Raw genomic sequence first — 56,371 nt, 5'->3', positions numbered from 1 at the left:
CTCACTGTCCGAAGGACAACAAACCGAGCATTCACTGAGTTGTAAAGGTCCGGTAAGTACCACTCGGCGGTCGCGGGGAGGGGTATTAGTAACGCCGGGAACACTCGGTTTGTCGGGTTTACCCCGCCGGGCCGATACGCTGCATCAACGCAATCAGCCGGTCTACATGGTGCTTTTGGGTACGAAACGATGACAGGCTGATCCGAAATGCAGGTCGATCCTGCCAGACGCTGCCACCGAACCACGATGTCCCACTGTCCTGTACCTGTTTTAGGATCGACTGTGTCGCCACATCGTTCACTCCGCGCACCAGCACCTGGTTCAGAACTACACGGTTCAGAACATCGAACCCAGCCTCTGACAAAGCCGCAGCAATGCGCTGCGCCTGCGAATGATGGGTCTCGACCATCTCGGCGACTCCGTTTCGCCCAAGCGTGCGTAACGCCGCCCAGATCGGGATGCCTCGTGCCCGACGTGAGAACTCCAGCGTAAGGTTCTTTTGCGCATCCGCCGAAGCACTGGAATACGCCGCGTCGCTATTCATCACCCGCGCCAGCGCCTGCGGATCACGGCAGATCGCCATCGCCCCGTCATAAGGCGTATTGAGCCATTTATGGCCATCGCTGGTCCAGCTGTCTGCACCTTCAATGCCATTGGTCAGGTTGCGCAAAGCAGGAGCAGCCCGCGCCCACAGACCAAAGGCCCCATCCACATGCACCCAAGCCCCGGCAGCTTTGGCTTGGGGGATGATCTCTTCAAAGAGGTCAAACTCTCCCGTATTCACCTCGCCCGCCTGCAAAACCAGGATGGTTTGGCTATCAATTGGCGGCAGTTGATCCGGCAGAATTCGCCCCTGCCCATCGACGGGTGCCTTCAGCACACGGGCCCAGCCAAAACCCAAAATCTGCAGCGCCTTGCGCACAGTGACATGGGTCGACGCCGGGACAATCACCTTGATTTCCGGCGCCCCCATCAGCCCGTCATTCACCACGTCCCACCCCATGCGATCCAGCAGAGCGGCCCGCGCAGCCGCAAGACAGCTTAGCCCACAGGCCGTGGCCGAGGTTCCAAAGGCAACGGCACTCTCACGCGGAAGATCAAGTATATCCAACAACCAACGCCCAGCCTGCTTTTCCAAGACATCAGCAACCGGGCTACCATCTTGGGTCGAGGCGCATTGATCCCAGGCCAGGGCAAGCCGTTCCGCTGCTGCTGCCACGGGCAGGCTGGCACCAATGACAAAACCAAAGTAATTCGGACCGTTTGAGGCCACGGTCGCCGGAGAGCCCAGTTCATCCATCAATTTCACTGTATTCACAGCAGGCACTCCCATGTCTGGTAGATCCTCGCTGAACCCGGACAACGCGGCGCACTCAGCAGCGCCAGGAAACACCCGGCGGTTCTCAATACCCTCGACATAGGCTTGAGCGCGCCGGTCCGCCTCCTGTAGAATTTCCAGCTCATCCATGGCAGTCTCCCTCGTGATGTGATTTCATATCGAAAACTGTCTATATAGAGAATTGCCAATATGAACAAGCCGCTGCCAGATATTGTCCCCTCGCTCCGCGCGTTGGCAAACCCCCAGCGCGCCCAGATTATGGATTGGCTGCTGGACCCAACTGTACATTTCCCACCGCAACGAGACGGTGATCTGGTTCAGGATGGTGTCTGTGTCGGAGCAATCACAGACAAGACCACCTTGACCCAACCGACCGTGACCTCGCACATGAAAATGCTCGACGCCGCCGGGCTGGTTACCTCCAAAAAAATCAAGAACTGGGTGTTTTACAAGGCAGATCTTGATGCCCTGGATCACATTTCACAGGTCTTTGGGCAGGCGGCCATCCGCAGTTCATCTGCAACCTAAATGTCACCGCACCACCCGAACCTTAGCTTGCGACTTTTGGTCAGGGAGATCTCGACGAGGCCTGACCAAAAGTCCTTGAGACCGGACGGATCCTCTACTTCGCGTTTTGGCAAAAGGTCCAGCGGTAGGAAAACTGCGCTAGCCCAGGCTCAGTTTCTTCCAGTTATCTTTCGTCCTGTTCATCTGTCGCTACCTTCCTGTCTTTGTGTCTGCTCAACGGAGCCGACCCTTCGCTTTGAGCCCCAACCTGTGCGCATGTCCTCGCCGGTTGAGTTGACCGCTACTTTCCGACACAGAAGGACACTGTGTATGCCGGGGGGCGGGCTTCGGTCTTTCGAACTGCCCTTGGCGTTTGCCCCGTCCCATGGTTCGCCACTACGTCTCGAATGCCACCGTTAACCGACCATCCGAAACGGACGCGTTTTAGGCGGCGTCGTGCCGGTCTCCTCTGTCGATCAGGTCAATGTCGTCGCTTGTGTTAGTTCCGCTATGCGTGAACATCTCGGACACCATGCGCTGCATGATCTGATGCTGTTTCTCGGACGGGTTCCAAGCGGGCCGTTTGGCATGTTTCACGATCGATCGGGCGAAGTTGGCTTCCCAATCGCTACCGCTGCGAACCACTGTCCGCATGTGGTACAACAGCTCTTCGACGGGGCGGAGAGAGCTCATTCTGCGGCCTCCCCATACAGGGTGCCGAATAGGGCGGCAGAGGCCGTCATGTAGGCGTGTTTTTCTGACAGGCTGTTGAGTGTGACAAAGGCCAGTGAGACGCGTTCGGCTTCGCTCAGACGGGCAATCAGAATGACCGTCAGACCGTGCCACGCGGACTCGGTGCCCAAGGTGAGGGCAAAGCCCAGCCCCTTTGCGACCTTCTTGTGCCTGTCCTTGGCATACAATGACATGGCGCTTTTGACGCGTTTTGGGGATTTATTGCGGCGAAAACTAGCTGTTTTCTTATCTTGATTGACGCCGGGTGCAGTTGCCGCTGCCCCGGTGTTTTCTTTTGTCAGGTTGTGACTAGTCGAGCCGAAAGAGCGGGTATCACGTTCACTCGGCGTTCTGCCAATGTCCTGATACGAATTTGACCCTACAGCTTTGTTTTTATTGAAGAAGGCATTGGATTGCAACTCCGTGTACACGAGTTCGATTCTCGTACTCGCCTCCAATCTTTCCGATAGCCCTTATCCTGTTGATTTGTTGGGTAGTATACCTGTGTTGGCACTACAGCTGACATTATGACAGACACTACAAGCGACATTACAATAAGGGACCGGACGGTCAATCAGCGTTCAAAAGTGACCCACCCGGTATGAGGCAAAGCCCGCAGGCGAGCTGCCCTCAAATAGCGAGTTCGTCTGCCGGTTTTGTTTGCGCTGGGGCCTATTGTTTTTGGATCTTTTTACTCTGAGTAAACCGGTAGGATGTATTGCCTGTCGCGATGATTGAGCAATGATGCGTCACTCTGTCGAGAAGCGCGGTTGTCATCTTGGCATCCATTGCCCGGCAGGCAATTTGCAAAGCAAATCTGCCGAAAGGGGCCGAAGACGGAGACCCATTTGCCGAACTCCAGATTGGCGGGAATGATGACGCTGGTTTTCTCGTAGAGCTTGCTGATGAGGTGGAATTGCAACACGCCGCCGGACTTTGGAAACGGGATATAACCCAGTCCGTTTATTGCCCGGCAATGGTTTGCAAGCAAATCATGAGAGGGATGACGACGCAATCCAGTGGTGTCAATTTCCGGATGATCTTCCCGGCATTGTCTGTACCGGTTCCGCCCATCAGAATGAGGTTGTGGGCGTCTTGGGTGAACGGCCCAGAACAAAAGGGATCAATCCGGGCCTGGGTGACAGCGGCGGCACTGTAATCGAAGGTGACAAAATCTTTGCGATGGGGGAACTTTGCAATCCGCATTTGATAATGGCCTCTCGGCGATGGAAACATCGCCTGTCAGCTGACAGATCGAACGCACTTGTCGTTCTACAGTCTCAGCGTCGATCAGTTGTTTTATCGCAGTGGTCAGACTTGGCGGCTTGCGCGCGGACAGCAAATTATGTGCGCAAGCCGCCATTTCATGCAGGCGTAGGGTGTTTTGCGCGACAGCCAGGTCGCAGGCTGCTTCCACGACATTGATCCCGTGATCTTGTGCCATCATGACAAGATCAACGAACTCCCGATCACCGCCTTTGCCCTTCATGAAATGGTCTTTAATCCGGCGCATCGGTTCAGGCAGTTTCCAATCTACAAAGGGCGCACCATCACGCAAGGCACCAGGTTTGCGCTCCAACAGAGGGACATAATGCCAAGGCTCAAAGTAACTGACATTGCGGGTAAAGCGGCGAATGTGTTCAGCGAGTACATCCCGACCGGCGCGGCACCACGCCATAAAACGCCACCGCTCGCCCAAACGCATCCAGCACCATCCTTTGCCCGACAGGGCATTACGCCGCAATGTCCCGATAGGGGCCCGAGGTTCCCCCGGATAGGCCGCCACAAACGGTTTGCGGCTGTGGCACAAACGGAAGTGGGCGGCCTTCACCAGCCCGCAATCACAGCGGGCTTCTCGGTGATTGCTGCGCATTTACGTAGACGCATATTTCATAGCCGGAAAACGCGTCCAAAAAGCGGGACCACTTCAGTCAGAACGCCCCGGTCCTCAAGGATATGTGAACCAGACATAACCAATTCCTAAGTGTTTGGCGGATGCAAGTTCATATTATTGGCTGAAGGGGCTCGAATTTCGGCCTCAAAGCCGCATCTTGGTTACCATGTTGCTTGTTTAGCAACACCATGGAGGACTGCACAATGTGTGAACATCATGATGAAAAAACAATCAACCGGCGTCAGGCCCTGACTGGGGGAGTTCTGCTCGCAGCCACCGCAGCGAGTGCCTCCGCAGTCAGTGCACAAACCACCGAAGATCCTTATGCGGATCCGGTAAGCCCAGCCCTGCCGCCAAGTGATATGGTTCTTGACCTGTCACGTACTGCTCTCGTGGTCACCGATCCACAGATAGATTTCCTTCACCCAGAGGGCGTGACATGGGGCGTGGTGGGCGAGTCGGTAACAAGGAATGGAACGGTTGGAAACATCGAACGTCTGTTCAAAGCAGCCAAACAGAGGGACATCACGGTCGCAATTTCACCGCACTACTACTACCCAACCGACCATGGTTGGAAATTTGAAGGTGCCCTTGAAAAATTGATGCACAAAATTGGCATGTTCGACCGCAAAGGCCCGCTGAATCTGGACGGCTTTGACAGCTCGGGCGCGGACTGGATGCCGGAGTACAAACAGTACATCGAAGACGGAAAGACCATCATCACGTCGCCGCATAAAATGTACGGTAACGACTCGAATGATCTGACTTTGCAATTGCGCAAGAACCGCGTTGACCAGGTAATCTTGGCGGGTATGTCAGCAAATCTCTGCACCGAAAGCCACATGCGTGAACTGCTTGAAAACGGGTTCGAGGTCGCCGTGGTCAAAGACGCCACCGCAGCAGCGATGCTACCTGAGGGCGACGGATACCTCGCGGCACTCACCAACTTCCGCTACATGGCGAATGCCGTCTGGACGACAGAAGAGGCTGTTCAGAATATTCAGAACGCCAGCTAAGCCAGAATGTCGGGTGGGCGTCTTCGCTGTGCGCTGAAGATGGAGGAACCGGGCCGCACGTTGCAGATCGGTGAGGGTTTCGGGATCGGTCTCTATCAGCCGGTGAAAATTCGCTTGGGTGGTTAGCTGGAAGCGCAACAGGTCCAGAAAGGCGACATAGTGCTCCTGCAGGACGCGAAACAGGTTGGTGACATCGCGCCCTGCATCATTGATGAACTCGGCGCGCGCCTTGGATCTGCGGCGCAGGAATATGCCCCCCATTCCGACAAAGGGCTCGGCGGGGTGTTGTTGCTGATTTCCCCCGTGGTTATGGGCGGTTGCCGCCGCCCATACCTCCACTGATCGAGAGCGCAGGAGGTCAGCTTGATAGTGTTTCGATGGTGCTGCGGGCCTGCGTTTGCCATGCGCGCAACTGGGTGGTGACTGTGTCCTGCTCGGCAAGGGTGGTGGCGGTGGGGATGCGGTCTTCGGCCAGACGCTCCATGCCCTCGACAATCTGGTGGGCATTGAAGAACAGGCCTGCCTTTTCCAGTGAGCTGTCGCGGACAGCGACGGGGGCTTCGCCGGTGATGTCGGTCTCCAGCTTGAACCCGGCCTGAGCGATGGCGCTCACCCCATCTAGGCGCGGGTTTGCCGCCGCGTCGTTGAGCTGCCAAACGGCACCGCAGACCGCTTTGAGCACCCAGATCAGGGAGCACTCCGGGCTGGCCGAGGCGGCGATTTCGCGGCGCACTTCCAGGGCAATACCGCGAACCACCGCCAGCGCGCTGTCCTTCAACGTCTGCAGATCCGGCAGCGGCGGGCTGTCGCGCTCCGCAACATTGCTCATGTCTGCGAGTTGCTCAGGGGTGGCAAAGACGGCACCGCGATACTCACCAGTGACCGCATCATATAGGTGGTGGAGATGTTGTTGCGGGGGCATGTTCATTCCTTCCAGGCGATTGCACGAATGTTGAAATTGGCTGGACCATATCCCATGATCTTATTGGCGCGCGTGCCGGCACCGGATGGTTCCTGATGGAGATTAATGGCGCTGCTGCTTGCATGGGGGGCCTTGCGCCTGCGCCACTCGCAGCGGCGTCATCAGGCTGGCATTGTCGGTTCCGGCTTCGGCCTGCACCTGGGTCGCCAGATCCGCCGTTGGCGTCAGGCCCGTGTCAATGGCACCGCCGCCGTTCAACCCGGTTCCGGTGCTGATCACAGTGGCCACGGCGGCCGCGATCTGCGCCTTCAGCCAGGCGGTGCGCTCGGCGACCTCTGGCAGGTTGGTCATTGGATAACTCCACGAGTGTAGGTACCATCACGTATGATGGCGGCGTTGTAACGGTGGGCGGCTTGGGTGAAGTACAGGCCCTTAAGATGGCAGCGCGCCGGGGCAACATTGGCCAGGATCTCGCGCACCTGGGCGGCCTGATCTATGGTGATCGGTCGGTCCAGATAGATGCGGTATTCAGCCCAGTGATCGGCGCCTTCGTGGATCTCAGCGCCGTTGTAGTGGACGGTCCCGTCAAAGAGTAAGCTGGGCTTGCCCTCGACTATGCGCGTGGAAAATATAGGCTCCGGCAGGGCCAGCGGTGCTCAGCCCCTCAAAGGCCAGCAACATGCGGCGGCGAAAATCCTCGTCACTTTCCAGCACAGGCGGCACCGGCGGCAGCGCCTTTGGGTCGCCCGGGTCGACAACCAATCGCTCGACACCGAACCGCACGGCAATCTGGTCCAAATTACTACCCGTTGCATAGGCGACCACCTATTCGGGTGTTTTTTCCGTCTGAAGCTCTTTTGAAAAGGTTACCGCGAGCACTTCAGTAATGGCTCTCAATTCTAGATCCGGCGACATCCGTCCTGACGCGTCGATCGACAAATGGGAAATGGCCCATTTGCCCTGGCGCATGTTTTTCTTGATCAGACCCTTCGATGACGTGAGGAATGCTGCGCGGCGGCTTTCGTCATGAATGCTCGCGGACAAGGTCAACAGGAGGTCATCCAAGTCTTTGGATGACCTCATTGCATCACGTACCAATTGTTCAGCGACTGGCCCAACGTCCAATGCCAGTCGGTCTGCTATCTTGCGCACCGATGCAGATGTAGACAATTCTTGCACGTTCATGGTGGGAAGGTGAGGCCGTGCACTACGTCCGTGTTCGATGGGGTTTAAATATGGATTGCCATTTTCGTGCACTTGACCGCGAACTATTATCAATGACCGCCCCTGTTCAGATTGAGGAAAGTTCAAAACTTCCGACGGCGCAAACTTATATTGCCGAATGTCTAGAATAGCGTATTCGCCCAGATTGTCGGGAAGCGCGGTGCGGATGATTTTATCGAGGAGACTGGCTTTGATTTGCATCTGCTTAGTCGAACCAAATAGCTTATTGCGTGGCTGACGAATATTTGCGCGCTCAAGAACATACCATGCGCGTCGCAGCACTTCGCCTTGAAGAATCGTGACGTGTGAATATGTCCGCGCCCACAGTCGAATACGATACCGAATTGAATCAAACTCCGGCTGGGTCTCGATGGGTGTGACCATGACTGCACGGGTCGTGTCTAAATGCTCAATGTCAGTGAAGGCTTGCGACAACAGATCGGTAACCTGTTGTGGCGGGACATCAGGGGGTAAATGCAAAAAGACATCAAAGCGCGTCGGCCCATCTTCTGGCAGCACAAGTATTGGCATATTGGCCAACATTGAGTTCGGTATGATAATACGGATATTGTCGAGTCTGCGACCAACCACATGGCGCCAAGTCTTTTGCTCAATATAAACCGTCTTGTTCTCAAATGAAATGGCAGAGCCAATCTTGAGCAAGGGTTCTGCTGACATAGACATACCGGCAATGATGCTACCCAGTGTTGACTGCATCGACAGGCCAATCACGGCGCCCACAATGGCAGACGTCGTCAGAATAGCGCCCACGTCGACACCGAACCGGCTCAGGAGGGCAAAACAGGCGATAAGCGAGAGAGCAGAATATACAATCGCAGAAACGAGCCCGCTCGGCTTGACTTGGAAAGCGCCACTCATAACGGTTTGAAGCAGGAAGCGTGCCGTCACTGCAACGAGTGTGATTGCAGTGACGGTCAATCCCATGCCCAAGGCAAACTGCCGGAATTCTGGTACTTGTTCAAACAGGTCAAGCGTGGAAATGGTCCAGAACGCAAGCCACCCCAATAGGGATAGAAGAACGAGCGATATGCTCACACGGCTCATTTGGGCTTGCCTGAATTATCCATCGAAACTTTAAGGCTGGTGCGCAGTCGTGATATGGCGTCCGATAGTTGTTGGATTTCACCCGCGCCGCTTTTGGGTAGAGGGCTGTCATCGCCCCGCAAACTTGATCGATCGGCCACATCTGCCAAATTGCGCAGCGGCTGGATCACGTTGCGTTGCAGCGGTAATGTCACCATCAAGGACACAACAAGGAACAACGAAACAAGCATGACAAAAAAGATCGCGACGAGTTCGTAAATTGATCGAAACTCATCGTCTATCGGAACGGTTAGAATTTGGATGCCAATCGTCTCGTTCAGCTTCCAACCGAACCCGTTCTTATCCCCGTAACGTACGATCATGGCGGGCGGCGCGGCGTCTGGCGTAGAGTGGCAAGACAGGCATGCACTGTTGGTGATCGTTATTGGGCGAGCAATGTAGAAAATGGCCGACCCATCCTCGCGGCGTATCCCTTTCGCTTCGCTGGTATCATCGCCACGCCGAAATTCTGCAATGAGTTCGGCCTCAAAGGGGTCTGCTAAATCTATGGGATTGGTGGGGTTCAGCGCTGCTTCTCGATAGGTGTAATCACTTTGCTCTGAAATGAAGCTGCGAAACATCGTTTGTGCTGCAAATGAGGGGACTTGTTCCGCATGAAATTCGGTGTCGGGTAGCTGGTTGAGAAGCGGTGTGATATTTTCGATTGTATAAGTACGAGAGGCCATTGCTAGGCCCAGAAGCGTGCGCGCCTCATCTTCAATATGTCGCATCGTCGCCGCGTTGAAGAAAAAGTAAAATGTAGCCGATCCAAGAATCAGAGCAATTGCAAAAACAAGAAAAGTCGCTCGACGGACAAGGTTAGAAATACTGTTTGCTGAGTGCCCCATAAATTTTACACCCAATTTTGCTCAAGGAAATAAGATCGAAAGTTTACGGGTCAAGTGTGACCTAAATAAGACTTCCAAGCCCTGATCAAGCCAGTGGGTAAACTGGCTATCGAAAATTCTTTAACTAGACTGTCTGATGTCAGTGCTTATTTAAAACAAAGCTGTGGATCGAGTTAAAATGAAGCATTAGTCACATAGGACTTCTTGCCACCAATCTCTGTGCCGTCCATGAGAGTCAGCAATGGGCTGTTCACGTGCAAAAGGGTGAAATGCGGCTAAGCTTTGCAAAGGTTACTATCAGCGGCGGTTTCAACGGGTCGACGCAACACATGCATTGAAACGCTCGGCTGGTGTCTCATATCCTAGCGTTTTTCGAGGTTGTTCATTGAGCTGTCTTGCGACGGCACTCAGTTTTGCTGTGTTGGCCAATGGTCAGCGCTATGTCCACCGCATCTTTGTTGCATAATATGCCATCAAAGGGGCGACACCAAACCGTGACAGGTCCAACAGCCACCTGCCACAGTGCCTGAGTCACCCCGGAATCTGACTGACCATCGCCCGCACCTGCGATTCTGACGTCTGGTAGCGCCCCCCCGGTGGATCAAAATCCGAAAAGGCCGCCCCTCCGGGCACTGGGACATTGCAAGCGGCATGAACCTCCTGCACCCCAGTGCGGGCCATAACAGCAGCCACATTGGCAGCCGTTAAGCCACATCCCGGCATGATCGAAATCCGTCCAGCCGCCTGCGTCACCATCTGTGTGATCAGCTCTGCACCATCCTGTGCAAAGGGTTCAGCTCCGGAGGTCAATACCCGGTCAAAGCCCAGATCGATTGCCTGACCCAGGGCCAGCAAGGGCGCGGGCACCACGTCGATCACCCGGTGCAGGGTTGTCCCCAAACCCGTGGCCGCAGCCAACATCCGCCGCAGCAACGGCATATTCAGACCGCCATCCTCCGCCTGGGCCCCCAACACCACGCCCGCAAGACCGGCCTCGTGAACCATGGCAATATCGGCCAGCATGACCCTGGCTTCGGCCTCCGAAAACCCAAACAACCCCCCTCGCGGCCGGATCATCGCATAACAGGGTATCGGCAAATCTGCGGCGGCACGCATCAGGCCCGCCGAGGGCGTCAGCCCGCCTTCGGACAGCGAGGAACACAGCTCCACGCGGCCGGCACCGCCCTGCATCGCCGCCATCACCCCGTCAATCGTATCAACGCAAACTTCCAGCACAGGGCTCTCCTTGACGAGGTGTCCGAGATCACCGGTCCACCGTTGCAAACCATCAATGTCAGACTTCAACCGGCTTTGATACCGATTTGATTTGGGGAGAGAATTTGGGAGGGGCTGCCGACCCGTTCCGGGGTGATACGACGGCGGGGATCTCATCATGCGGCAGTCAAGGGTTGCAAACACCCGCACAGGGGTTAGTTATAACTCTATAACCAAATTTGCACCCCGCATTGGCTCCCCATTGGCGCCCCGGCCAAACCCCAGAAAGAACCCGTCACCATGACCGCCCCAGAGACCCGCTTGACCCCGTCACCCCGCTGGCGGAAACCCGTCGCGATCCTTGCGCTTGTTTTTGGCGTCCTGACGCTGATGTCGGGGGGAAATGTGCTGTTTGGCCCGCCTCAGGCGCAAGCAGCGGCAGGCAACTACATGCCTTTTGTGCTGTGGTTCAACTTTCTGGCAGGGTTTCTCTACATCAGTGCTGCCATTGGCATTTGGCAGCGCCGCAGCTGGGCCAGAAAACTGGCCATTTTCATCGCCTTGGCAACATGCCTGATTGCCCTGGGATTTGGCTATCAGCTGATCCGCGGGCAGGCCTATGAAATGCGGACACTCGGCGCGCTGGCCTTGCGGATCGGCGTCTGGGCGGCAATCTCGGGGGCACTGATGGGCACCAGAGATCAGCAATGAGGATGCGGAAATCGGCACCGGAGCGCCGGGCTGACATCATGCAGGCGACCTTTGCGCTGGCCTTTTGAGGCCGGCCCTGAACAGGTGACAACCGGCATGATTGCCAAGCGCCTGGGGCTGACACAACCGGCCATTTACAAGCACTTCCCCAGCAAAGATGATATTTGGCGGTCGGCGGCACAGATCCTGAGCGACCAGATATCCGCCAATATCACCCAGGCCGAGATGCAGGCCGAGATGCAGGCCGCAGATCCGGTCCAGCATGACGGCGTTTTTCAAGGCGCTGACCAGCGCCGTCAAAGACGCCCAGACCGGCGGTTGTCTCTGCGCCGAGACAGCGCCACAAGATATCGCCACGTTGATTTTTGGCATCATTCAAAGCCTGGTCCTGCGCCTGTTGGTGACACGGGATCCTTCACTCCTGCTCAGCGATGGCAAAAGACTGCTGGAGCTGCAGCTTTCGGCATTTGCACCCGCTGCTGGCGCCACCTGAGGAGCCCGCAGCGGCGCCGCCTTTCAGAAAATAATTGAACTTTAACTAAATTCAGTCATTTCAATGATGTACAGGTGCCTCCGCAGGTATTCATTTTCGGCTCGCTCGGGCAACTGGTCCAAACCTTACCCCTGGATAATTCGAAAAATCCTTAACTAACAGATAATTATTGACCACAGTCAATGTGGATAACTATTGAACAACCCGATCAGCAACTCAATTCATGGTGTCCGCAGGTCGGCCCCTTGTGGATGGCGTCAATCCAGCACCTTATCGGCACTATATCGACGCCATCACGAAATCGGAGGAAATGTCACATAAGGGAAATAAAATTGCCAATACCATCCATGATACACATAAAATAAATTGAGAAATGACAGTCGGTCTTGCCGAGATCTGGGATTTTCCCAGCCAAAAAGGCGCAAAATTGGCGATTTTCGCTGGCTTTCCTTGATGGGATTTGCGGTGAAAATTTGCAGTGAAAACGGCCTCTCGGCAGCGCTCAGGAGCCGGGATCTCCAAGATCCCGTAGATAGTCCATCACGGCCGGGCGGACCGATTGATCGCCGCGGTGGCGGGCATCTGCGATGATCTTGCGCAATGCGCCCAGGTCCACCCGCAGCAACAGGGATTTCACCGGCCCGATTGAGGCCGGTCGCATCGACAGGGTGCGGACCCCAATGGCGGCCAGGCAGACCGCCTCGATCGGACGCCCCGCATCCTCGCCGCAGAAACTCAGCGGCGTGTTGCTCGTGTCACAGCGCTCGACGATACGTTCGATCAGGCTCAGAAAACTGACATTCAGCGTGTCATAGCGTTTGCGCACCCGCTCGTTCTCGCGGTCGGCCGCAAAAAAGAACTGCTTCAGATCATTGCCGCCAATCGACAGGAACCCAACTTCTTCAAAAAACTTTTGCGGTGCAAAGGCCAGCGACGGTGTTTCCAGCATCGCCCCCACGTCCAGAGCTTCGGGCAGGCGATGACCCAGACGGCGTTCGCGCTCCAATGTCTTTTCCACCTCGGCGCGCGCCGCCCGGTATTCTTCGAACTGTGCCACAAACGGGAACATGATGGTTAACGGGCGACCATCAGCGGCCCGCATCAGCGCCTGCAGCTGCATCCGCATCACCCCGGGCTTGTCCAGCCCCACTCGGATCGCCCGCCAGCCCATCGCCGGGTTGGGCTCATCCGTGGGCTTCATATAGGGCAACACCTTGTCCGAGCCGATGTCCAAGGTCCTAAACACCACCGGCTTGCCATGGCCGGCGTCCAGAACCCGCTTGTACAACACCGCCAATTCCGTGCGCTTGGGCATTTTATTGCGCACCAGGAATTGGAGTTCAGTCCGGAACAATCCCACACCCTCGGCGCCCGAGCTGTCCAGTGACGGCAGATCCGCCATCAATCCGGCGTTCATCATCAGCGCGACGGTTTGTCCGTCTGTGGTCACCGCCGGGCGGTCGCGAATGGAGGAATAGCGTTCCTGCGCCTTGGCCTGCATCGCCATCTTGTCGCGAAACGCCGCTGAGACCATGTCTTCCGGGCGCAGGTGCACCAGCCCCTGATCCCCATCCACCATGATATGGTCGCCATTCAGCGCCTCGGTGGTGATCCGTTTGGCGTTCACGATCAAGGGAATAGCCAGGGCGCGCGCAACAATCGCCGCATGGCTGCCCACCGAGCCTTCCTCTAGCACGACGCCGCGCAGGCTGCGGCCATATTCCAGCAGATCGCCGGGGCCGATATTGCGCGCCACCAGGATCGGATCGGTCGGCAGGTCAGCACTGGAGGTCGCCCCCTGCCCGGTCAGAATCCGCAACAGCCGGTTCGACAGATCATCCAGATCGCTCAACCGCTCGCGCAGATAGGAATCCTGAACCTGGCTCATACGAGCGCGGGCCTGAGATTGTTCTTTTTCAACAGCGGCTTCGGCACTTAGACCACGGGCGATATCCTCCTCCATGCGCCGCATCCACCCCTTGGAATTGGCAAACATGCGATAGGCCTCAAGCACCTGCATCTGTTCCTTGTCGCCGTCCAGCGACATTTCCAGCATCTTGTCGACACCCACCCGCAGCTCGTCCACCGCCTCGTTCAGACGCTCCAACTCGCGGTGCGGATCATCGGCAATTGGATTGGTAATCACCACCCGTGGTTCGTGCAGCCAGACATGCCCCTCGGCAGAGCCTTCCTGGGCCGAGGTGCCCCGCAGCAGTACCGCTTGCTGGTGCAATGGTGACAGCGCCGCGCCCTCGCCGACAAAGGCCCCCAGCTCGGTCATTTCTGCGATGACCATGGCCACCACTTCCAGCCCATAGACCTCATCGGCAGTGAACTCACGCTGTTCGCGCGACTGCACCACCAGTACGCCGAGCTTTTCGCCCAGCCGCTGCACCGGAACCCCCAGGAACGAGGAAAACCGCTCCTCGCCAGTTTCCGGCATATAGCGGAACCCCTTGGCGCTTGGCGCATCCGGCGTGTTCACCACCTTGCCGTATTTGGCCACCCGGCCAACCAGCCCCTCGCCCATCCGCATCCGGGTCTGGTGCACGGATTCTGTGTTCAAACCCTCGGTCGCGCAGAGCTCAAGCGTCTCGTCGTCACGGAACAAATAGACCGAGCACACCTCGGTGCCCATGCTATCGGCAATCAGATGGGTGATTTTATCAAGACGGGCCTGGCCGGCGTCATCGCCAGCCATTGCCTCACGCAGCCGCATAAGCAGTTTGCGGCTTTCAGATTCAGTACTGTCCGCCATAATCCCTGTTCACGCAATACGGGTGTCAGGTTGCCGTAGAGAGTCAGGCAACCTTGTCCAGATCAAAGGCATCATGCAATGCTTGGACCGCAAGTTCCATGTATTTCCGGTCAATCAGCACGGAAATTTTGATCTCGGAGGTGGTGATCACCTTGATGTTGATGCCCTCATCCGACAGCACTTTGAACATCTTTGCCGCAACACCCGATTGCGAGCGCATTCCGATACCCACCACCGAAATCTTGGCAACGTCCTTGTCGGCCACCAATTCGGCGTAGTTCAGATCGCCCGCGCCCTTGGTCTTCAACAGCGCCTGCTCGGCCCGGGCCACCTGATCGGTCGGGCATGAGAACGTCATGTCGGTGCGGCCATCTTCTGAGATGTTCTGCACGATCATATCGACGTTGACACCGCCCTCGGAGAGCGAATTGAAGATGATGGCGGCAATGCCGGGACGGTCGGCAACCGACAACAGGGTCAGCTTTGCTTCGTCGCGGGAATAGGCCACACCGGCCACTGCATTGGATTCCATGATTTCCTCCTCGGCGCAGACCAGCGTGCCCGCCTCATCACATTGTTCTTCAAAACTGCTCAACACACGCAGCTTCACCTTAAAGCGCATTGCCAGCTCGACGGATCGGGTCTGCAGCACTTTGGCACCCAGCGAGGCCAGTTCCAGCATCTCCTCATAGGAGATCTTGTCCAGTTTGCGCGCCTTGTCGCAGATACGCGGGTCGGTGGTATAGACCCCATCCACATCGGTATAGATGTCGCAGCGCACGGCGTCGAACGCGGCGGCAAAGGCCACCGCCGTGGTATCCGATCCGCCGCGGCCCAAAGTGGTGATCCGGCCTTCGGGGCTAATGCCCTGAAATCCCGCGACCACGGCGACCTTCATGCCCTCACCGAACTTCTGGTTGATGTTTTTGGTGCCGATCTCTTCGATCCGCGCCTGACTGTGGGCGCTGGTGGTCTGCAACGGCACTTGCCAGCCCTGCCAGCTGCGCGCCGGCACATCCATTTCCTGCAGCGTCAGCGCCATCAGGCCCGCGGTGACGGCCTCCCCCGAGGACACCACCGCGTCATATTCGCGGGCGTCAAACAGCGGCGAGGTCTCTTCGACCCAACCGACCATTTCATTGGTCTTGCCGGACATCGCCGAGACGATGACGATGACATCATAGCCCTTGGCCACTTCGACTCCGACGCGCTTGGCGGCCCGGCGAATGCGGTCCAGGTTGGCGACCGAGGTGCCGCCGAATTTCATCACAAGTACCGGCATGGGGACATTCTCCGGGCGCTGGCTGTTTTCGATCTCCCGCGTCATAAGCGAGCCATGGTGCAAGAGCAAGGTGCAAGAGCAAGAGCCGCCGCAGTGCCTCGGGTCCCCAACGCAGGCCGCCATCCCAGCATTCGACGGGTTTACAGCCCGGTGAGCCGGTGCGAAACTCCGCCTAAACCATATCTCTGAAAGGAATTTTCATGCGGTTTATTGCCCTGTTGGCCTGTGCGGCTTTGATGCCCCTGTCGGGATTTGCCGAAAGCGCCAAAATCGCTGGCACCGACGGCACCCGCTCCCTTAGTCACATTGATTGCGCCGCCAGGGACGGTCAGCCAAACTCCAGCTGCCCGGTTGAAATTCTGCCCAAGGACGATGGCTCAGTCACCCTGCGCGTGCTGCTTCCAGGTGGGCAAGTGCGGTATCTCTACGTGACCGACGGCAAAGTCACCGCCACAGACAGCACCGGCTCAATGGCGTCGAAGACTCTAGCCAATTCCACCATCGTGCACATCACACCGGCAGAACGTTTCGAAATCCCCAATAGCCTGATGACCGGCAAATAGCTGTGTAGGGTGCGTGCTTGCACGCACCACTGCCGCACGTCCATACGGGGGATTTCAGGCCCTCCAAAAGCGGATAGTGAACAGAACATAGACTGCCATCAGCTCCAGTCGGCCAATCAACATGGCCGATATCAGAATCCACTTGGCAGCGTCATTCAGCCCGGCGAAATTACCGGCGGGACCAATAATACTGCCCAGCCCCGGACCAATATTGGCGACAGCCGTAGCTGCGCCCGACACCGAGGTGGTGAAATCCAGCCCGGTCAGGGCCAGCCCCCAGGCCACAATTCCGATGGTGACAATGAAAAACACAAAGAAGGATATCACCGAGCTGAGAACATCCGGGCCCACAGCCCGCCCGGCATACCGCGGCGTGAACACGCCATGCGGGGATCGAATACGCTGGATCTGGGCTTTGATCGATGCAAACAGCAACTGATACCTGAATATCTTGATCGAACAGGCCGTCGAGCCGGCACAGCCTCCAATCAGCCCGGTAAAGAACAACACGGTGACCGGAAACCCACCCCATGTCATATAATTGGCGCTGGCATAGCCGGTGCCGGTCAACAGCGACACCGTGTTGAACAGGGTCTCGCGGAACCCGACCTCAGACTGGCTGATTTGGTTCATATTCCAGAGCGTCAGCAGCAGAACCAATACCATGCCGGTGGCAAAAAAACTGCGGATCTGACTGTCGTGCAACAGCGGCTGGGTATGGCCTGCCGTCAATTGCACAAAGCGCACAAAGGGCAGCGCCGCCAGCAGCATGAACACCACGGCAACATATTTGGTCTGATCGGAGAAGGCGGCAAACGAGGCATCGTAATTGGCAAAGCCACCGGTTGCCACAGTGGTCATCGCATGCACCACCGCATCAAACGCCTGCATCCCGGTGGCCGCATAGGCCAGCGCACAGATCGTAGTCAGGGTCACATAGATCACCGAAATCCGTGACGATATCTCGGTCGCCCGCGGTAGGATTTTGCCAAAGGTGTCAAAGCCTTCGGAGCGGAAAATCTGCATACCGCCGACCCGCAGTTCCGGCAGGAACACCATGGCGACAACAATGATACCAATGCCGCCCAGCCACTGCAGAATGCCCCGCCACAACAGGATTCCCCGTGGCAGATCGTCCAGCCCGGCAACAACCGTCGAGCCGGTGGTGGTCAAACCGGACATCGCCTCAAAAAAAGCATCCACAAAGCGCAACTCGGTGGCGCCCAGCACAAACGGCAAGGCGCCAAACAACGGCAATGCCAGCCACACCCCCGTGGTCAGTAAAAAGGTTTGCTGAATGGTCAGACCCTCGCGCACCCCATTGGCACAACTCAGCGCAATCAGCCCGCCCGTCAGCACCGTGAACACAGCACTTTGCAGAAAGACCGGCCATTCGCCCTGCCCGTCCCTGAGGTCAATCAGCAAGGGAAACAGCATGGTCACGCCCAAAATGGCGACCAGCAGGCCGATGACATATCCAACAGGGCGAAGATCTAACATGACGCGCAGGCTTGGCTTGCGGACCGTCCACTGTCAAGCCAAAGGGAGTGTTCCCGACAGATCTCGCCCCCGATTGGTGCAGTCAAACACAGGCCTGGACACCGCAAACCTCCCGCCCCTTGCATCGGTCATCGGCCTATGCCGATCCCCTTGCCGGGTTGGGCGTGGCGCCGCGCATAGCGCGGCGCCACGCCCAACGGGAGACGGGCTTCCGAAAGGAGACCGGTGACGGGCGGGAGTTGTTGGGTTGCGGATATGGACAAGCCGCAGTGGCTCAGATCAGTGACCGGAGCCTCCACATTACCACATTCAACCTCGGTGGATCAGCGATGAGAACAACTGTGGATCAAGACTGCGGGACACAAAACTGGGGCCGCTGGTCAGTACACTTACGGCGTCATGGCTGTGCAGGCTTTCCTGATGGCTGGCCAGCACTCGAAAGTCGCCAATGCGCGGGTCACTTTGCAGGGCTTCGCAGAACAGTCGCGCAGCATCTTCAACAAAAATCGGATTGGCGGCGTTGAGCTCGGCAAAGGCCTGTTCATCCTCGCGCTTGACCATCACCTGCGTTTCTGTTGGCACCGCCCGGCGACAATGGTCGATGAGATCCTCAAACCAAAGACAGTCCCCATCCGGCTTTACCTGCACCGACAGCCGTGCCACCGACCGCTGGGAATGTGGTGTCGCCAATTGACCTCGGGTTGAGCGGGCGTGTTCGCTGAGCTCCAGCGAGCAGGGGCAGGTGGAGGAATAGACATAATCTAGGTGGATAATCTTTTCGCGCAGGCCATCGTGATCAACCAGCTCGAGCGTGATATCGTAATATTGATAGCCGGACAGACCCGAGCGCAGACTGCTCACCCGTGCCGGAAACGAGAACCGCATCTGGATGCGCGCATCCGGGCTGTCGAGGTCGACCAGGTAATCATCCAGTGCCGCCGCCATCACCTCAAAACTAAATGTTCTGTCCGCGTGCTTATAAAAGCTGCGCATGATCCGGGACATATTGATGCCCTTTTTCTCGCCCTCCAGGCTCACGGTCCCGGTGATCGAGGTTTCCAACGTCAGATCACTACCGTCGCGGGTATGGAACCGGATCGGCAACCGGAAATTGGAGATGCCCACATGTTGGATCTGCTGCCGGGCGCCGCGGATCAGGCTGGCCGGCCCGTTCTGCAGGTCGGGCAAGGTCGCGCGGTACGCCTCGTCAGATTTGAAATCCTCAGGGTAATGGCGGCACAGGTCGGGATAGTTGCCCATCTCGCGCCCCGGCAGCAACCGTGCCACTGCCGGATCCAGCTGGGCAATCTCGATGGAGGTGGCGCTTGCAGCCCAGCGTCGCAACAGCTCAAGGGCCTCAGAGGCGGCGTCACGGTCTGGTGTGTCGCGGTCCGGTGCGTCACGGTCTGGTGTATTGTCCGTTTCACCCGAGTGGATATTCATCAGCACATATTCCTTCGTGGCGGCAGGTGCGGGGGCGCAACTAGAGTGTTATGTACCCCTTTAGTCAAGAAAACACAAAACAGATGCGTCAATTGCGGCAGCTGCGGCATCAAATCAGCCGCCCATCTGGTCTGCCGGGGAAAAAGGGGGCTGTCTGCCCCCTCTTGTCCTGATGGACAATTCACCCCCGAGGATATTTTTGACCAGGTGAAGCCGCTGTCATTATTGGGCAACCTCAAGCGCCTGCAGCAAATCCGCAATCAAATCATCTGCATCCTCAAGCCCGACCGAGAACCGCACCAGTCCCGGTGTAATGCCCAAGTCTTCTTTTTGAGCCTCTGGCAGCCGCTGATGGGTGGTGGTTGCCGGGTGGGTGGCAATGGATTTGGCGTCGCCAAGATTGTTCGAGATCACCGCGATGGTCAGCGCATTGAGGAATCTGAAGGCGGCCTCTTTGCCCTGCTTCAAATCCAGCGACAAAACGGTGCCGCCTTTGCCGCCCAACTGGCGTTGCACCAGAGCGTGCTGCGCATGTCCCGGCAGCCCCGGATAGATGGTGCGGGCCAATGCCACGTGGCCCTCCAAAGCGGCGGCAATTTTCAGCGCGCTTTCGGCCTGAGCCTTGACCCGCAGTGTAATGGTTTCCAACCCCTTGAGCAGCACCCAGGCGTTGAACGGGCTAAGCGATCCGCCGGTGTGTTTCATATAGGGCTCAAGGGTGCCACGGATGAAGTCTTTGGTGCCCAGCACCACTCCCCCAAGGGCGCGACCCTGACCGTCGATATGTTTGGTGGCAGAATAGATCACCACATCAGCCCCCTGGGCAATGGCGTTGGAGAACACCGGGGTGGAGAACACATTATCGACCACCACGGTGGCTCCGACACCATGGGCGATCTCGGCCACCGCGGCGATGTCGATCACTTCCAGTGTTGGGTTCGACATGGATTCAAAGAACACCGCCTTGGTGTCAGGGCGCATGGCGGCGCGCCACTGGTCCAGATCGGTGCCATCCACCAAAGTGATCTCAACGCCAAACTCGGCCAGAATGTTTTCCAGGATATACAGGCAGGAGCCAAACAGCGCCCTGGCTGACACCACGTGATCCCCGGCCTTAAGCAGCGCGCACAGCGCCCCGTTGACCGCCGCCATGCCGGAGGCCGTGGCAAAGGCATCTTCGGCGCCTTCCAGGGCGGCAATACGGTCTTCGAACATGGCAACAGTCGGATTGCCGTAGCGGGCGTAAATGAACTCGTCCGGGCCTAACTCGATGAACCGCGCTTCGGCCTGTTCAGCCGTCTCATAGACGAACCCCTGCGTCAGGAAGATCGCCTCGCTGACCTCGTTGTACTGACTGCGGCGGGTGCCACCGTGCACCATTTTGGTGGCTTTGTTCCAGCTCTCGCTCATCACATGTCCTTCTGCGCCTGTTGCGCAATAAAAAACCCCAATCCGGCCAAGCGAAAAGGGGGTCCTTCACATCCTGACCTCTTTAGCGGGTATGTTTTACGTGGCCCCGCAATCCGGTAACAAATCGCGCACGGTCCGGGTGGCTGCCCTGACAATTTCTCTCTCTGGCGGCGGCGCAAACAAATGCGCTGTCCCAAAGGTGACACAGTGCAGGTTTCATCACGTGTTCAATCCGGCGACTATCGGTCCATTACCGGCAAAACACATCAAAAAGCAAGAGGCCGCCACAGGCTTGTACAGGCTTACAGCCGTGCCCCCCACCCTTGCGTCCTGCGTCCAGTAGTACCGAGACAGCGGCAACACCCAATGGGGCTTTGAGAAAACCGGCGCGGTATAGTCAGCCCAACTCTAGTCGGGCCAAATCGGGCCAAATCGGGCCAAATCGGGCCAAATCGGGCCAAATCGGGTTTGACCAGGCGCGCTTGCCGGCGCGATCAATAACCACAATCCGGACCCAGGGGGATTCTTTCAAACGCTCACGCGAAAGCGTGACCTTTGTCATTGACGTCCCATGCAACGTCGCCATGGATGAACCCTGCCCCATCATGATGATGGTTGTCGCCGCGCTGCATTCAATTTCAACGCTGTCATCAGAAACACGAATGTCATCAATTTGCGGCCCTGTGCTGGCATAAAAATCACCGGCTTTTAGGGCTGCAAGTAACGCCTCAGGAGTGTTCTCGGTGGCCTTGACCATGACCCAACCGCCAAAATGATCCGGTGTATTGAAGTGGGAGTCGTCGGTCGCAATCAGATTGAGGCGTCGATCCGTATTCAACAATTGCTCAAGCGTCAGAAACCCCTCGCCGCGATCATTATCCACAATGCAGCCGTAGTTATAAACTTCAACCGCATGGGCGGCGTCAATCGATAGGGCATCACCAAGGGTCATCCCCGACCAATGCGGATGGGCAATTGCGACAAACGCGCCGGCAGCGCGCGCCCGTTTGGCCAGCGACGCACCGGTTTCGGAGCCTTCGATTGCCTTGAAATGCGGCGCATCCGGCGGGGTGAAGTCCAACGGCAAGCCCACCGCCACAATATGCCAGAGATTACCGTTTTCCATTGACCCGGTGTGGAGTTCCGCCCCGAACAAAGTGGTGAAATCTTTGTTGCGACAGTTGGTGGTGTCGGTGATCGGGTAGTCAAACAATCCAACAAAATGGTCCGTCATCGCGATAAAATCATAACCTTCGGCCTGATAACGGCGACACACCTCGGCGGGCTCAAGCGCACCATCGGATTTTGTTGAATGGGCGTGGAGGTTTCCACGAAAAAAACGGCCTGGGGCGGCGAAGAAACTGGTAGGCATTGCATCGTCCAGACGAATAATTTTTGATTATCCATTATCGATAGTGCCAATTGAAACAATCAATGCAAGCCCCGAATGACCAAAGGCGGAATGAGTGATAATAAATATTGGTGGTGGTGTCATCGGGCTTTCATTAGCTTTCAGGCTGTTGTCCGCCGGACAGGCCGTTACGGTGGTCGAGCGTGCGGCTATTGGCCAGGGGGCCAGCTGGGCTGCAGCCGGCTATTTGGAGCCGACGCTGACCAAGTCAGAGACCGCGCAGGTTGAATGGAAATCGCTGCAGGACTGGCCACAATTCGTGAAAGAGATCGAGGACTGTTCCGGGCTTGATGTGGATTTTCAGACCCGGGGCCAGTTGCGTATCGCCCATGCCGAAACCGAGCAGGCCGTGCGCTACGACCATGATGCCCGAATGGCGGCGGGCTGGCAGGTAGAAGGCCTGTCTGCGCCCCAATTGCGCGGGTTGGAACCTGCGTTGAGCGACAAAATCACCTGGGCCTCGCATCTGCCGCAGGTCAGTTGGGTCGATGACCGCAAGCTGTTCCATTCGCTGGGGCACGGGTCTGACGGCTATCTGCGGGCGCCGTATTATACCGAACAACTGGCGAATATGATCCTCAGCCCTACAGAATTTGGCTGAGGAATTTCTGCGTCCGTTCGTGTTCGGGATGATCAAAGAATACGGTTGGCTTGTTGCGTTCTACGATGTCGCCCTCGTCCATGAAAATCACCTCATCGGCGATGGTTTTGGCAAAGCCCATCTCATGGGTGACCACAACCATAGTCATGCCGGTCTCGGCCAGTTCAACCATCACGTCGAGCACCTCTTTGATCATTTCTGGATCAAGCGCCGAAGTTGGTTCGTCAAACAGCATGATTTTTGGGTTCATGCAAAGGAAGCGGGCAATCGCCACCCGCTGTTGTTGACCGCCCGACATTTGACCGGGGTATTTGTCGGCCTGTTCGGGGATCTTGACCCGCTCCAGATACATCATTGCGGTTTCAATCGCTTCGGCTTTGGGCATTTTGCGCACCCAGATCGGACCAAGGGTCAGGTTTTCAAGGATGGTGAGATGCGGGAACAGGTTGAAATTCTGGAACACCATGCCGACTTCGGTGCGGATGTGATCCAGGTTCTTCAAGTTTTTGCCCAGCTTGATCCCATCAACGATGATGTCGCCTTCCTGATGGTCTTCCAGTGCATTGATGCAGCGGATCAGGGTGGATTTCCCCGACCCCGAAGGTCCGCAAATCACAAAACGCTCGCCTTTGTGTACCACCAGATCAATGTCTTTCAACACATGGAAACTGCCATACCATTTGTTCATCTTATTGACGTCGATCATCACCTCGGAGGAGGCAGCAAACGCCAGTTGGCCGTTGATTTGTGTGTCGCTCATAAATCTATTCCTTCACTCAATGCTTTTCGCCAGCGGACAGTTTCACTTCGAGATGCCGGCTGTATTTGGACATTGAGAAGCAGATGATAAAAAACAGGACGGCGCCAAAGATCAGCGGTTCTTTATGCAGGCCAAGCCAGGGCACATCCTTGGAGATTGACCGCAACATGCCCAGCAGGTCGAACAGTCCGATGATCGACACCAGCGTGGTGTCTTTCAGCAGGCCAATCAGATTGCCAACAATGTTCGGGATCATGTGTTTCAGCGCCTGAGGCATGATGATCAGCCCCATGGTTCCCCAATAGCCAAGACCGATGGTATGCGCGCCCTCAAACTGTCCCTTGGGGATGGCTTGCAGGCCGGCCCGTACGATTTCAGCCATGTAACAGGCGTTGAACAGGATCACCGCGATGATCACCTGCGTCAGCTTGTTCAGAACAAAGCCTTCGGGCATGAACAACGGGAACATGGTGGTGGCCATGAACAACACGGTGATCAGCGGCACCGACCGGAACACTTCGATAAAGCCGGTGGACAGCACCCGCACCACCGGCAGTTCACTGCGCCGCCCCAGTGCCAGCAATATCCCACCCGGAAGCGACGAAGCGATGCCGATACCGGAAATCACCAGGGTCAGGAACAAGCCGCCCCATTTGGTCCAGGAGATCACTTCAAGTGCCCAGGTTGACAGCCAGAGATAGGCCGGCACAAACAGCGCCGCCACCAGTGCCAACAGCAGATTACGCTGGGTTTTGTCCGCCGCTTTGGATTTGCCGAAAACCTCAAGAACAAAGCTGTTCAGCCCCATGTCCTTGCACAGCCCAACCAGCATATTTGCCATGATGAGAGCAAAAGACACTATCGCGCCGCTGGCCATGATCTGCGTAAGCATGCCCATTTCGCCACCAGAGAACATATAGCCAGCCAGGAACGGATAGAACACCACCACCGTGGCCCCGACCAGCACTTTGCCCCGGACACGCGGCAGCCACATCGGCAGCATCCACAGCACCAGGAGCAGGCCACCAGCATTTATCCGCCAGATTTGGTCGCGCGGATAACGGCCGTAAAAGATGTTATCCAGCCAGTCGATAACACCCGCCCAACAGGCCCCTGTCAGGCTTTTGTCATAACATTCGCGCCGGTTCTCGGCGATAAAGGTGGCGTCAAACAGACCCCAGACCAGAATGCCTTTGACGGCCAGATAAATGATGAACAGCATGAAAATGGTCAGCAGCGTATTGAACACCGAACTGAACAGATTGCGCTGCAGCCAACCGACCACCGATGTTTCTGAAATCGGCGCCGGACGGTCGGGAGATCTTTGTGTGTTTACAATGGCCATGATTAGCGCTCCACCAACTGGACACGTTTATTATAGATGTTCAGGAAAAACGAAATTGTCAGGCTGACCAACATATAGAACGCCATCGTCATGCCGACCATTTCAACCGCATAGCCGGCCTGGTTCAGCGCGGTTTGCATAAACAGCGACACCACATCCGGATAGCCGATAGCAATCGCCAAAGACGAGTTTTTCACCGTGTTCATCCAGTTTGAAATGAGCGGCGGCACAATCGCGGGCATCGCCTGCGGAATGATTACCAAACGCATCACCTTGCCCGGTTTCAGACCAATACCCATCCCGGCATCCTGCTGACCCCGGTTGACGGATAAAATCCCGGCGCGCACCGACTCGGCGATATGGGCGGCATGATAGATGCTAAGGGCAACCAGCAAGGCCAGGAACGACGGCGGCACCGAGGTATCTCCGACAAAATTGAACCCCTTCAGCATCGGAACATCCCAAGCCAAGGGCTGTCCGGTCAGATAATAGACCACCAGTGGCAGGCCGATAATTGCCGCCAGTGACGGCAGCAGTGTTTTGGTCTGTTGGCCAGTGGAGTCCTGAATTTTCCGGGCACGGCGGCGGTAAAGAACGGCACCAATGACAGCGCCAACAAAGGTCACCGAGGTCATCCAGAACAGATCTCCCGGGATCGGCGTTGACAGATAAAACCCGCGATTGTTCAGGATCAGGTTGCCGGTGCCAAACAAGAGATCCAGCGATTTCTTGACCACGGGCAGCAGGCTAAACACGCCAATATACCAAAAGACAATCTGGATCAGCAGCGGAACATTACGGAATATCTCGACATAGGCCAGTGCGACTTTGGCCACCAGCCAGTTGTGTGACAGGCGCATAACGCCGACAAAAAATCCAAGAACAGTGCTGAAAATGATCGCCATAAACGACACCAGCAAGGTGTTCAGAATACCGATCAGGAAAATCTGACCATAGGTGCCAATGCCCGGCGTATAGTCGATCAGTTTGAAATCAGTATCAAACCCAGCCGAGGAATCGATGAAGCCAAAGCCGGTGTTCATCCCCCGCACTTCAAGGTTATGGGCGGTGTTCGAAACCAGATACCAAGCCAGCCAGCCAGCCAGCCAGCCAGCCAACAATTGCGGCCGTCAGGATCTGGTAGAACCCAGATCGCACCCGCTTATCCTGGAAGAAATTGAATTCCTCCTTTGGTCGCACGCGCACTCCTCGAGTCTCGTCCGTCACATCCATCACCCCGCTGTTGTTGTTTTCGCTGAACTTTAGCGCCAGCTTAAAACGATGGTGCCGGGCCAATTCAGCCCGGCACCCAATTGGTTTAACGCATAGGAGGCGAATACATCAGGCCGCCATCGGTCCACAGTGCATTCAAAGAACCGGCCCGTTCGATGCCGATACCCTGTTCGCCACCGCCCATATAGGCTTCATAGATTTCGCCGTAGTTGCCGACGTTCTTGATGATGTTGTAGGCCCAGTCTTTGTCCAGACCCAGACCGTCGTGCAGGTTGCCCTCAGCCCCCAACATGCGCAGCACGTTTGGATCTTTCGAGCTTGAACGCATGTCATCAACATTGGCCTTGGTGATGCCCAGCTCTTCGGCGTTGACCAGAGCAAAGATGCTCTACTGAACCACGTCACGCCATTGGCTGTCGCCATGACGCACAGCAGCGGCCAGCGGCTCTTTGGGCAGGGTCTCAGGCAGGATCATGTGATCGCCAGGCACCGGGAACGAAGCAATGTTGCCCGCCATCGACGATTTGTCGCCGGTCACCGCATCACAGCCACCGTTCAGATAGGTGTCATCGCGCACGTTGTAGTCTTCAAACGTGACGTTGCTGATGCCCAGATCGTTCGAGCGGCTAAAGTCGGTCAGGTTCAGCTCGGTGGTGGTGCCGGTGGTCACACAGACCTTGGCGCCGCCCAGTTCCATGGCGCTGGTGATGCCGCTGTCGGCACGCACGGTAAAGCCCTGACCGTCGTAAAAGTTGGGGGACAGAAAGTCGATGCCCAGCTGAGTGTCACAGGTCATGGTCCAGGTAGCGGTACGCGACAGCAGATCGCTTTCACCGTTGGCCAGCGCGGTAAAGCGCGCCTGAGAGCTGACCGACTGAATTTCGAGCGCAGCTTTGCTGCCAAAGACTGCCGAGGCGACGGCCTGACAAACCGCAACATCAAGACCGTACCAATTGCCATCGGAATCAAGGTTGTAATAGCCGGGCGATGGCGGCCCAACCTGGCAGCGCACATGGCCACGTTCTTTGACAATTTCCAGCGTGGTTTCAGCGGCGACCATTGTCGCGCCAGTGGTCGCAACAAAGGCCAGGGTTGTAATAGATGTAAATTTATTACAAAAATTCACATAATGCCCTCTCTTTAAATTTTTAGATAAACGGGCATTTTCAACTCTTATATCAATTTCAAGCTAGTAGAATCTTAATCACCCAGCAAAGAATTCATAAAAATCACGCATTTGGTCGGAACTGCATTCATTTCAATACTTTGATTGCGGCCGCTAATTGCGTGATCTCGCTGTCGGTATTAAAATAATGCGGCACAGCGCGCAGCAGAACGGGCAGCTTACGGGCTTGTGCATCCAATAAATTGCTGCACGGATCGGCGGCCCCGGTATTGATGCCCTTCGTGCGCAGGGCCGCAACGGTGCTTCGCGGCTGAAACAAGCCGACAGGGCAGTCTGGCGGACCGCAATGTGGAACGATTGAGGGCCTGCCCTCCGGCGCGTTATCCGCACATCCCCACGCTGCACCCAAACCCGGCTACACCCTTGAATTTAAAATCAAAAACAATCACTTAAGTAACTCACCCTTAGCATCTATGCGCGCATGTCACCGTAGAAATGGAGACATAAATGCACGATCAATCAATTTTCCCCAAACGCAATTCTTTCTCTGGTATTTTTCTGCTGACCACCACCGCCATCGGCGTTGCCAGCGCCGCCAACGCTCAGGAGATGATGACCGACCTCGGCGCCTTGGGCAGCGGCTTCTCCTCGAAAGCCCACGGCGTCAGCGCCGATGGCGCTGTGGTCGTGGGTCAAAGCGGATCATCCGTCGGCACCCGTGCGTTTCGCTGGGATGCGGCCAATGGTATGGTCGACCTTGGCACCTCGACCGGCGGCAGTTATTCGATAGCCGCCGGCGTCAGCGCCGATGGCTCTGTGATCGTGGCTCAAAGCCATTCAGGCGTCGGCTTGAATGCATTTCGCTGGGACGCGGGCAGCGGCATGGTCAGCCTCGGCACTTTGACTGGCGGCACCGTATCAAGGGCATTCGGCGTCAGTGCTGACGGGTATGTGACCGTCGGCTACGCCGATTCATTCGGCGACGACCGTGCCTTCACCTACCACAGCACAATGCTGGATCTGCTCAATTCCCAGATAGCGATTGGTCAAAGTGCGGCAGATCAGGCGGCAGCGGTTGGCATGCGCAACGCGGTGATGAATTTTAGCCTCAACCGCGAGCTGACAGTGAACCGCCCGGCCGCGACCACGGCGGATGGCCCCGCAACCCTGCCAATGGCGCTGAGGCTTGAGGCTTGAGGCTGGATTGGCGGATGTTTCCGGCACCGGCCAGCAGCACTTCGGCGGCATCACCGCTGCTCTGGGGCTCAGCGACAGCCTCACCCTTAACGGCTTTGTCTCCGGCCTGGGAGAGCTGCGCGGGCTCGACGGGCTTGACCTGAGCGGCGACCAAACCGCCATCGGTTTCAGCCTGCGGTCAAACAGTGCCGGCAACACCGGCCTGACCTGGCGTCTGGCCGTGGCGCGCTCTGGCGGCGATGCCGACATCAGCCGCTCCAGCGCCCTGGCCGACACCGAGTCCGGCAGCGGCAACGCCAGCCTTACCACCACCGCAGCGCGCGGCGAAATCGGCTATGGCTTTGATCAGGGCTTTGCGCTGCTCACCCCCTACCTGCGGGTCGAGAACGCCAGAACCACCCGCAGCGCCTATACCGAGAGTGGCAGCGTCAGCTTCCCGGCCAGCTTTGACGCCTATACATCAGAGGTGACCACCGCCACTTTGGGGTTCAACGGTGAGCTGCGGGCTTCAGCCAACACCAGCCTGCGCTTTGGCATCGGTGCCGCACACGACCTGAACCGCAGTGAAGATTCGGTGACCGGCACCAGCTTGATCCCCGGTCTGGCCAGCTTCAGCGTCGCCGCACCAACCGTGCTGAACCAAACCCGGGCCTTTGCCACGGCCGGGGTCAGCTATTTCCTGACCAATGGCGCCGAAATTGCCCTGGACGCCGAACTGGCCCAGTCCGCCTACCGGAAAGCCCCCACCGGCATCGCCAGCATCAGCTACGCGCTGCGCTTCTAAACGGCCCCCGCGGCGCGCCTTTGGTTTCCATAGGCGCGCCGCAGATGGCATTCCTGACATCGGCAGTACGCATCGACAGTCCCTGCAGGACTCCTTTGTTGGATGTCGTCAACAACTCCTTTGGGCCACAAGTTCATGATCCAGGGCTGAGGTTCAGGTATCTCCACCAACAGGTGATGCCCTGCAGCACCTTGGCTGTTTCCTGCTTACGTTCCTCTGCACAGCTTGGCCTCCTGCACAGGCATGCTAAATGACTTACACATCCCCGCGGCCTATCTTCTGGTCCTATGCGCAAAGAGGTAATCTCGATGAAGATGTTGGTCTACACTGCGGCCTTCGCCGCATTTTGTGCTACTTTGCTGTCCGGAGCCGCCTGGGCAGACAGTGGCAACTCCAAGGGAAAACACAAATTCAAAGTCACCCGGCAAGCCCCTGCGCACCTGCCGGAAACCCGCTACGGATCTCCGGTTAGGAACTGTCCACCCGGACTGGCCAAGAAATCGCCGCGCTGCATCCCTCCCGGGCAAGTCAGAAAGCGCTACAACACAGGCGACCGGATTCTGAACGAGTACATCCTTGTCGACACGCCTGGCCGGTGGGGATTGAGGTCGGACGGCTACTACCTCCGTGCTGGCAATTACATTTATGAGGTCAGCCGCGACACCCACAAGGTTCTGAATCTGATCGGGGCGGTCGCCGACATCTTGAACTAGATTGGCCTGGCGCTACGGCACAAACTCTTGATCCGCCCTCGCCTACTATGGCTCCCTAATTGGATTTCTGGCTTCGATAATCGCGCATCCGCGCGGCTTTCAATTCCTTCCGTGAAGATCGAAGAACCCAGCCAGGTCATCACCTTTGCGGTACAAGGCTTTGAGGGAATGAACATAGACCATGTGATCCTTGGACCCCAAGCCATAATCCAGCTCGATAAGCATTGTCGCCCGCTCAGGCCGTTTCGATGGCCAATTTGGTGTCCGCTTCAATATGCGCAATGGCCGCACCACCGAGAGTTGAGATATTGGCGATGCCTTGGACCTTTTGCTCGATCATGGTCACGGGTCTTCCCCTTGCCTACAAATTTGAACTACCGATTGCCCCGGCCCTTTGGACCATCGGCTTTTTGTCAGCCGCCTGAGGCCGGCTAAAAACTGTCGTCTTGGTGATTTTTCGGGATTGGCACCGTGCCCTTGAGCACGCGGGCGGCAAAAATCTGGGTCTGCACATGCCCCGCAGATGCCGCGCCTAGGTCGATCACCGCTTGTGTATCCATTGAGACGACCACGATGTCCTTGGCAATCTAGGCGAAGCCAGTCAAGGCATGGGTTTCTGGGTCAATCTGGGCAGCTCGGATAAGGGGAATTTTGGTGACGCGGAACAGGGCGTTGCTGGTATTGCGCCAGTCAAACAGAACGCAAGCGCCATCCGTCGAGCCGGTAATCGGCTCAAACTCGACTTCCCCCGGTAGGCCGCCGCGCCCTTGAAGCCCCAGTAATTGCGAGGTGTGAAGTCCTGCCGAACCGGGGCCATCTGCAGCACTATGGCGCTCAAGCTGTCGACCTGCCCGTTCAGTTGTTCGCTGGTGCGCATCTTGATGGCAATTTCAGAGATATCCTGATGGCTGGGCAATGCCCCGACCCTGAAGGACCGGATAGCCGTCAGATATAGAGATATAGAAAGGCAGGATCGACGGTTCTGCCAGCGGTCGCCGATGCACTGCGGATCTTACCCAAGCATTGCGGAAAGGAAATGTCGATGGAAGCTGACGCAACCCGGTCCCGCGTGTAGCGGACAGTTTCCACATCCGTCATCAAATGGACTCTCTCACTGTCTTCGGCCACATCGTCGGGATACAGATCCATAACCTGCTCACCACTGCGCCAAGCTCTCACCATCGGCGACAGGTCCGAAATGTTCGCCTCAGCATAGATTTTATTGCGCGCGTGGCGCAACAGGCTGACAAGACAAGTCAGTGTTATCAGCTGCCCAATTCATCACCGGAGCGCCCTCTTCGAGGTCGTCGGGAAGCGAGATTTCAAAAGCGGCCGGCTGAAATTCCAGCCCCCGGTGAACAATCAGATTGCGACCCGGCACCAGCCGCTCAAGCTGTGCCCCGTCGGGGTGACTTAGTGAGATAAGCGGCAGCAGAACCTCATCACTCTCTTGCGCATTGCTCTCCCGGATATAGCGCTGGTTTTCGGCTTCTGCCTGAGGCAGGCCCATCGCAATCAAGTCCGGCAGCAACCCCAGAAGCCGCTCGCTCCAATTGCGCAACCACCCGGTCATATTGCTGCGCCTCGCGGGTCAAAGCGTCAATTCTGACCCTGTCGCTGTACCCGTCCAGTGACGGACTCGGTCAACCTGTCCAGTTCAGACGTGCGCATAGCCATCACGGCCAACGTGGTGGTGACCACCGCCAGGGCCAACCCAACCGGCCCGCCAAAGAATGCCATAACGCCAACTAGGCTACGCAGAGTTGGCGCTGTTATCCTCGCAGCAACGGACAGGAGTTTTTGCGCTGCAGTCAACGCTTTGGTGGACGCAGTGCGCGAAGATGATTGCTGGGCGCGGGAAATTGCCAGCACTTATGAAGTTGATCATGTGCGAGGGTTCCAGAGGTGCCCACTTCGAAAGTGCATCAACAACACCTGCGACACGGGGCAATTCAACCGAGGGAACTGTGATCGCCACCCCCATGGTTTCGTGAATTGCGCGCACCAGAAAAGCGTGACGATCAGCGTGGCCGACGTTGGAATTGCCTTGCAGCATGGTGCCTATTCCGATCCGCACATAAAGCCGGTGTTTCTGCTCGGTCACATCGGTAAATACGGGCACATCAGGCGCGGTACCGTGTTCCTCTTCGGCAACGTCGCCTTCGCTTAACGCCGCGACCAACTGCGCCTACAGGGCTTCGGTCAGCGGCCCAATATGCGATACTGTCATTTAATATTTCTCTCTCTGCCACGCCCAAGGCTGGACGGTGCGGCGCGATTAACGAATACATCCGCTGCCATTAGGTGGATCGCTTGCAAAATGCCTAGGTCAATCGCCGTCTTGTCAACACCGATACCTGCTACAAATGTGACGTGGACATTTTCAGGTTCTTGAATTAGAGGCGGTCAGGAATATCCAGCAGCGGGCATCAAGTGCCCCGGTTGGTCCGCTAAATAAGCACCCACCTCGGAAGATGGGATTTTCCGCCAATCGCCACCGCTGGTTCGATATTCAGATTTTGAAATAGATTGCACGAGAACTATAGGCGCTGCCAGCCTACCACTTCGACCAAAACCACAAAAGGTTGCCACGAGAGGCTGCGCCAAAAGACGCTTGCGCATATAGTTTTCCGCGGTGGCCCATGCTGCAGAAATATTGCCTGCGATCTGTGTGTCAAAATTGGTTTCATCGACACCAAGGTCCAAATCTGAAGGTAAATCCGCTGCAGTAAAGATCTCAGCCGCAGGCGGTACAGAAACAACAAATGACATAGGGCGCCGCCTGTATCACCCGGGGACTATTGCCCCAGGTGCATCCTGCTTCAGGCGTTCAGATTGACGATCTCGACCACGCTGGCCAGATCGCGTTCCGATGCCGGGCCTTGTCGGGGATGACTGCCGAGCACCAGGGCAGCACAATCGCTGTTTGCAGCAGCCACCGAAATCGTCAGCCGCACGTGACTGAAGTTGCTTTTGATATCTGGGTCTTCACCCCAGATCTCAACGATTGCCTGCTTGTTGTCATCACCAGCAGCCTTGGTAAGCTGGATGATTGCTGCGTTTGTCAGGTCTTTGACACCGGCTGTCCGTCGTCAGGGTTTTTGGAACCAATGGCAGGTTAAACTACAAGAGAGTTCGGCTCATCTGGTTGGCTTCATTATGCGGCGCGTTGTCTGTGATGCAAGCGCCGCGTTTCGAGCGTCCTACGTTTGATCCTTTCCCTTTGTTGTAGAATGGCTTTGTCGCGTCCGAAGTAGACGTCGGCGGGTGTGACGTTGTTCAGGCTCTCGTGGTAGCGGTGATGATTGTAGTGATCGACGAAGGCTTCGATTTGGGCTTCGAGATCACCGGGCAGGAAGTAGTGCTCTAACAAGATGCGGTTCTTCAAGGTTTGATGCCACCGCTCGATCTTACCTTGGGTTTGCGGGTGATACGGCGCGCCACGGCTGTGCTTCATGCCCTTGTCTTGCAGCCATTCCGCCAGTTCCCCTGAGACGTAGCTGGAACCGTTATCACTCAGCAGGCGTGGCTTGTGGACGACATGAACTTGGTCACATCCCGATGCTTCCAAAGCCAAGTCCAACGTATCAGTGACGTCTTGTGTTCTCATGTTCGTGCAAAGCTTCCATGAGATGATGTACCGGCTGTAATCGTCCAAGATCGTGCTGAGATAAAACCAACCCCAGCCGATGATCTTCAGATATGTGAAGTCCGTCTGCCACAACTGGTTGATGGCTGTGGTTTTGTCTTTGAACTCGCTCGCCGCCTTTATAACGATGAAGGCGGGGCTGGTGATCAGATCGTGCGCCTTCAAGATCCGATACGTCGAAGCCTCTGATACGAAATAGCTTTCTCGATCCGTGAACGTCACTGCCAGTTCACGTGGCGACAACTCGGTCTCGTTCAGCGCCAACTTCACGACCTTGCGCCGTATCGCGTCCGGAATACGGTTCCAGACGAGTTTGGGCTTCGGCGATTGATCCTGCAGTCCAGCTTCGCCGCGCTGCAAATACCTATCATACCAACGATAGAAAGTGGTGCGTGGGATGCCCAACTTGGCCAATGTCAGGCGGGCCGACAGATGCGATCCCTCAACCAGCCTGATGATCTCTAACTTCTCAGATGCCCCCTTTCGGCAGATTGCTACGCAATCGCCTGCCGGGTGACAGGTATCTCATTCGCGGCCGTCCCCACCGTCGAACATGCTTTTTTTAAGCAAACGGAGTTCGAGCGTTTGTTCCGCCACAACTTCCTTCAGATCACGCGCTTCACGGCGCAGATCCTTCACTTCGTCGGTGTTTGCAGCGCGTGCAGTATCGCCAGCCAGCCGCTTCTTGCCAGCTTCCATGAAGTCTTTCGACCATTTGTAGTAGATGCCTTGGGAAATGCCCTCACGACGGCACAGCTCAGCAATGCTGTCTTCGCCACGAAGGCCATCCAGGACGATCCTGATCTTCTCTTCGGATGAGTAATGCTTGCGCCCCTCTCACACATGCTGCGCATGTGCTGCCGGGCAGGGGTGGCCCGCTTGATATCTTTGACGATCTTCTCGCCAGGGCTTTTGCCTGTTCCAGTTGTATGTCTCATGTTCCACTCCTCAGTGGTTGCGATGAGCCAGAAACACTCTCTTATCAAATAACGCTATTTGGACCCATAGGCGCTGACGTCAGACAGACACCGGCGCCGACATCAAGGCCCGCTCAATTCCAGCCTTTTTCCAGCGCCGCCGACATGTTGTCATGCATGGTATAAACGCCGATCGAACCCACCTTACCCGATGGCTTCACCACCAGTTCATCTGCTGCGGCGGCGATCCAGTACGCCGCAGAACCAGCCATGGTGTTGGCAACTGCACGATGGGGCGATCGACGCGCCGAGCGCGGTAAATCATCGCCGCTGCTTCCGGCACCTGGTCCACCATGCCGCCGCTATCGACTTCGAGCACGATGGCCTGCGCGTTTGTATCATCTGCGGCGCTGGCAAACGCTTTCTGGAACATTTCAAGCGATGCCCCTCCTGACATTAGAGACATCATTCCACCGCGAGGCATGATCGTACCATGAAGTTTCAAGACTTGGACCGCGCCACGGCGACCTGCATCGGATCCCACTGGAACCATATTCAATGGCTCCATGTATCGATCACCGGCTGAGCCGATGCCGTTTTCATTCTCCATGCGCAGCACGTCATCGACGGTCAGCCAACCCCACTGACGGCCCTTCGCATAAACCTCATAGCGGGCCTTCAAATCATCACGCAAAAGGCTGCGAACATTGAATTCAAAAGGCACATCATCGTCTTCGATCAGGAACTTATTCACCGACTGCTCGATCAGCTCCAGAATTGGGCGAAGGCTGTCAGTTACCAACTCAAGGGATTGGTGCTCAATGTTGGAAAATATTGCCCGACTGGCATAGTCCAAACATAGGGCGGCGCTGCATCGTTGGTGAACTTGAAGCGTTTTGTTTCATCCAAAGTCTCGTCGACACTCACCAGACCCGGCTCAATTCGTTTCAGGCCTACGAGTTCGCCACCATCAAAGATTTTTCTAGCGTAGAACCACCCCCTGCATTCAGATCATCAACGATGGAAGAAATGAAGGTGATGCTGAGCAGCCCCACTTGCGTGGTCCGAGTTGAAAGTTGGACTTTGGTCCACCGGCACGATGGCCTCAGGCGCTTGTGGGCGGTCGGCCAGAGCACTGTGGAGCCCACTGCCCGGCAGGGTAACATCCGGTGATCGCGCAACTGTGCGTTTGCAAGGACAAGCCGCTTTCGCATGACCGCCGTGACGGCGACTTTTTTCTCTTTCCCAGCGGTGGCGAGCTGATCGTATTTAGCTTTCAGGTCCGCATCAAACCGGATTGCGACCAGCGCGGGCATGAAGATGGCATGTCGCAGATTTGAGCACCCGCCCTGTATCCGCGCGTTTCCCTGCCACTTCCCAGAACTCTGTGACAATCATTGACCGGCGCCTGTTCTAATTGTCGATGATATGGCCCGGTAGCTTCACAAATGATCAGCGCTGTTGGTTGCGGTTCAATCCATCTAAACAGCTCCGCAAATCCGTCTATTCCATTGAGAACTTGCATGTGTTGTCCATCAGCCAAGCGATGAACATCAAGTGTATCTTTGGAAACCTCTCTCGGTGCAGGCCCTGCATATACCGTCGAGAGGGGCAGTCTTCGTCAGCACTCCCTGTGGCACTTGACGTGTCCTGGGCTGGTGCTGGCCCAAGACACGACATACACTCTCTCGGCAGATTGCTATGCAATCGCCTGTCGGCAATGGACGCTCAGAAACTCTCATCTGGCTGCGCACGTGGTCAATGCAGGCCCCCTCTCATCGTTTGCCACGCAAACGACTGCCGGGCAGCAGGTCGGCGCAGAGAAATGGGTTTGGGTAGCCCACCAGATCGTTCCTGAATTCTACAAGAGCTTGGCGGAGCCAACGCTCACACATCTGGCGCTGCGATTGCTCATTTTGACAGGTCTCAGATCAAAGCCGATACGGTTGCTTCAGATAGCTCAGATCGACGCCAATGTCTGGACGATACCTGCCGAAGTCATGAAAGAGCGTGAGGGCCAGACCACAGATTTTCGTGTAATTCTTTCGACCGAGGCACAGAATGTTATAGAGCAAGCCCTACCCTTCCAGCGTGATGGTTTCCTTTTTCCATCTGTTCGGGCCGGGGTCATCAGCGATGCCACCAGGTCGCGTCTTATGGAACGCAGGAGTATGAAAGAGCGTCCACATGGTTTTCGCTCCAGCTTGAGGGTGTGGCTGGCCGAGGCACCGGACACCCCTCATGATGTCGTTGAAATGATGTTGGCCCATGTTGCGGGAACAAATGTTGAGCGCGCCTACCGCCGCACAGATTACCTCGACAGGCGCCGTGTTCTTCTTGAAAAATGGGCCCGCCATGTGACTAGCGCGTCGGATGCCATTGTGTCGATGGTGGCAAGATGACAGTTCCGACATTTGAACAAGCCGTTGAAATGAGCGGCTCAGGATTGCAACGCGTCGGTCATCGAAAAAGCCCTTCCTTCATGGCCACTGTTTCCTGTGCGCGTCTGAGCGGGTATTCGCTCGGCACTAAGACCCCAAGTCACCAGTCAGGAGCACCTGATGATATCGCAACTTTGGTCTACGCCAAACGACGTTGGAAAAATTTCACAACGCCGAGCCCATTCAAAAACACAAGCTGGCCCGCGCAACTTACCAGGACGTGTGCGAGATCGACACTTGGATCATGGGCATCGTGAAATAACCAAACCACCCCCGAAACAACGGGCGCGGGCGCTGGGCTTATTGAAGTGTTGAGAACGCTCTTATCCTACCGTGCTGCGCCAAAAAGCGAAAGACATTCCCATCATGACCGACGCGCAACAAATCACATCTAATCTCGGTGGCCATTGAAAGAATGGGCGCGGATCAGCACCCTGCCCAATCTGCCAGATCGAACGTCGCAGAGATCAGGCCGCTTTGAGTATCTCGGAACAAGGCGGCACACTTTTGCTCCATTGTTTCAAGTCGAATTGCCGTTTTCCGGATCTTGCCCATGCGGTGGATTTGCCACTTGAAAACCTCCAAATCGACTTTACAGCGCGGGAACAAGCCCAACGCAAACAGGCGGATTGTCAGGCCGCGAAACTGGCAAATGCTCGATCTCTCTGGGAAGCGGCCAGGCCGATCATCGGCACGAAAGCAGATAGCTATTTAAGGGGCAGATATATCACCTGCTATCTGCCAACTAGCCCGCGTTTCATCTCGAATTTATATCATGCGCCAAGTGCGACTTGGACCTGCGCCATGTTGGCCGATGTCTCAACCGGCGGAGTTCATCGCACGTTCTTTAACAAGCAAGGACTTCGTCTGAGAACATCGGCCAAGATGATGCTTGGGCCATGTGCGGGCGGCGCGGTAGTCTTGTCTGAAGCGCAAGGGCCATTGTTGGTATGCGAAGGTATTGAAACCGGCTTGGCGCTGTTGAGCGGGCTATTCATAGGCCCTGCGACTCTTTGGGCGTCGTTGTCTACTTCTGGCATGAAGTCGCTGCAACTGCCCCAAGAACCCAGCATGCTGGTAATTGCTACAGATGGCGACCAAACCACAAGTTGGCCTGACCCGGGAGTACAAACAAGAGCGGGCGGAATGGGCCGATAAGGACGAGGTTTCCCGGCTGATGCGGTCGCAGTGGAAAGCCGTTGCAAAAGCCGCGGCGGCCAATGATAGCCCCGTTCCGCAAGCGCATTCGGGTTACAGACGTGACTACTGAAAAGGTGGCTGAACTGGTGCAGGCGACGTGGCGCGGATTGTTGCTGTCGCGGGATGAGCTGTCGGGTTGGCTTGGATCAATGGACCGCTACAATGGTGGTGGCGATCGCCCTTTCTGGCTGGAAGCCTTCGGGGGGCGCAGTTACACAGTTGACCGCAAGAATAGCCCCGATCCGATCATCATTGACCACCTGTCCGTTGCTGTTCTCGGAGGCACCCAGCCTGACAAACTGGACACCTTATTGGTTCGCAGCGGTGATGATGGGTTGTTGGTCCGGCAGGGAGAATTTCCGGAACAGTGGTGCGCTAGGATGGACGTCGCTTTGTCTACTATGTTCAATTGGGCCACCCGTTACCCAGATATCGACGAGGCCTGCCGCGTGGCCTTGACGGCGCTGTCGGCCTATTGGACCAGAGAATTATGGAAAGCTGCGCAGGTATCTCAAAGTTAAGTTCAAGATAAATCGTCCACAAGTCCCGGACAACTTCGCGAAAAGTTCGCGATACTGCCGCGACTGACGCCATTTGCTATAGAGGGAAATTCGTAGTTTTTCCTTTCGCAGATCCTGCTACATTTTACACGGCGTTGTTGCAGAACTGACGCCTGAGGCGTGACTTCCCCTGCTGTCAGACCAATTCGAACTGGTCTCAGCAAGGACAATATGACTGTCCTTTATTCCGCGCCAAGTTGGCGCCACACAGCGAGAGCGGCGGTGCGGTTAAGCTTGAAATTTCCGCGTGAATAAAGGTGACGTTCCACCCCTCTCGGGTATGTAAACATACCCTGCCGGGCAGCGATTGGAGTGATTGTAAACCGAGGCGTATACGGAGACGAACTTCTGCAAACTTCGCATTCGGCGGAAGCGCAGCATGGCTCGCTCTCGTCGTCGAAATGGCAGATGTGAATTTTCAGCCCGCCAGAGATAATGGGTTTCACCGTTGATTTTTACCAACACCTCGTCCAAATGCCATTTCCAATTTGAGTGAGCACGAAGTTGCTGAACCCGTTTTCTTCGGATCTCCGCGGCCAACAACGGCCCAAAGCTATTCCGGCAAAATCGCACAGTCTCATGACTGATTTCGATCCCGCACGCATGCCGCAAATCCTCCACATTCCGGAGCGACAGGGGGAACTGGACGTAAAACACCACCGCAAGGCGGATGATATCGGGACTGGTCTGGAAATACCAAAATGGGCTGTGTTTGGTCATGCCGAGAAGAAAAATCGCCACCCTGCCCTTCACAACCGAGTTTCCTCTGACAGGACCGACAGGGCCGTATTGTCCGTTCGAAAGTCAATTCCCTTTACAGAGGACCTATGAGACCGCACACTAGGTCCAAGCAGTGGAGGACGCATCAGTGCCCTATTTTGAGCGAAAACTGTGGCAAAAACAAATTGACAAGATAACCGAAGTCGACACTGAAATTGTCGACGACAATGTTGATATGGAGAAGATTGCGCTGTCGATCTTGTCAACGGAGGCAGGGCCACAACACGCGTTGGGCGGTCGGTTTCGGTGCCGTAAATTGGTTCAACCCGGTGAAAGCGGTGTGATCGTTTTAAGTATTGCGGCAAATGATGATGGCGGACCTGTAACACTCGACCTGTCACCTGGTGACCTTCAAAGCCGCTCTGGTTGCGCCATTTCCGCTAATCTCATCCAATTGAAACCCGCGCAACTTACCATCCCACCGGGCGGCAGTCAGCGCTTAGAAGTGCATGTACAGATCCCGCATTCGACCAAACCGGGCGTCTATAGCGGTCGTGTGACCGGAAACAATCCGGATTCTGTAATTTTTATCGTGGAATATGAAGTGAACCAAAATAGCTAGGATGCTATCGGTCCGATTGGGCACTGGTCCTCATCCGGCAATCCGGGTTCGTATTCCGATCTCATCCAACCACTTTGTTTTTTCTTGAGATACGGTGGCGGCGAAACGACACTTTTGCGACAAGTATAGGTCCAGGCGGGTAAATGAAGTGGCCACCTGGCGTCAGACATCCCTCGATATCATGTATTCCATACAATCCGAGATGAACTGGCGATCTTCGGGCTGAGCATCGCAGAAAAGCGGATCAAAGGCTTTTTGCGCGGCTTCCAGCAGATTGCGCGCTGCGCGTTGGGCGTAGCAGATGCAGTCATGTGCCTGCATCCGGTTCAGCACCCAACTGATTTCCGTTTCCGACCGGGCCGCACGAGGCTTGGCGAGGAAGCTATGCAGTTTGTCCCGCTCGTCCAGATCGGCCAGCTTCGCGAGCCTTGCCAGCATCAGAGTGCGCTTGCCTTCATAGATATCTCCACCGATCTCCTTGCCATATTTTTGCTGCGATCCGATCAGGTTAAGCACATCGTCCTGTATCTGAAAAGCCGCCCCTAGAAAGAAGCCAAACGCATTAAAATCGTCGAGCTGCAACCTCCCCGATGCCACATCATTCGGCCGGGCGATCAGAGCGCCGATACGGCAGGGTTGGATAAAGCTGTACCAGCAGGTCTTTTTCAACGTCATCCGAAGATAGTCCGCGGGTCCGATATCAAGCGTATTGTCCCGGATCATACCCAGCTCAAGCGCCTGACCTTCCATCGACTCTTTCAGCAAATGGTCGAACTCGGCCACCACTCGGACACCCGTCCTAGGGCTTAACGTGCTCAGATTTCCGCGCAGCAGGCGCAATGCCATGGTCTGCATCGCATCGCCCATATTGATCGCTAGCGGCACGCCGATTTCGTGATGAAGACAGGGCCGCCCGCGGCGGAAATCGCTGACATCCTCGATGTCGTCATGGATCAGAAAAGCGTTGTGCAAAAGCTCGATCACCGCAGCCGAGGGCAGCGCATCTTCTTCGCGACCACCAAACGCCTTGCAGGTCGCAATCAAAAGTGCGGGGCGCAGACCTTTTCCGGAATTTTCGATATAGGCCCGCATCGGGCCATAAAGGTGAGCATATGGCTCTGCCATTGGTATACGCTCAAGCAGCGCGGCACGCGCAGCATCGCCGTAGCGTTGCAGCGTGTTTAGAAACGCCGTGTGGTCGGGCTTTGCCGCCGCTTGCTCCATTGCCATCTACCCGATTTGTGTCACACGCAGGCGTGGTACCGGCTCGGTCGGGTCGTCGTTGTTGCTGTGTTTCGCGCCCAATGGATGGGCCGTATCGTCGATCTGCGCTTTCAGGATATCGGGGCCTACGCCATTTTCAGACCCCGGCAAAGGTGGCTTGTTCACAAGATCGGTCCTACCGGCGAGATCTCCGGCCAAAGCCGAGACCTCTTTTGTTCCGGAAAAATTACCACCCAATCCGGGGAGATCCCTAGCGATCGCTGACATAATGCCCTTTGGAGGGCCGATCATGCGCAGAGCATCGGCGAGAACAGGATCGTTCAGCAGGCTGTCGGGCTTGGACATCTCGGCCGTGAAGGGGGCTATGACTGCAAGCAGACCATCGCCGCCATATTCGGTGCCCACGGCTGATTGCCCCATCTTCAGCGAGGCCTGCACCGCAACTGTCAGCCGGTCATCCCAAGGCAGACCTGCATGATAGCGCGCCTTGTCATACGCCCGCAGCGGTTCCAGTGCGTCAGGTTCGTGCAGATCCCATATCTTGCAGCGCGTGGCCTCTGACCCGCCGCGCTCAAGAATCGTATTCACCGCCCTCCGGGCCGCTTCGTTGGCGCCTTCCATTGTGGCCAGATCAGTATTCGTGCGCACATAGTCCGAAGCGAGCAAAAAATTGTGGATCTGGGTGCCGGCCTCGGGACGCAAACGCCACGTGTTCACGCGGTTGACCAGGAGCGGCTCCACATTCGTCATCCGTCCCGGATCACTTGGGTCGTTGACGATATCAGGGTCCAGGAACCAGTATTTCAGGTCTTCATCACATAACGTCTCCTGGCCGTCGTAATTCAGGCTGCGCTTGAGCTGCGACCAGACCTCATCGGCGATCTCCTGGCGAGTGCAGTCTCGCGCGGTCTTACCGTTCATCCCTGGATAATCCCATTCCGAGATGTCGACGGACAAAAGCCCACGGGTTTTTCCATCGCCCCAGTTCTCGAAATTGATATCGGGCCAGAATTGCCGCTGCGACACCGCCGTCAGCGCCCATGCGCTGTCGATAAAGATCACATGGCCATCGATCAGTTTGACGTCCCGAGTGAGGTAGAACTGAATACCATTCATCCACTGCACATTCCGCGCCAGCGACGTCAGTTGCGCCAGAGAGGAATCGATGTCGGACATCTCTTTGGTGATCAGAGGTGCCATGCGCTCAACTGGCAGCGCACCAATATACCAGTCGCCGGTTACCTGATAGGGCAGCCCGTTTTTCTCGGCGCTGATACCAGTGATGCGGCCGCCCTTGCAGTCGATCCCAGTCACGGTGGTTTCGAAATGATAGACCACGCCGCGTTCTTGCAGATAGTCCAGCCAGGGCTGGATCCACACGAGATTGGTGGGCCCGTTCAATAGCCGGTTCGAGGCGGATTCGGGTGCGATTATCCCGAAAAGCAGCTGCATAAAGATGTCGCCGATCGTCTTGGTGCTTGCCGCGCGCGCCTTGGCCGCCACCAGAGATCGGGTAATGCCAATAGCAAGGAATTTTTGATAAGCTTCTGACCGGTTTTCCGCCCCGATGAACTCCCACCAGCCGATGCGCTCGTATTCGTCAAAGCGGCGCTCCTTGCAGGTCGTCATGATCCGCCAGATGCAACCGGCGAAATGTTCGATATCGTCAAAGGCAATCTGATCGCGGGGCGAAATCCCGTAGAGAAAAGTCTGCAGCGCGTTGGACACTTCCTTGAGGTTGCGCGGGAAGCGTTCCGGCAGAACAATCCCCGCCTCGTCATAAAGCGCGACCAGCATTCCCGTGGCGTCCGTGAGGTTATCCAGCACGGTTCCCTTGTTGTAATAGGGGATGCGCGACATCGTATCGGGGATGTGGCGGTAGAAGTTGGGAAAGAAGCGGAAACCATGTTCGCCCGGCAGCCACGGGCGTTTCACTCCTGGAGGGACCTTCGCACCGTCGACATCCCGCCATTCCCTTAGCGCCTCCATATGGCGCTTTTTCGAACCGTGATCTCCCTGCCCCTCCATCACCGGAATCGAGCGCGCCTTGCCGCCCGCGACGATCTGACGTTCGAGGATTTCAACCTCATATCCCCGTTCGATCAACTCGTGTGCAGCACTCATACCAGCGACGCCGCCACCCAGGATTACAACTTTCTCGGTCATGCGTTTTCCTCATCCACGTTTGTCGCCTCGGAGTGCATTATATAAAGGTCATATTCGACAAGCAGCGTCGCGAATGTGACACGCCCGAACGCGATCATCTGCAAGCGGTTGATCCACAGCCAGTCAGGGTGCGCTGTCACGAAACGCGGCGTCAGGCAGGCCTCGGCCTGGGGAGGTGGGTCGCCGCTCAGAAGACGCTTTTGACCGTCGCGCCCGAAATCGACGAGGCCGCTGTACTCGGTCAACAGGTTCGCACCGTCTGAGGTTCTTAGCACTGCGCGCACGCCGACAACGCCCATCCCGTCGCTGCGAATTCTCATCCAGTCACCGCCGTGCTGATCATAGACGCCGTTGATCCGTGGGCCGATAACCGTGCCACCCTTTGCAAGCGGGTAAACAATGTGAAGCCCATCGGGCGTGTCACCGATCACGATGGGGTTCGGATCAAGCGGCGCAGTGGCGCGCGCGAAAAACTCCAGTCGATGCTTGAAGGGCTTCGTATCCGTAGGCGGACGGGGTGACGCAGGTGGCTCCACCTCTTGCCAGCCCCTACCCGGGTCCGCCTCCCTGATGCCGCTCGTCAGAACCGGGCGCCAACGCAGTTTCTTACCTGGAAGAGCGCGCGGCAGATCGGCGGCAAAGGTCTGTAGCCCGGTTTCAGTGTCGCTTCCCGTCGGCCACCCGCGGATCATGCCTTCCGGACCGTTTCCTTGCGCGTAAATGATGCGCAGGACGTTGGCCGGGTCAGACGGAGACGCTTTTACTACCACGCGCTGCATCCCGCGAGCCGCGTCAATGACGGGTTCACTCCAGTGCAATGTCAGGCCGTTGGCGGTATACTCAGACATAGCGACCGGCCCTTACTTGAAGATTGTCGCGATCGCTCCTGGCTCTTTGATGCGCAGGACAAAACGTTGCTGCACCCGAAAGACATGCTCTGCCTCGGGGGTCGTCTGCAGGTGACGCACCGAGATGTCGTTGGGGACGACAATCTCGACCGGGGCACCGTGAAGCGACACAACAATGGCCTTTCCGTCGGGCAAGGCACTGGAACGTAGAAGTGGTGCATCGAGGAAAGGCAGGATGCTGTCACGCGGCAGGATCATCGACGCCGGCATTGGCTTGGTGATCGCAGTAAATAGACTATCGGACATCACGCAGGCAAAGGGGCCGTGATAGCCTTGCTTCTCGATTTTTTGGATCGCGTTCACAACGGCATGAAATACCTGTTGCCCCGTATCAGAATCTTCATTGTCTGGCTCAATCTTTTGCTTGTTTGCGTCCTCGCCCTCCTTGATCAGGCCCAGCGTTTTCTGCCCGCCGCTGACGCGCCAGACTTTATCGGCGATACTAATCCCGGCATCGCTCTTGGGACCATCGTTAGTGTCTTCTTGACCGTTGAAAATGATTGCATCCTCGACACGCGCAATAATGTTGGCGGCGCGGCGAAACATGATAAGCGCGCTGGTCAGTTCAGGATCAGCGACCTGCGCATTCTTGAGATAGACATTCACGGAAAGCGAAGTCAGCCGAATTGACGTGTAGTCGTCAATGCGCATTCGACCGACGCTCCCCGAACCTGGGCTGTGGTATTTCAGTGTGTTGGACGGCACCATTTGCGCATCGTTGGGCAAAGGTCCGAACAGAGGCAGAAACGAAGCTGCGACGCGAGCGCGCAACGCCTGATCGTGAACGGTCTGGCGGACCTTGTTCCATTGATCGTCATTCCAGTTTAACGTTTCGCTCATGGTTTTTCCCCTATGCCACCGTTACAGCGTAAAAAATTTCATTCCGGCTGAGGCGTACTCAAGATTGCCCCGTCGCTCAGGCGACCAATTCCTTCAGTTGCAATTCCGCGCGTTCAACTAGTTTCACCGCGCCTTGAGCTTGTGCTATCTTCCGGGCGATTTCCAAATCACCTTGCGCCCGCTTTAGGTCTCCAAGCGCCTGAAAGGCCAATCCGCGTGCCCGGTACAGATCTGCAAGGTTCAATCTTTCATGGTGTTTCAGCGCGCGTGCGATCCGGTCTTCCACCAGCTTCAGCCCATCTTCGGCCCGGTCGGCCGCGATCATCATTTCCACGACGGGTGGGATGCTGAGCAGCTCCGTTAAGCGGGTTCCGGAGGCGGTAAATTGATCCTGTGCCGTGCGTGCCTGGTCCACGCTCTCGGCCAGCTTGTTGTCCAAATACGCGCGTGAAATGACGAGTTGCAAATCCGCCACCCTCTCCCACATCAGGTATCCAAGATCTGAGGACAGTGCCTTGTTCTGCTCCGCAACTTCGGCCATCCGGGCCCAGTTGCGCTGGACCATGGAAAAGTGCCCAAGTGCGCCAAGCCCATAGGCATAGGACGGAGAGTGATCTAGTTGATCCATATAGCTCAACATTTGCTGCATGCCCTCGACTGCCTCTGCCTCACGGCCCATGAGCCACGCGGAAGCAGCGCCGGAATCCATCAGCGCAAGCCCGCTGGTGATCTGGAAATTTTTCATGATCTCAACATCGACAGCCGGATCAAAGCGCGACATACCCAAAACATAACGGTCAAAGGCCTCACGCAATTCACCACGGTAATATTGCGTATAGCACACGGCGTGATCAGCTGTCGTTAGCAGCAGTGGCGCGCCAACCGCGTCGGCCATGTTGCTAACTTCCTGAGCCACATTGATCCCATGCACAAGCTCGCCGCGCAGGAAGTGCATCGTCCAAATACCCCAGGTCGCACCATAAAGCGCTTCGCCATTATTCAGGCTGCGCGCGATGTCACGGGATCGAAACGCAGCATCCGCTACCTTGGAAGAGCCCCAGCCATAGATCGACATGCTGACAGCCATGAGCGCCATCTGGATACCAAGCTCTGAATCCTCGCGCTTTGATCCTTCGGGTTGGTTTTCCAGAAGGTGCAAAGCCGAAGTGAAGTGCGCGAGGGCGGCAAGGTTCGCGACACGGTCCATCGCTTCATGACCCGCCAGCGTCCAATATTCGATCGCTTCTTCTATCAAGCCACCGAATTCGCAATGCCTGGCGATTGTTTCCGGCTCTTGCACCCCAAATGCCGGTTCCCCGTTCAACATTGCGAGGGCAAGTGCGAGGTGAACCTCCTGCCGCCTGCTGCGCAGCATGGATTCGTAGGCTGTGTCCTGCACAAGTGCGTGGTTGAACACGAAGTATTCCGGTCCCAATAGCCCGCCACGATGGAGAAGTTCGGACCCCTCCAGCAGTTGAAAGGAAACATCCAGATCCGAACCGACCGGCGCAATTGCGTTGATCATCTGCACAGTGAACTCGCGTCCTATAACCGCGCCAAGCTGAGCAACCTCTTTGGCCACCCCGGTTCGGTCAAGGCGCGACATCAACAAAGCCTGCAACGTAGTCGGGATGTCCACCACATCATGGCTCTCTGCCATCACTGCGTCATCGTCCAGCGCCGCATCAAGAATCGATTTGGTCAGTTCTTCGATAAACAGTGGCACACCATCGGTTTTTTCGATAATCCGCCGTGCCAACACCACCGGCAGGGTACCCTCGCCTCCGATATTGTTTACCAGAGCGATTCCAGCATCAGGATCAAGCGGCTCCAGTATAAGCGTTTCGCCTGACGATTTCAGAGTGTCGGACGGTGTAAACCTAGGACGGAAGGTCACTAGGAGCAAAAGTGGCAGATCCGCTATATGCTCGGACAACAGATCAAGGAATTCCAGCGTCGTGGGGTCGGCCCAATGGGCATCTTCCAGCACGACAAGCACCGGTCCTAAGGTTGTCATACCCTCAACGCGCCGCTTTAGAGCCTCGAACGTCAACCGGGCGCGGACCTGAGCTTCCAGCTGCGCACCATTTTCCATTGGTGCGCTGACAAGACTGGCCAGATAAGGCAGGTCGGCTTCAGACAGACCCTGTGTATCCGCGATCAGAGCCGCTGCCTTGGCTTGCCGGATGTCTGCGGTGTCGCTGCGCTTGATCCCGGCATCACGCTCCAGTTCGGCCACCATCGGGTGCAATGCGCGGTTGGTCAGGTGTGGCGCGCATTGCCATTCAACCGCCGCGCGGCCCGCCAGAGAATAGATACCACGCACCAGCCGGGACTTGCCGATGCCCGGGGGGCCTTCGATCAGGCAAATATTCCCGTTGCCGGCGCAGGCTGCATCCCAATAACCGGCGAGCGTCTTAAGTTCTGCTTCTCGGCCAACGATCGATTGCACCCCATCCACTGCGTGTGCATCGAACCGGCTCTTGCCGGTGGTTTCCCGTATCACTGCAAAAACGGTGCGAAGCTCGCCAAACCCCTTGACCAAGACCGATCCGCGCGCGTCGAAATCAAAGGTGCCGCTGGTCAGATGCTGGGTCGCTTCGGCCACGACAACTTCGCCGGGATTGGCAAGACTTTGCATCCGCGTAGCAAGGTTTGGCGTTTCTCCAACAACAAAATCCCTCGGGGTCGCGGAATCGCCGGGCATATCTCCGACAACGACCCGGCCAGTAGCCACACCGATGCGCACCTTCAGCGGATTGGGTGCCAGCGTTTCCATCCCCTGAACGACTGCGGCCGTGGCCAATGCAGCACGGATAGCACGCGAGGGATCGTCCTCTTGCGCCACGGGATAGCCGAAATACACCATCAGCCCGTCACCCTGAGTATAGGCAAGGAAACCACCATGGGCCTTCATCGTCGCAACAGCAATGTCGAGATAACTTGTGATGACCTCTCGCAGATCTTCCGGGTCCAGCGTGGTTGCCAAAGTGGTTGAGTCCACCAGATCTATGAAAGCCACTGTGAGCTGTCGTCGTTCCGCAGGCATTCGCGGGCGGGCGGGAAACGGAACCGTTTCTGTGTTGATCGCCGCGCGGAACCGCTTGCGCTGACCGAGCTTTAAACCGATTTCTTTAAGATCATCGTCAGTCAGATCATGCACCATCGAGGGATCGATTTTTTCGACGGCGAAGAGTTCAACTAGATCATTCAATCCATGAGCAGAAAGTAAATCCTGTAAAGTCCGTGACACCCCTGCCCCCTTAGGTCAGATCCAAACGCGCCAATTTGCGCGTTTTTCAAGTCCCTATACATTTGCGTAAAGTTTATCTTGACCGACATTCCCCAAGTAGAGCGCCAGAAGGTAATGTCACGCGCGAGCGCGGGGGAGGCGTTACATTCAACCTGGGTCATGCATTTATTGATGGCAGGGCAGTTCAGATCCCCACGTTCGGCTCCATCAGTGCTACCTTTTGCCCATATCGGGGAATGAACCACGATTTGGACATACATATCGAGCCGCTTTCCTTTAGATTTTGCTGTTGTCGTTCTCAGTCGGGCACTGGCGGTGCGCGCAACCGATTGATAGCCGCCAAAATGCGGTTGAACAGATCGCCGCTGACTGCGACGTCGTCCAATTGGAATGTGATGACGCGGGCGTGTCGCACAACTTTTGCGCCGATTTTGATCAGCCGGGTCTGCAGGCTGGTCAGCGACCAGTCGGCCATCTCCTCGGGCAACTCGACGCCCTGTAAGAAGACACCCAGATTGTAAGCCAGTGCGTAGGTGCTGTCAGACCAATTCGAACTGGTCTCTGCAAGGACAACATGACTGTCCTATATGCCGCGCCAAGTTGGCGCCACTCAGCGAGAGTGGCGGTGCGGTTGAGTTTGAAATTTCCGCGTGAATAAAGGCGACGTTCCTGGTTGAAGTGATTGCAAACCGAGGCGTGTACTGAGACGAACTTCTGTAAACTTCGCATACGACGAAAGCGCAGCATTGCCCGTTCTCGTCGTCGAAACGGAAGGTGGGAATTCTCAGCGTGGTTATTCAGCCAACGCCCGGTTTTTTTGTCGGGCAGTATTGCCGATGACCTTCATCGCGGCGCCGTAAGACCGAAGTAGGTCGGTCACGATGACATGTGGAGGGCCAAAGCGCTTCATTGTTTTTCTGAAGAATTTCAATGCCGATTTGCGGTCACGGCGCTTGGTGACATGGCTTTCAAGCACCTCGCCCTCGTGATTCACAGCCCGCCAGAGATAATGGGTTTCACCGTTGTTTTTTACCAACACCTCGTCCAAATGCCATTTCCAATTTGAGAGAGCACGAAGTTGCTGAACCCGTTTTTTTTCTTCGGATCTCAGCGGCGAACAACGGCCCAAAGCTATTCCACCAAAATCGCACAGTCTCATGACTGATTTCGATCCCGCGCTCATGCCGCAAATCCTCCACATTCCGGAGCGACAGGGGGAACCGGACGTACAACATCACCGCAAAGGGCGCGTTCCAGCAATTTCCCGACCCATGCAACACAGTCCGTCCACCAAGAGAAGTCAGGATTGCGGAAGCCACTGCGCCAAGCGCGTAATAGGAAGTCGCCGCCGCTTCGGCGCGCGACAGATAGATCATCTGACCTTCGCGGCAGGCATGCAGCTGGACACAAAAGCCGGGGAATAGGGATTCCATGTAACCAGTAACCGCGTCTGGGTATTGCTGGCGTGAAGACCGGTAAGTGGTCTTGATGAAATCACCGTCAAATTCCTGCAGGGCTTCGGCGCTGACATCGATCCGGTCGCCGTCTGGAATTGCTTCGATTGCGGCCGGGCGCTGAAACCCTGCATCGAGCAGAACCTTTCCGATATTGAAGTAAGGGTTGAAGGCAAAGAAGGATTTAGACTGCGCATGCAGGGTTGAGACCATGATGGTTTTGGTGTCGATCACCTCGCGAATCAAGGCGATCTGCGACTGATAGCGCCGCTCCATCACGGCCAGTTTATCGTTGGCGCCAGCAATATCGGCGATCATGGCGTAAATTTCCCACTCGGTCTGTTTAGTCTAATCAAACACCACCGTCGGAGCCAATGCGCGCAGCTGATCTAAATCCGCTGACTGCCAGGTGGTTGTCAGGATCAGATCCGGGTTCAGGCTGGCGATTTTTTCGATATCAGCTGGCTTGCCGCCAACCCAGGTATTGTCTGAGGTGCCAAAATCAACACCGGTGACAGCCGCACTCGACCGGAAAAACGCCGTGGTTTCGCTGTCACTGCGGCCATGGCTACCGACAGGAATAATGCCAAGTTCAATCAGCGGGATTGTCAACTTTAAATCATGCAATGACACAATGCGCTGGGGGCAAACCGGAACAGAAACCTCGGTACCTTTTTCGTCGGTGAGATTACGCATTTCTTGCGCCATCGCGGGCGTCAAATGCGCGGCAGTGGTCAGGGCTGCGACCACTGCAAGTGATCGCAAACTAAAAGGAACATAAGTCTTCTCCGTGTTACTTCGTTCTTGGAATGCTGGCTGAATATCAAAGCTGGCGGTTGTACTGACTTTTTACGATCAGGGTCAAAAAGACCGGCACCCCACCCGCCGCAACGGCGAAGCCTGTGCAACACGTCCGCGCTCAAGGCTACGATCTGGACGCTCAGACGGCAAACCTGAAAATGACAGACGAGGGCCGCAACCTGATTAACAGCGGTGACACGGTGCTTGTCTGGGTCAATGAGGCAGATCTGACCATTGCAACCATGCAACCCACTGCGGCACCACAAAGCCTTGATGAGCGCATGAAGGCTGCGGGGATGCTGACGCTGACCCAAATGCTGGCCGAACCTATCATGGGGAAATTCGGCACCCATGCGGCCATGAACAACATGGAGCTCTTCGGCCAGTGGCTGGACAGCAAGCGCACGGAATACCAAAAAATGCGGATGCGGTATGAGCTGGGCGGCAAATCAAAAGACGACGATTTGTGGGAATGGTTTTTTGCACACGCCGCGACTTTTTCAGAGGTCTGCGACAATTTCCGCGCAGCTGGGGCCTCAACGCCCCACAGCACTGTTACAGTGGCAGAGGCGACGGCCATTAGCGACCGGTTGATAGAGGACCTGGACCGACCTGCAAAAGAAGGTCTCCTTGATGTCATCGAAATCGAGTTTCTGCGGTCGTCGCTGAGTGAAATTGTTATGTTGGATCGCCAGCCCAAAACCGCTGAATGCAACAGCTACATTTACGGCGAATGTGCAAAGATCGCTCGCGCAGCACTGGAACGGAAACAGCACATCAAGTCAGAAGAAGAGGCATGAGCGAACAACCAAAAATACAACAACAGATATTCATCAAGGTGAGTGACGTTCCTAAATTTTACAGCATAGGCCGGGACAAGATCTATCGCTGGAACAAAGAGGTCCCGCAACGGATCGTAATCCACAAGATAGATCGCAGCGCATTGGTGAAGGTTGCCGACCTCAACAAGATCTTCGAAGACGCAGCGACCTAGCACGCTTCAAATGGGGGGCTAGTCGGGGAGCCAGCAACCCCAGCGCCCGTCAATTTATATATATCAACTAGTTAAGGTGGAAAAATGGTGCGGGTGAAGGGACTCGAACCCCCACGCCTCGCGGCGCCAGAACCTAAATCTGGTGCGTCTACCAGTTCCGCCACACCCGCACGCTACGCCAGGATGTCCTAACGTGTGGCGCTGATAGCAAAGCTTGTCACCGGATGCGAGGGCAAATCGACAATTCCGGCACTTATGGCGTGACGGCAACAAAAACCGAAAATTTCACGGTTTGTTTACGTTTACCGGCAAAAAACCGCGACAGAATCAAGCTTTTGCCACAGTCTGAGGGAAAAACGCTGAGGCAGACAGGGCGAGAACGCAATGAAAACGCAGTCCATCAGGCCTGCGCGGGACATAAGTCCGCGTATGGAAAAGGGCCATTCATCATCAGTATCCACCCCGATGACCGGACTGCTGCGGGACACGGTTGTGTTGACACGCAGCGGCGAGGTCTTGGTGCAGGACATCCGCGCCGGCCACCTTATTATCACCCGCGGCGCCGGGCTGGTGCGGGTTCAGGATGTGGCGTGCCATCGCGTCCTGATGCAAGCCATATCAATTGCAGCCGGTTCGCTGGGCGATACCCGCCCCGACACCGATATGATTTTGCCCGCAGACCAGCAGATCCTGACCCGTGATTGGCGCGCAAAGGCCCTGTTCGGCTTGGATCAGGCCCTTGTGTCCGCCTCGTCTCTGGTGGACGGAGAGTTCATCCGCGATCTGGGCCAACAGAATGTCAACCTCTACTCGGTGAAACTGGAGCGCCCGCAGGTGATTTACGCAGGCGGGTTAGAGGTGGCGGGCTCCACTGTTGGCACTGTTGATTTGCGCCCGACCGCCTAAAGCCCCAGATCCCGGAACACCGCTGGCAACTGCTCTGCCAGGTCCTCGGCGATCAGACCAGGGCCAAATTTGCGCGCACATTCCACATGCAGCCAGGCCGCCGTTTCTGCCGCCTGCATCGGCGCAAATCCGCGCGCCATCATGCCGGTGATAAAGCCTGCCAAAACATCCCCCGACCCGGCGGTGGCCAACCAGGGCGCCGACCGTTGGTATTGCGCCGAATTGATAGAACAGCGCCCATCCGGCGCGGCGATAACAGTATCCGGTCCCTTGAACAGCACCACACATCCGGCGCGCTTCGCGGCCTCCCGGGTTGCGTCCACCTTGGAATAGGCCGGGCCCGCGGTCGCAGGCGCATCCAGCCTCTCGGCAATATCCGGAAACAACCGGGCAAACTCGCCCCCATGTGGGGTGATCACGCAGTCCTCGTGCAGCATATCAAACAGCACCGCCGGTTTGACGCTGAACCGGGTCAGTGCATCCGCATCCAAAACGGTCGGCCGCCTTTCCTTTAGCACCGCCAGAACCAGTGCCTGGGTGTCGGCCCGAATCCCCATTCCAGGCCCGACACACAAAGCGTTATAGCGCGCATCCTCAAGCAATTCTGCCAACCCCGGCGCTCCGTCGATTTGCCGCACCATAACTGCGGTCAGGTTGACTGCATTCTCAAACATCGCCGAGCGCGGTGATCCCAATGTGACCAGCCCGGCCCCAATGCGCAAAGCCCCGCGCGCCGCCATCCGGGCAGCACCAGTGTTGCCATGACCACCCGACAGGACCAGCGCGTGACCATGGGTGTACTTGTGGCTTGCTCCATTTTTCCCGCATAAAATCGGGGTGGTAAGCTCCACAACCCCCTTCCGTTCATCACCGCTTGAAAGCCCGATATCCTTGACAACAATTTTACCGCAACTCGAGGCCCCGGCGGCAAGATAATGCCCCAGTTTAGCTCTGTGAAAAGTCACTGTCAGGTCGGCTTCAATTGCCGGATCAGGTGGCGATGACGGGCGGCCTTGTTCTGCCGTCTCACGCAGCACAAACCCACTGTCGGCACAGACCCCCGACGCAACATCCACCGCCACCCAGCGAGGAGGGCCGGTCTCCGCCCCCGCCGCCCCGCAGAGCTCACGGTAAAGCGCGCCAAGCGGTCGGCTCAACCCGGTCCCAAATAACGCATCCACATAGAGCGACGCCGGTGCTCCGTGCGGAGGCTGAAAATCCTCGAAGAGATGGACATCCCCCAGCCTTTCCCATCGCTCACAATTCACTTTGGCATCCGGTGGCAATGTCCCGGCATCCCCATACAGAAACACTGCCACCTCCCAGCCGTGCTCTTTCAGCAGTCGCGCCACCACAAAGCCGTCACCGCCATTGTTACCCGGCCCGCACAGCACCACCGCGCGCAGCGGATCGTTTTCATCTGGCTCTAAATATCCCGGGGAGCGCGAGGGGCTGGCCCCTCGCTCCGAGGCGTACGAACCCAACTCTGGCCATTGCTCAAAAATGGCCTCGACCACCCCCCGCCCGGCCCGTTCCATCAGCTCCAGCCCAGTCACCTCACCAGACTCGATCGCGGCCTGTTCAATAGCCCGCATCTGGGCAGCGGTTAGCAGTTCAGTCATCTCGGGGCCTCATCGATTCAATTCCGCGTAAAAAATAGGCGTATCGCTGCCAAAATGGGCAATTAAGCGTCGCGCGAATGCAGTTTTTCTCACTCATGGCTCAGTATACATTGCTGTTCCTAATAAGAAGTGATCTGACCAGCCTCGACAAGGTGTGAGGAGCCCCGTGACATGAAAAAGATCGAAGCCATCATCAAGCCGTTCAAACTGGACGAGGTGAAGGAAGCGTTGCAAGACGTCGGTGTACAGGGGCTCTCGGTCATCGAGGTCAAGGGTTTTGGCCGTCAGAAAGGCCACACAGAATTATACCGCGGCGCCGAATATGTGGTGGATTTTCTGCCCAAGGTGAAGGTCGAGATCGTGCTGGACGACGATCAGGTCGACGCCGCGATCGAAGCCATCGTTGACGCCGCCAAGACCGACAAGATCGGCGACGGCAAGATCTTTGTCTCGACCGTCGAGCAAGCCATTCGCATTCGGACCGGCGAGACCGGCTCGGACGCGCTGTAACCCACAGCATTCATCTACACAGATCATCCAATCAGAAGGACTAAGGGAATGAGCGCAGACGCAATTCTCAAGACACTCAAAGACGAAGATGTCGCTTATGTTGATATCCGGTTCACCGACGTTCGCGGCAAGTTGCAGCACGTGACAGTCGACGTGGATATGGTCGATGAGGACTTTATCGAAGAAGGCTTTATGTTCGATGGCTCGTCAATCGAAGGCTGGAAATCGATCGAAAACTCGGACATGAAACTGATCATGGACACCGCCAGTGCCTATATCGATCCGTTTTATGCCGAGAAGACACTGTGCATTCATTGCTCGGTTGTTGAGCCCGATACAGGCGAAGCCTATGCGCGTGACCCGCGCGGCACCGCCCAGAAAGCCGAAGCCTACCTGAAATCTTCCGACATCGGTGATGTGGCCTATATGGGTCCCGAAGCTGAATTCTTCCTGTTTGACGATGTGCGCTTCAGCAACACGATCAACAAAGTGTCCTATGAGGTCGACGCTTCCGACGCCTCGTGGAATACTGATACCCAGTATGAAATGGGCAACATGGGCCACCGCCCCGGCCTCAAGGGCGGCTATTTCCCGGTCAACCCGATCGACGAAACCCAGGACCTGCGCTCTGAAATGCTGTCGACCATGAAGCGTCTGGGCATGAAAGTTGACAAGCATCACCACGAGGTCGCCTCCTGTCAGCACGAATTGGGCCTGGTCTTTGACAGCCTGACCAAACAGGCTGATGAGCTGCAGAAATACAAATACGTGGTCCACAACGTGGCCCATGCCTATGGCAAAACCGCGACTTTCATGCCCAAGCCGATCTATGGCGACAACGGCACCGGCATGCATGTGAACATGTCGATCTGGAAAGACGGCAAGCCGCTGTTCGCGGGCGACAAATATGCGGATCTGTCGGACGAGGCCCTGTGGTACATTGGCGGCATCCTGAAGCACGCAAAAACCCTGAACGCCTTTACCAACCCGGCGACCAACAGCTACAAACGTCTGATCCCAGGCTTTGAGGCCCCCGTTCTGCGCGCCTATTCGGCTCAGAACCGGTCGGGCTGCATTCGTATCCCATGGACCGAGTCGCCCAAGGCCAAGCGCGTCGAAGCCCGGTTCCCGGATCCGGCTGCCAACCCCTACCTGTGCTTTTCCGCCCTGCTGATGGCTGGCCTGGACGGCATCAAGAACAAGATCAATCCTGGCGAAGCCATGGACAAGAACCTGTACGACCTGCCCGCAGAAGAGCTGGAAGGTATCCCAACAGTCTGTGGCTCGCTGCGTGAAGCCCTGGACTGCCTGGCTGCGGACCACGACTTCCTGTTGCAGGGCGATGTGTTCACCAAGGACCAGATCGAAAGCTATATTGCCCTCAAGATGGAAGAGGTCGAACTGTTCGAGCACACGCCTCACCCGGTTGAGTTCGGCATGTACTACAGCTGCT

The 56,371-nt window shown here is 56.5% G+C and carries 58 protein-coding genes, 2 tRNA genes, 7 pseudogenes and 1 riboswitch (1 of these 68 cut by a window edge); of the genes and pseudogenes, 21 read left to right on the top strand and 46 right to left on the bottom strand.

Annotation, left to right across the window (positions count from 1 at the left end):
* Positions 1-118 precede the first annotated feature (118 nt).
* A complete protein-coding gene (locus QPJ95_RS13565) occupies positions 119-1,468 on the bottom strand; it encodes a pyridoxal phosphate-dependent decarboxylase family protein (RefSeq protein WP_270920519.1) in 1,350 nt (449 codons plus the stop codon).
* Between the two features lie 60 nt (positions 1,469-1,528).
* Between QPJ95_RS13565 and QPJ95_RS13560 the strand changes: the two genes are divergently transcribed.
* Entirely contained in the window at positions 1,529-1,867 is a 339-nt protein-coding gene (locus QPJ95_RS13560) for an ArsR/SmtB family transcription factor (protein ID WP_270920520.1), read from the top strand.
* Positions 1,868-2,290: 423 nt separating this feature from the next.
* Here the strand turns inward: QPJ95_RS13560 and QPJ95_RS13555 are convergent, their stop codons facing one another.
* Both QPJ95_RS13555 and QPJ95_RS13550 read right to left on the bottom strand, forming a co-directional pair.
* Entirely contained in the window at positions 2,291-2,539 is a 249-nt protein-coding gene (locus QPJ95_RS13555) for a hypothetical protein (RefSeq protein ID WP_270920521.1), read from the bottom strand.
* On the bottom strand, positions 2,536-2,997 hold the full coding sequence (locus QPJ95_RS13550) for a hypothetical protein (protein ID WP_270920522.1): 462 nt from the start codon (positions 2,995-2,997) through the stop codon (positions 2,536-2,538). Before QPJ95_RS13550 ends, QPJ95_RS13555 begins: the two co-directional genes overlap by 4 nt.
* Between QPJ95_RS13550 and QPJ95_RS13545 the strand changes: the two genes are divergently transcribed.
* Positions 2,962-3,035: transfer RNA gene (locus tag QPJ95_RS13545), tRNA-Cys, on the top strand. The two genes, QPJ95_RS13550 and QPJ95_RS13545, sit on opposite strands and share 36 nt — an antisense overlap.
* Before the next feature lie 215 nt (positions 3,036-3,250).
* Here the strand turns inward: QPJ95_RS13545 and QPJ95_RS24465 are convergent.
* The 3 genes and pseudogenes from QPJ95_RS24465 to QPJ95_RS13535 form a co-directional block, all read right to left on the bottom strand.
* Positions 3,251-3,575: pseudogene (locus QPJ95_RS24465) on the bottom strand (ATP-binding protein); the annotation flags it as partial.
* On the bottom strand, positions 3,542-3,784 hold the full coding sequence (locus QPJ95_RS24210; protein WP_390922150.1) for an ATP-binding protein: 243 nt from the start codon (positions 3,782-3,784) through the stop codon (positions 3,542-3,544). The gene QPJ95_RS24210 and the pseudogene QPJ95_RS24465, both read right to left, overlap by 34 nt.
* Positions 3,702-4,283 (bottom strand): hypothetical protein, encoded by a 582-nt coding sequence (locus QPJ95_RS13535; RefSeq protein ID WP_270920524.1) that lies wholly within the window; start codon positions 4,281-4,283, stop codon positions 3,702-3,704. The genes QPJ95_RS24210 and QPJ95_RS13535 overlap by 83 nt, the downstream gene beginning before the upstream one ends.
* Positions 4,284-4,675: 392 nt before the next feature.
* On the opposite strand from QPJ95_RS13535, the gene QPJ95_RS13530 reads away from it, so the two are divergent.
* Positions 4,676-5,488, top strand: coding sequence for a cysteine hydrolase (locus QPJ95_RS13530; RefSeq protein WP_270920525.1), 813 nt, complete (start codon positions 4,676-4,678; stop codon positions 5,486-5,488).
* A gap of 24 nt (positions 5,489-5,512) precedes the next feature.
* Here QPJ95_RS13530 and QPJ95_RS13525 read toward each other — a convergent pair.
* From QPJ95_RS13525 to QPJ95_RS13515, 3 genes and pseudogenes are all read right to left on the bottom strand, one after another.
* A pseudogene (locus QPJ95_RS13525) lies at positions 5,513-5,767 on the bottom strand (DNA adenine methylase); the annotation flags it as partial.
* Between the two features lie 79 nt (positions 5,768-5,846).
* Positions 5,847-6,410: a hypothetical protein gene (locus QPJ95_RS13520; protein WP_270920526.1), complete on the bottom strand. Its 564-nt coding sequence runs from the start codon at positions 6,408-6,410 to the stop codon at positions 5,847-5,849.
* A gap of 102 nt (positions 6,411-6,512) precedes the next feature.
* A complete protein-coding gene (locus tag QPJ95_RS13515) occupies positions 6,513-6,761 on the bottom strand; it encodes a hypothetical protein (protein WP_270920527.1) in 249 nt (82 codons plus the stop codon).
* A 62-nt stretch (positions 6,762-6,823) separates the two neighbouring features.
* On the opposite strand from QPJ95_RS13515, the gene QPJ95_RS13510 reads away from it, so the two are divergent.
* On the top strand, positions 6,824-7,006 hold the full coding sequence (locus QPJ95_RS13510; RefSeq protein WP_270920528.1) for a hypothetical protein: 183 nt from the start codon (positions 6,824-6,826) through the stop codon (positions 7,004-7,006).
* Here the strand turns inward: QPJ95_RS13510 and QPJ95_RS13505 are convergent.
* The 4 genes from QPJ95_RS13505 to QPJ95_RS13490 form a co-directional block, all read right to left on the bottom strand.
* Positions 6,996-7,208 carry a baseplate J/gp47 family protein gene (locus tag QPJ95_RS13505; RefSeq protein ID WP_270920529.1) on the bottom strand — a complete coding sequence of 71 codons (213 nt, stop codon included), beginning with the start codon at positions 7,206-7,208 and terminating at the stop codon, positions 6,996-6,998. The two genes, QPJ95_RS13510 and QPJ95_RS13505, sit on opposite strands and share 11 nt — an antisense overlap.
* Before the next feature lie 27 nt (positions 7,209-7,235).
* Entirely contained in the window at positions 7,236-8,699 is a 1,464-nt protein-coding gene (locus QPJ95_RS13500; protein WP_270920530.1) for a mechanosensitive ion channel family protein, read from the bottom strand.
* A complete protein-coding gene (locus tag QPJ95_RS13495; protein WP_270920531.1) occupies positions 8,696-9,601 on the bottom strand; it encodes a Tll0287-like domain-containing protein in 906 nt (301 codons plus the stop codon). Before QPJ95_RS13495 ends, QPJ95_RS13500 begins: the two co-directional genes overlap by 4 nt.
* 516 nt (positions 9,602-10,117) lie before the next feature.
* The gene (locus QPJ95_RS13490) at positions 10,118-10,822 is read right to left on the bottom strand and encodes a copper homeostasis protein CutC (protein WP_270920532.1); all 705 of its coding nucleotides are present in this window, start codon (positions 10,820-10,822) and stop codon (positions 10,118-10,120) included.
* A 279-nt stretch (positions 10,823-11,101) separates the two neighbouring features.
* On the opposite strand from QPJ95_RS13490, the gene QPJ95_RS13485 reads away from it, so the two are divergent.
* Positions 11,102-11,512, top strand: a complete 411-nt coding sequence (locus tag QPJ95_RS13485; RefSeq protein WP_270920533.1) for a hypothetical protein — start codon at positions 11,102-11,104, stop codon at positions 11,510-11,512.
* Positions 11,513-11,774: 262 nt separating this feature from the next.
* Positions 11,775-12,005, top strand: a complete 231-nt coding sequence (locus QPJ95_RS13480) for a hypothetical protein (RefSeq protein ID WP_270920534.1) — start codon at positions 11,775-11,777, stop codon at positions 12,003-12,005.
* A 502-nt stretch (positions 12,006-12,507) separates the two neighbouring features.
* On the opposite strand, the gene ptsP is transcribed toward QPJ95_RS13480, so the two are convergent.
* Together ptsP and QPJ95_RS13470 are read right to left on the bottom strand one after the other, a co-directional pair.
* A complete protein-coding gene (ptsP, locus tag QPJ95_RS13475; protein WP_270920535.1) occupies positions 12,508-14,763 on the bottom strand; it encodes a phosphoenolpyruvate--protein phosphotransferase in 2,256 nt (751 codons plus the stop codon).
* Between the two features lie 43 nt (positions 14,764-14,806).
* A complete protein-coding gene (locus QPJ95_RS13470) occupies positions 14,807-16,045 on the bottom strand; it encodes an aspartate kinase (protein ID WP_270920536.1) in 1,239 nt (412 codons plus the stop codon).
* A gap of 200 nt (positions 16,046-16,245) precedes the next feature.
* On the opposite strand from QPJ95_RS13470, the gene QPJ95_RS13465 reads away from it, so the two are divergent.
* Entirely contained in the window at positions 16,246-16,608 is a 363-nt protein-coding gene (locus QPJ95_RS13465) for a hypothetical protein (RefSeq protein ID WP_270920537.1), read from the top strand.
* Between the two features lie 54 nt (positions 16,609-16,662).
* On the opposite strand, the gene QPJ95_RS13460 is transcribed toward QPJ95_RS13465, so the two are convergent.
* The 4 genes from QPJ95_RS13460 to QPJ95_RS13445 all read right to left on the bottom strand — a co-directional run bounded on the left by QPJ95_RS13460 (position 16,663) and on the right by QPJ95_RS13445 (position 22,333).
* On the bottom strand, positions 16,663-18,108 hold the full coding sequence (locus QPJ95_RS13460; protein WP_270920538.1) for a TrkH family potassium uptake protein: 1,446 nt from the start codon (positions 18,106-18,108) through the stop codon (positions 16,663-16,665).
* Positions 18,109-18,417: 309 nt separating this feature from the next.
* Complete coding sequence (gene folE2, locus QPJ95_RS13455; RefSeq protein WP_270920539.1) at positions 18,418-19,551, bottom strand: GTP cyclohydrolase FolE2; 1,134 nt, start codon at positions 19,549-19,551, stop codon at positions 18,418-18,420.
* Positions 19,552-19,773: 222 nt separating this feature from the next.
* Positions 19,774-20,961: an O-succinylhomoserine sulfhydrylase gene (gene metZ, locus QPJ95_RS13450; RefSeq protein ID WP_270920540.1), complete on the bottom strand. Its 1,188-nt coding sequence runs from the start codon at positions 20,959-20,961 to the stop codon at positions 19,774-19,776.
* A 61-nt stretch (positions 20,962-21,022) separates the two neighbouring features.
* A riboswitch (SAM riboswitch) is annotated at positions 21,023-21,103 on the bottom strand.
* A gap of 255 nt (positions 21,104-21,358) precedes the next feature.
* Complete coding sequence (locus tag QPJ95_RS13445; RefSeq protein WP_270920541.1) at positions 21,359-22,333, bottom strand: CehA/McbA family metallohydrolase; 975 nt, start codon at positions 22,331-22,333, stop codon at positions 21,359-21,361.
* 94 nt (positions 22,334-22,427) lie between these two features.
* Between QPJ95_RS13445 and QPJ95_RS13440 the strand changes: the two genes are divergently transcribed.
* On the top strand, positions 22,428-22,973 hold the full coding sequence (locus tag QPJ95_RS13440; RefSeq protein ID WP_270920542.1) for an FAD-dependent oxidoreductase: 546 nt from the start codon (positions 22,428-22,430) through the stop codon (positions 22,971-22,973).
* Here the strand turns inward: QPJ95_RS13440 and QPJ95_RS13435 are convergent.
* From QPJ95_RS13435 to QPJ95_RS13415, 5 genes are all read right to left on the bottom strand, one after another.
* Positions 22,957-23,733 carry an amino acid ABC transporter ATP-binding protein gene (locus QPJ95_RS13435; RefSeq protein ID WP_270920543.1) on the bottom strand — a complete coding sequence of 259 codons (777 nt, stop codon included), beginning with the start codon at positions 23,731-23,733 and terminating at the stop codon, positions 22,957-22,959. The genes QPJ95_RS13440 and QPJ95_RS13435 overlap by 17 nt on opposite strands.
* A 16-nt stretch (positions 23,734-23,749) precedes the next feature.
* Positions 23,750-25,078 (bottom strand): amino acid ABC transporter permease, encoded by a 1,329-nt coding sequence (locus QPJ95_RS13430; protein WP_270920544.1) that lies wholly within the window; start codon positions 25,076-25,078, stop codon positions 23,750-23,752.
* Positions 25,079-25,080: 2 nt separating this feature from the next.
* Positions 25,081-26,196 (bottom strand): amino acid ABC transporter permease, encoded by a 1,116-nt coding sequence (locus tag QPJ95_RS13425; protein ID WP_270920545.1) that lies wholly within the window; start codon positions 26,194-26,196, stop codon positions 25,081-25,083.
* A gap of 200 nt (positions 26,197-26,396) precedes the next feature.
* On the bottom strand, positions 26,397-26,639 hold the full coding sequence (locus tag QPJ95_RS13420; RefSeq protein WP_270920546.1) for a hypothetical protein: 243 nt from the start codon (positions 26,637-26,639) through the stop codon (positions 26,397-26,399).
* A 60-nt stretch (positions 26,640-26,699) separates the two neighbouring features.
* The gene (locus tag QPJ95_RS13415; RefSeq protein WP_270920547.1) at positions 26,700-27,437 is read right to left on the bottom strand and encodes an amino acid ABC transporter substrate-binding protein; all 738 of its coding nucleotides are present in this window, start codon (positions 27,435-27,437) and stop codon (positions 26,700-26,702) included.
* 507 nt (positions 27,438-27,944) lie between these two features.
* Between QPJ95_RS13415 and QPJ95_RS13410 the strand changes: the two genes are divergently transcribed.
* The 3 genes from QPJ95_RS13410 (at position 27,945) to QPJ95_RS13400 (ending at position 30,131) form a co-directional block, all read left to right on the top strand.
* Complete coding sequence (locus QPJ95_RS13410; RefSeq protein WP_270920548.1) at positions 27,945-28,634, top strand: hypothetical protein; 690 nt, start codon at positions 27,945-27,947, stop codon at positions 28,632-28,634.
* Between the two features lie 7 nt (positions 28,635-28,641).
* The gene (locus QPJ95_RS13405; RefSeq protein WP_270920549.1) at positions 28,642-29,418 is read left to right on the top strand and encodes an autotransporter outer membrane beta-barrel domain-containing protein; all 777 of its coding nucleotides are present in this window, start codon (positions 28,642-28,644) and stop codon (positions 29,416-29,418) included.
* Between the two features lie 308 nt (positions 29,419-29,726).
* Entirely contained in the window at positions 29,727-30,131 is a 405-nt protein-coding gene (locus QPJ95_RS13400) for a hypothetical protein (protein ID WP_270920550.1), read from the top strand.
* Positions 30,132-30,562: 431 nt separating this feature from the next.
* Here the strand turns inward: QPJ95_RS13400 and QPJ95_RS13395 are convergent, their stop codons facing one another.
* The 4 genes from QPJ95_RS13395 to QPJ95_RS13380 all read right to left on the bottom strand — a co-directional run bounded on the left by QPJ95_RS13395 (position 30,563) and on the right by QPJ95_RS13380 (position 31,704).
* A complete protein-coding gene (locus tag QPJ95_RS13395; protein WP_270920551.1) occupies positions 30,563-30,691 on the bottom strand; it encodes a hypothetical protein in 129 nt (42 codons plus the stop codon).
* 41 nt (positions 30,692-30,732) lie between these two features.
* A complete protein-coding gene (locus QPJ95_RS13390) occupies positions 30,733-31,047 on the bottom strand; it encodes a hypothetical protein (protein WP_270920552.1) in 315 nt (104 codons plus the stop codon).
* 29 nt (positions 31,048-31,076) lie between these two features.
* On the bottom strand, positions 31,077-31,280 hold the full coding sequence (locus tag QPJ95_RS13385; protein ID WP_270920553.1) for a hypothetical protein: 204 nt from the start codon (positions 31,278-31,280) through the stop codon (positions 31,077-31,079).
* 70 nt (positions 31,281-31,350) lie between these two features.
* Complete coding sequence (locus tag QPJ95_RS13380; RefSeq protein WP_270920554.1) at positions 31,351-31,704, bottom strand: DUF1833 family protein; 354 nt, start codon at positions 31,702-31,704, stop codon at positions 31,351-31,353.
* 258 nt (positions 31,705-31,962) lie between these two features.
* Here QPJ95_RS13380 and QPJ95_RS13375 point away from each other — a divergent pair, with 258 nt between their 5' ends.
* Positions 31,963-32,301, top strand: a complete 339-nt coding sequence (locus QPJ95_RS13375) for a hypothetical protein (RefSeq protein WP_270920555.1) — start codon at positions 31,963-31,965, stop codon at positions 32,299-32,301.
* A 236-nt stretch (positions 32,302-32,537) separates the two neighbouring features.
* Here the strand turns inward: QPJ95_RS13375 and QPJ95_RS13370 are convergent, their stop codons facing one another.
* The 7 genes and pseudogenes from QPJ95_RS13370 to QPJ95_RS13345 form a co-directional block, all read right to left on the bottom strand.
* Positions 32,538-32,903, bottom strand: coding sequence for a head-tail connector protein (locus QPJ95_RS13370; RefSeq protein ID WP_270920556.1), 366 nt, complete (start codon positions 32,901-32,903; stop codon positions 32,538-32,540).
* 50 nt (positions 32,904-32,953) lie between these two features.
* Positions 32,954-33,088, bottom strand: a complete 135-nt coding sequence (locus QPJ95_RS13365) for a hypothetical protein (RefSeq protein ID WP_270920557.1) — start codon at positions 33,086-33,088, stop codon at positions 32,954-32,956.
* Positions 33,089-33,288: 200 nt separating this feature from the next.
* Positions 33,289-34,718 (bottom strand): annotated as a pseudogene (locus QPJ95_RS13360) (IS3 family transposase).
* Between the two features lie 113 nt (positions 34,719-34,831).
* A complete protein-coding gene (locus QPJ95_RS24200) occupies positions 34,832-34,969 on the bottom strand; it encodes a S49 family peptidase (protein WP_390922133.1) in 138 nt (45 codons plus the stop codon).
* Entirely contained in the window at positions 34,915-35,553 is a 639-nt protein-coding gene (locus QPJ95_RS13355) for a phage portal protein (protein WP_270921308.1), read from the bottom strand. Before QPJ95_RS13355 ends, QPJ95_RS24200 begins: the two co-directional genes overlap by 55 nt.
* A 97-nt stretch (positions 35,554-35,650) precedes the next feature.
* A complete protein-coding gene (locus QPJ95_RS13350; RefSeq protein WP_286018295.1) occupies positions 35,651-36,013 on the bottom strand; it encodes a hypothetical protein in 363 nt (120 codons plus the stop codon).
* Between the two features lie 6 nt (positions 36,014-36,019).
* Positions 36,020-36,091 (bottom strand): annotated as a pseudogene (locus QPJ95_RS13345) (hypothetical protein); the annotation flags it as partial.
* A 360-nt stretch (positions 36,092-36,451) separates the two neighbouring features.
* On the opposite strand from QPJ95_RS13345, the gene QPJ95_RS13340 reads away from it, so the two are divergent.
* From QPJ95_RS13340 to QPJ95_RS13330, 3 genes are all read left to right on the top strand, one after another.
* Positions 36,452-37,099 (top strand): tyrosine-type recombinase/integrase, encoded by a 648-nt coding sequence (locus QPJ95_RS13340; RefSeq protein WP_313851604.1) that lies wholly within the window; start codon positions 36,452-36,454, stop codon positions 37,097-37,099.
* Positions 37,100-37,615: 516 nt separating this feature from the next.
* The gene (locus QPJ95_RS13335; protein WP_270919995.1) at positions 37,616-38,296 is read left to right on the top strand and encodes a DUF7146 domain-containing protein; all 681 of its coding nucleotides are present in this window, start codon (positions 37,616-37,618) and stop codon (positions 38,294-38,296) included.
* 101 nt (positions 38,297-38,397) lie between these two features.
* Entirely contained in the window at positions 38,398-38,859 is a 462-nt protein-coding gene (locus tag QPJ95_RS13330) for a DUF3987 domain-containing protein (RefSeq protein ID WP_270919994.1), read from the top strand.
* Between the two features lie 221 nt (positions 38,860-39,080).
* Here QPJ95_RS13330 and QPJ95_RS13325 read toward each other — a convergent pair.
* Positions 39,081-39,618 (bottom strand): annotated as a pseudogene (locus tag QPJ95_RS13325) (IS6 family transposase).
* 148 nt (positions 39,619-39,766) lie between these two features.
* Here QPJ95_RS13325 and QPJ95_RS13320 point away from each other — a divergent pair.
* Entirely contained in the window at positions 39,767-40,240 is a 474-nt protein-coding gene (locus QPJ95_RS13320) for a COG1470 family protein (RefSeq protein WP_270919993.1), read from the top strand.
* Positions 40,241-40,402: 162 nt separating this feature from the next.
* On the opposite strand, the gene QPJ95_RS13315 is transcribed toward QPJ95_RS13320, so the two are convergent.
* The 8 genes and pseudogenes from QPJ95_RS13315 to QPJ95_RS13280 form a co-directional block, all read right to left on the bottom strand.
* On the bottom strand, positions 40,403-41,470 hold the full coding sequence (locus QPJ95_RS13315) for a polyprenyl synthetase family protein (RefSeq protein ID WP_270919992.1): 1,068 nt from the start codon (positions 41,468-41,470) through the stop codon (positions 40,403-40,405).
* Positions 41,471-43,630 (bottom strand): hydroxysqualene dehydroxylase, encoded by a 2,160-nt coding sequence (locus QPJ95_RS13310; protein ID WP_270919991.1) that lies wholly within the window; start codon positions 43,628-43,630, stop codon positions 41,471-41,473.
* Positions 43,627-44,478, bottom strand: coding sequence for a DUF3237 domain-containing protein (locus tag QPJ95_RS13305; RefSeq protein WP_270919990.1), 852 nt, complete (start codon positions 44,476-44,478; stop codon positions 43,627-43,629). Before QPJ95_RS13305 ends, QPJ95_RS13310 begins: the two co-directional genes overlap by 4 nt.
* Positions 44,479-44,490: 12 nt before the next feature.
* On the bottom strand, positions 44,491-45,378 hold the full coding sequence (locus tag QPJ95_RS13300) for an encapsulin (protein WP_270919989.1): 888 nt from the start codon (positions 45,376-45,378) through the stop codon (positions 44,491-44,493).
* Between the two features lie 76 nt (positions 45,379-45,454).
* On the bottom strand, positions 45,455-48,631 hold the full coding sequence (locus tag QPJ95_RS13295; protein WP_270919988.1) for an adenylate/guanylate cyclase domain-containing protein: 3,177 nt from the start codon (positions 48,629-48,631) through the stop codon (positions 45,455-45,457).
* 298 nt (positions 48,632-48,929) lie between these two features.
* Positions 48,930-49,163, bottom strand: a pseudogene (locus QPJ95_RS13290) (transposase); the annotation flags it as partial.
* 56 nt (positions 49,164-49,219) lie between these two features.
* Positions 49,220-49,911 (bottom strand): annotated as a pseudogene (locus QPJ95_RS13285) (IS6 family transposase); the annotation flags it as partial.
* Positions 49,912-50,433: 522 nt separating this feature from the next.
* A complete protein-coding gene (locus QPJ95_RS13280; RefSeq protein WP_270919987.1) occupies positions 50,434-50,781 on the bottom strand; it encodes a TroA family protein in 348 nt (115 codons plus the stop codon).
* Positions 50,782-50,987: 206 nt separating this feature from the next.
* On the opposite strand from QPJ95_RS13280, the gene QPJ95_RS13275 reads away from it, so the two are divergent.
* Positions 50,988-51,686: a hypothetical protein gene (locus QPJ95_RS13275; RefSeq protein ID WP_270919986.1), complete on the top strand. Its 699-nt coding sequence runs from the start codon at positions 50,988-50,990 to the stop codon at positions 51,684-51,686.
* Complete coding sequence (locus QPJ95_RS13270; protein WP_270919985.1) at positions 51,683-51,880, top strand: hypothetical protein; 198 nt, start codon at positions 51,683-51,685, stop codon at positions 51,878-51,880. The genes QPJ95_RS13275 and QPJ95_RS13270 overlap by 4 nt, the downstream gene beginning before the upstream one ends.
* Before the next feature lie 85 nt (positions 51,881-51,965).
* Here the strand turns inward: QPJ95_RS13270 and QPJ95_RS13265 are convergent.
* Positions 51,966-52,050, bottom strand: a tRNA-Leu gene (locus QPJ95_RS13265).
* A gap of 259 nt (positions 52,051-52,309) precedes the next feature.
* On the opposite strand from QPJ95_RS13265, the gene QPJ95_RS13260 reads away from it, so the two are divergent.
* Positions 52,310-52,786: a Hint domain-containing protein gene (locus QPJ95_RS13260; RefSeq protein ID WP_270919984.1), complete on the top strand. Its 477-nt coding sequence runs from the start codon at positions 52,310-52,312 to the stop codon at positions 52,784-52,786.
* Here QPJ95_RS13260 and QPJ95_RS13255 read toward each other — a convergent pair.
* Positions 52,783-54,408: an NAD(P)H-hydrate dehydratase gene (locus QPJ95_RS13255; RefSeq protein ID WP_270919983.1), complete on the bottom strand. Its 1,626-nt coding sequence runs from the start codon at positions 54,406-54,408 to the stop codon at positions 52,783-52,785. The genes QPJ95_RS13260 and QPJ95_RS13255 overlap by 4 nt on opposite strands.
* 171 nt (positions 54,409-54,579) lie before the next feature.
* On the opposite strand from QPJ95_RS13255, the gene QPJ95_RS13250 reads away from it, so the two are divergent.
* Positions 54,580-54,918 carry a P-II family nitrogen regulator gene (locus QPJ95_RS13250; protein ID WP_270919982.1) on the top strand — a complete coding sequence of 113 codons (339 nt, stop codon included), beginning with the start codon at positions 54,580-54,582 and terminating at the stop codon, positions 54,916-54,918.
* 48 nt (positions 54,919-54,966) lie between these two features.
* Positions 54,967-56,371, top strand: partial view of a type I glutamate--ammonia ligase gene (gene glnA, locus QPJ95_RS13245; RefSeq protein ID WP_270919981.1) — the 5' portion only. It continues 2 nt past the right edge of the window; 1,405 of the gene's 1,407 nt are visible here — the first part of the coding sequence; its start codon is at positions 54,967-54,969; the stop codon is cut by the window's right edge — 1 of its three bases falls inside, at position 56,371.

This window comes from Parasedimentitalea psychrophila (genome assembly GCF_030285785.1).
In the GTDB taxonomy this organism is placed as follows: Bacteria; Pseudomonadota; Alphaproteobacteria; order Rhodobacterales; family Rhodobacteraceae; genus Parasedimentitalea; species Parasedimentitalea psychrophila.
The sequence above is the reverse complement of the archived record's forward strand: the minus strand, read 5'-3'. Positions and strand labels throughout refer to the sequence as shown.

Coding starts and splice junctions, on each gene's coding strand:
- QPJ95_RS13560 (WP_270920520.1), top strand. CDS start 1,529: ATGAACAAGCCGCTGCCAGATATTGTCCCCTCGCTCCGCGCGTTGGCA.
- QPJ95_RS13315 (WP_270919992.1), bottom strand. CDS start 41,470: ATGGCAATGGAGCAAGCGGCGGCAAAGCCCGACCACACGGCGTTTCTA.
- QPJ95_RS13470 (WP_270920536.1), bottom strand. CDS start 16,045: ATGCCGGTACTTGTGATGAAATTCGGCGGCACCTCGGTCGCCAACCTG.
- QPJ95_RS24200 (WP_390922133.1), bottom strand. CDS start 34,969: ATGGCTGGTTCTGCGGCGTACTGGATCGCCGCCGCAGCAGATGAACTG.
- QPJ95_RS13305 (WP_270919990.1), bottom strand. CDS start 44,478: ATGTCTGAGTATACCGCCAACGGCCTGACATTGCACTGGAGTGAACCC.
- QPJ95_RS13565 (WP_270920519.1), bottom strand. CDS start 1,468: ATGGATGAGCTGGAAATTCTACAGGAGGCGGACCGGCGCGCTCAAGCC.
- QPJ95_RS13500 (WP_270920530.1), bottom strand. CDS start 8,699: ATGAGCCGTGTGAGCATATCGCTCGTTCTTCTATCCCTATTGGGGTGG.
- QPJ95_RS13270 (WP_270919985.1), top strand. CDS start 51,683: ATGAGCGAACAACCAAAAATACAACAACAGATATTCATCAAGGTGAGT.
- QPJ95_RS13250 (WP_270919982.1), top strand. CDS start 54,580: ATGAAAAAGATCGAAGCCATCATCAAGCCGTTCAAACTGGACGAGGTG.
- QPJ95_RS13520 (WP_270920526.1), bottom strand. CDS start 6,410: ATGCCCCCGCAACAACATCTCCACCACCTATATGATGCGGTCACTGGT.
- QPJ95_RS13400 (WP_270920550.1), top strand. CDS start 29,727: ATGAAGATGTTGGTCTACACTGCGGCCTTCGCCGCATTTTGTGCTACT.
- QPJ95_RS13385 (WP_270920553.1), bottom strand. CDS start 31,280: ATGGATCTGTATCCCGACGATGTGGCCGAAGACAGTGAGAGAGTCCAT.
- QPJ95_RS13300 (WP_270919989.1), bottom strand. CDS start 45,378: ATGAGCGAAACGTTAAACTGGAATGACGATCAATGGAACAAGGTCCGC.
- QPJ95_RS13445 (WP_270920541.1), bottom strand. CDS start 22,333: ATGCCTACCAGTTTCTTCGCCGCCCCAGGCCGTTTTTTTCGTGGAAAC.
- QPJ95_RS13555 (WP_270920521.1), bottom strand. CDS start 2,539: ATGAGCTCTCTCCGCCCCGTCGAAGAGCTGTTGTACCACATGCGGACA.
- QPJ95_RS13435 (WP_270920543.1), bottom strand. CDS start 23,733: ATGAGCGACACACAAATCAACGGCCAACTGGCGTTTGCTGCCTCCTCC.
- QPJ95_RS13260 (WP_270919984.1), top strand. CDS start 52,310: ATGGAAAAGGGCCATTCATCATCAGTATCCACCCCGATGACCGGACTG.
- metZ (WP_270920540.1), bottom strand. CDS start 20,961: ATGAGCGAGAGCTGGAACAAAGCCACCAAAATGGTGCACGGTGGCACC.
- ptsP (WP_270920535.1), bottom strand. CDS start 14,763: ATGGCGGACAGTACTGAATCTGAAAGCCGCAAACTGCTTATGCGGCTG.
- QPJ95_RS13255 (WP_270919983.1), bottom strand. CDS start 54,408: ATGACTGAACTGCTAACCGCTGCCCAGATGCGGGCTATTGAACAGGCC.
- QPJ95_RS13280 (WP_270919987.1), bottom strand. CDS start 50,781: ATGCGTAATCTCACCGACGAAAAAGGTACCGAGGTTTCTGTTCCGGTT.
- QPJ95_RS13485 (WP_270920533.1), top strand. CDS start 11,102: ATGACCGCCCCAGAGACCCGCTTGACCCCGTCACCCCGCTGGCGGAAA.
- QPJ95_RS13370 (WP_270920556.1), bottom strand. CDS start 32,903: ATGTCATTTGTTGTTTCTGTACCGCCTGCGGCTGAGATCTTTACTGCA.
- QPJ95_RS13530 (WP_270920525.1), top strand. CDS start 4,676: ATGTGTGAACATCATGATGAAAAAACAATCAACCGGCGTCAGGCCCTG.
- QPJ95_RS13430 (WP_270920544.1), bottom strand. CDS start 25,078: ATGGCCATTGTAAACACACAAAGATCTCCCGACCGTCCGGCGCCGATT.
- QPJ95_RS13480 (WP_270920534.1), top strand. CDS start 11,775: ATGACGGCGTTTTTCAAGGCGCTGACCAGCGCCGTCAAAGACGCCCAG.
- QPJ95_RS13310 (WP_270919991.1), bottom strand. CDS start 43,630: ATGACCGAGAAAGTTGTAATCCTGGGTGGCGGCGTCGCTGGTATGAGT.
- QPJ95_RS13420 (WP_270920546.1), bottom strand. CDS start 26,639: ATGCGTTCAAGCTCGAAAGATCCAAACGTGCTGCGCATGTTGGGGGCT.
- QPJ95_RS13380 (WP_270920554.1), bottom strand. CDS start 31,704: ATGACCGGGTGGTTGCGCAATTGGAGCGAGCGGCTTCTGGGGTTGCTG.
- QPJ95_RS13465 (WP_270920537.1), top strand. CDS start 16,246: ATGCGGTTTATTGCCCTGTTGGCCTGTGCGGCTTTGATGCCCCTGTCG.
- folE2 (WP_270920539.1), bottom strand. CDS start 19,551: ATGAATATCCACTCGGGTGAAACGGACAATACACCAGACCGTGACGCA.
- QPJ95_RS13410 (WP_270920548.1), top strand. CDS start 27,945: ATGCACGATCAATCAATTTTCCCCAAACGCAATTCTTTCTCTGGTATT.
- QPJ95_RS24210 (WP_390922150.1), bottom strand. CDS start 3,784: ATGCGGATTGCAAAGTTCCCCCATCGCAAAGATTTTGTCACCTTCGAT.
- QPJ95_RS13535 (WP_270920524.1), bottom strand. CDS start 4,283: ATGCGTTTGGGCGAGCGGTGGCGTTTTATGGCGTGGTGCCGCGCCGGT.
- QPJ95_RS13350 (WP_286018295.1), bottom strand. CDS start 36,013: ATGCCCGCGCTGGTCGCAATCCGGTTTGATGCGGACCTGAAAGCTAAA.
- QPJ95_RS13460 (WP_270920538.1), bottom strand. CDS start 18,108: ATGTTAGATCTTCGCCCTGTTGGATATGTCATCGGCCTGCTGGTCGCC.
- QPJ95_RS13515 (WP_270920527.1), bottom strand. CDS start 6,761: ATGACCAACCTGCCAGAGGTCGCCGAGCGCACCGCCTGGCTGAAGGCG.
- QPJ95_RS13395 (WP_270920551.1), bottom strand. CDS start 30,691: ATGGATACACAAGCGGTGATCGACCTAGGCGCGGCATCTGCGGGGCAT.